The sequence below is a fragment of the Paenibacillus sp. Y916 genome (assembly GCF_056786435.1).
The window spans coordinates 204,075-261,745 of the sequence record NZ_JBXCJA010000003.1 but is presented as its reverse complement, the minus strand read 5'-3'; the positions used below and the strand labels follow the sequence as shown (position 1 = coordinate 261,745).

Here is a 57,671-nt window from a genome sequence, read left to right as displayed (position 1 = left end):
CGACAACTAGTGCATCATAAGTTAACGTCGTTCCGTCTGAAAGTTTAACTTCTTTATTGTCTACTGAGAAGGACTGAACCTTGCTGATTTTCAAATTGATATCTTTCCCTTTGAAAAGTTTCTCCAATGGCATAGAAATCGCCTCTTGTGCAACATTCCCAGCAGCAAGCCGATGTAATTCTGTAATAATCTGGTGTGTTGAAGTCTGGTTTACGACCGTCACTTTGGCTTCAGCCTTACTTAAATACTTGCGAAGACTCAAAGCCGTTAAAAGTCCACCATAACCCGCACCTAATATAACAATATGTTGTGACATCTTGTGTCCTCCGCTCTTATTAAGTTATTGTACAAGGATTTACTTCTTACTACGTTCTTCACTAACTTGAAGATAAGCGTTGACAAAGCGAAATAGCTTTTGCGCCTGTGGATCTTTAAGCATTTTTAACAGACCAAAAACGCCGATGGCTTCTTGACTTACCTCGGCACGGTCCTTCGCTTCTATCACGTTTACCGCTATATTCTTCACGGAGTCCTTCACAGGTCCAACGATTTCTTGGATTGCACCTACGGTGTCACTCTTTAACACATCATCGGTAGCGACGGAATGAGCGAAATCATACGACTTCGTCAATACATTGACTATCTCAGTCAATTTAGGCAACTGGTCAATTAAAGCAGTTAGGGATTGCTGAACCTCAGGTTTCAATAATTGCTCCATTACATCATTAGGTTCACGGCTTGTAGATAAGGTTTGAGATTCTGTTGCTTCAGACGTTGTCTGAGTAATCGCTTCTGACATAACTAATTCTCCTTTACGTTAACAATATTTACTTCACATATAGAACTGGCTCTGCCGTCCTTAATAGGGTGGCTAACGATACTTCGTATCGCTAGCAGGTATCTGCTTCTGCGAGAAATATAAGAATACATGCACTATTATTCACAAATGATACTATCGATACTTCGTATCACTTTAAGGTATCCGTCTCCGCCGAAATATAATCACTGCTTAGCTTAAATTATAACCTAAATTGTAAACCTGTACATTATAATTTGGATGTACAGGTATACATAGGTGCTATTCATTCATTATTTGGCCGTTACGCCACCATCAACTGGTAGTTCAATGCCCGTAATATAGGATGAAGCGTCAGAAGCAAGGAATAGTACAGCTTGAGCTACTTCCGATGCTTGTCCTACTCTTGGTAATGCTGTTTGGGACAAGAACCACGCTAGCATTCTATCATCAGCAACCATATCTGTTGTCATTGGAGTTTCAATAAATCCAGGGTGAACAGAGTTCACGCGAACATGATCTTTCCCGTAATCGACTGCTGCTGCCTTAGACAGCATACGTACCGCACCTTTGGATGCCGTGTAGGCTCCCGCACCACTGCCACCCGTTAATCCAGCAATCGATGAAATATTGATGACTGAACCCCCTTGGTTACTTTGCATATGTGGAATAACATGCTTCATCCCCAAGAATACACTTGTAACATTGATATTCATGACTCTGTTCCATTGATCCATAGTGGTATCAAGCAAATTGACTGCTAAAGAAATACCCGCATTGTTAACCAATACATCGATTTTGCTATATTTCTGAATAGTATCTTCTACAACCTTAATCCACTCTTCTTCTGATGCCACATTATGCGCAAATGCTATTGCTTCTCCGCCATTCGTTGTAATTTCTTGAGCGACAACTTGAACAGCAGCCTCGTTAATATCAGTTAATACAACGGTAGCTCCTTCTTTGGCAAGTAGAATTGCCTCTTCACGTCCCATACCGCTTCCGGCTCCCGTAATCATGGCTACTTTTCCATTTAATGTTCCCATATTTACTCCTCCTAGTAATAAAATGATGTTAAACAATTCTGGAGTTCCTCTAACTATCATAGTATTTCCTAAGTATTATTAAAGTATGACGGAATCGCTGTGATACAACATATCACAAATTTGAACAAATAAGTAGAATCGGCATGCCAAATTGAAATCTGTGTTAAACTGTCCCTGGAAAATATATTGCACAAGTGGCAATGATCGGTGTCATCAGCGGGAATATAATACGCCAGAAGGTACCCCAAGTGGTTGCCCCATCTCTCGAAAAATATTTGACCTGACTGACGACAATACCCGGATGAGACTACGTAAGAATCGTTGTGTAACGGAATAAGTTAAGAGCAAACACTTGGTATGAAGACAAAAAGAGCCTCATATATATCTATATATGAGGTGTTCAGTAATTCAGTTAAATGCTTCATGCAAGTGTAAAAACCCCATTTGAGTTGCACCATATTCGTAAGGAAATAATACGATGTATGATGACCAAGACATTAGCCCTGAAAGGTGTGAAGCATATGAATGGAATCGTCCGGAATTATTATGCAAACGGAAATACGGCTCGTGGATATACAAGTTTGTTGGATTCATCACTACAAGGATTGGAGCATCTGTTTATTGTGCAAGGTCCTCCAGGAACCGGAAAATCTAGCTTGATTAGAGCCATTAGCGATCAGATGGTGTTAAACGGATACGACATCTGGTTAATGCATTGCCCTTCGGACAATGAATCGTTGGACGGATTGATCATCCCACGTTCTAATATTGGCATCGTCATTGAAACAACATCAGATTCCATCGCACCCACATCTCCAGAGACGGTCCTACATTACGTAGATTTAGGAAGAGCTTGTGACTCAACTCAACTGAGCATGCACAACATTGAAATCAAAAGTCTGAACGAGCAAATCTCTCAAGCCAATATCCGTGCATATGCCGGCTTCGCAGAAGCCCTTCGCATTCATGATGAGTGGGAAGTTCTATATATCGAGAATATGGATTTTCAAAGTGCAAATGAGTTGACGAATGAGTATGTTCAGATTCTATTCGGTGATGGAAAGCTCAATAAGCAGAGCCGCGTGGATCATCGGTTCTTGGGTGCCGCCACACCTAACGGCGCGGTTGATTTCGTCCCTAATCTAACAGAAGGCTTGAATAGGTATCTTATCAAAGGTCGTCCTGGTTCCGGTAAATCCACGATGCTGAAGAAATGGGCTGCCGTTGGGATCGAACGGGGTCTCGATGTTGAGATTTACCATTGTGGCTTCGATCCCAATAGCTTGGATATGCTCATTGTCCGAGAGCTTGGGTTCGCCATATTTGACAGCACGGCACCACATGAGTATTTCCCTGATCGCGACACCGATGAAATTGTCGATGTATACCCCCGCTGCATAAAGCCGGGAACCGATGAAAGACTAGCGGAAGAACTCCTTCATGTCAGCCAGCGATATAGCGCAGCAATGAAACAATCGATTCAGCATTTGGCAGAAGCTAAATCCTTTCAGGATGAACTTTCGAATATCTATACACAGTCGATGGATTTCAGTCTAGTGGATCGGATGAGGAATGAGCTTCAAGATGAGATCCAAAACGAACTTAATCGTGCATAAAAGAAAATAAATATACTAGGTCTAATTGAACTAAGCCCCTTCGATTACGAAGGGGCTTAGTTCTTACCCGACCGATCCTTCCTCAGTTAGATGTACCTAGCTTCGCTAGGCAAGCAGTTGCATTATGTACAGCTAAATTCAGCCTTTTTCCTCTTTAGCCAACTTTAATTGCAAACCTACATCTAAATTACTGGAAATTCCACTTTTTATCATTTTCGTCACTTTTAAGTGTAGTTTTGCAACTATCTCCTGTGACTTCTACTTTTCCTGATTATTAAATCTCCTCTTTACATAGTCTTTAACCTAATGCAAATCGATCTTGATCAGAAATATCCTCTTCCGATTGTTTCATTTGTTTACTTCTTAATTGTCCACAAGCGGCATCAATATCTGCTCCATGCTCAAGTCGAACTGTACAGTTAATATCTTGCTTCTTCAACGTATCATAGAATGCTAGAATCGCTTCTTGATCACTTCTCTGATATTGACTATGTTCATCCACTGGATTATATGGAATCAAGTTAACACTTGCGAAATCCTTTTTATCGCGAATCAATTCAGCAAGCTCTAAAGCATGTTCCTTACGGTCATTTACATCCTTGAGCAAAATATATTCGAACATAATTCTTCGATTTGTCTTAGATAAATAGTACTCTACAGCCTGCATTAATTTCTCTATTGGATAAGCACGATTGATCTTCATAATCCGCGTCCGAAGTTCGTTATTCGGCGCATGTAAAGAGATCGCTAAGTTAACTTGCAAATCAGCATCTGTGAATTCAATAATTTTATCCGGTAGCCCACTGGTTGAGACAGTAATTCGTTTCGCACCAATAGCTAACCCTTTCTGGTCCTTAATCACCTGTAGGAAGTTTACTAGATGAACGAAATTATCGAATGGCTCGCCAATCCCCATAACTACAACATGACTCACCTTCTCATCTTGTTGCGCTTGATCCAAATGGTGCTGGGCCTTCATAATTTGCTCGACAATCTCACCGCTGGTTAGATCGCGACTTTTCTTTATTAAGCCACTCGCACAGAAGCTGCATCCAATGTTACAGCCCACTTGAGTTGTGACACAAACCGCTAAACCATATTTCTGTCTCATTAATACCGTTTCAATCAGATTGCCATCCTCTAATTTGAACAGAAACTTAATCGTTCCGTCACTTGATTCTTGCTTCACATGTTCAGATAAGGTTTGGATGATGAAATGGTCTGCCAATAAATGAATACACTCTTTATTCACGTCGATCATTTCTGAGAAATCCGTTACTCTCTTCCGATACAGCCAATCCCAGACTTGTGATGCCCGAAACTTTCGATGTCCATATTGTATAAGCCATTCTGTCAGTTGTTCAAATGTTAATCCATAAATGGATTGTTTATTCATTTCATTTCCTCTTTTCAAAACTTAAAAGTAAAAGTTCAGTCTTATGATAGTTACGGTGCCGAAGCTAGCCATTTAGTCTTGATTGTCTCAAATTTTTATTATTAACACAAGAGGGGTAAACAGTCATTTCCCTGCAACCTTATTTAGCCAATTTCGTCTAGGTAAGTATAGCAAGGTCAAATAAACCTATATGAGGTGACTGACATAAAAACCAAATTTAGATTGTTCACGCTTACAGCTGCGGCTGCGCTCTCACTAACCCTTGCAGGACAAAGCTTTGCAGCAACGCAACCTTTCACAGACTTAGTAAATGTAGCTGCACAAGATAAGATTATCGCGTTACATGAAAGAGGTATTGTACACGGGGTTACAAGTAATCTATTCATTCCACAAGCTAGCATTACAGCGGCTCAAGGCGTTCAACTAATGGTTAATGCTTTCGACCTAAACCTTGATTTCGTAAGATTCGCTAAAGAACCGAAAGCTACGAATTATTATGTATTAGCTAATAATGATGCATGGTATGCAAACACTCTCATTATATCTGCTGTGAACAAAATTGAATTGCCCGTAGACCTAGATCCCAATGATCCATGGACACGCGAACAGTTTACTCATCAACTCACTCAAGCTATGGAGAAACACGGCAACCTTCCTATGATCAACATTCTTCCCATTAAAATGAATGATGAGAGCGAGTTGACCATTGATTATAGTGGATCCATTCAACGCGCAATCACATATGGTCTTGTGCAGTTGGATGCAGAGCGGAATTTCCATCCACAAGCTGTTATCTCTCGTGCTGAGGCAGCAGAACAGATCTACAACGCACTTGATTATATCAACGCACATCCAGCACCATCCATAAAGTAAACACATACCTAGTATCTAGACCCTAATTCATTTTAATCCCCTCCATATAACCCATGGAGGGGATCTCTTTCATACTGAATAAGGTATGGGGTCATTTCAACTTTTTCGGGAACTGCTTGATGATTCCATCTGCCAGAACGTCGGCAAACATCGCTATATGCGCTTCTCCCCTATCATAGGTCGTAATATCCGCATCCCAATCCTTCTTGATCCTTGCGATGACTTCATCCACCCCTTAAACGCATTACCTATAGCCTGCTGATTCTTTAAAAGTCTTGCACTTACTTTCTCTTGATCTTCCATCCCTGCAAGTGCGCTCACAGTATAGTTCCTCGTCCATATCATATGATCGGTCAAACCTTCCTTAAGTCAGCCTTTAGCTGTACCTTCGACGGGCTCAAACATTCCTTTGGCGTACGAGCATGCACGTTCCCCGTGCCTTCCACATGTAGTGGTATCGACGTCATCACAAGAACCATACAGAACGATAAAGCTTTCAAACATAATCTCTTCAATATACTCTTCTCCTTTTGTGCACAAATGACATGTCTAGCTTTATTCTAGATTGTATCGCTCATTTCATGCACCAGGGAGTATATTGTCATTCATCCAAATAGATTCTACTTCCATATAGGAGTGAATCAGGTTGCATCCACAGATCCATTGTATTATTATATATGTGAAAATCTTTTTCCACTTATACTACATATACACTGAAATCATTTTAGCGAGGGAGGTGTTCAACGCCAGTGATCCTTCATACCATCCAACGTCAGTTGACAAAACTGTCCCCTTTGGAACGCAAATTAGCGGAACGAATTCTGTCTGCTCCGGGTGAAGTGATTCATATCGGCATTACGGAATTAGCAAAACAATGCGGTATCAGTCCAGCTACGATCACACGGTTTTGCAAGGTTTTTCATTTCAAAGGATTTCCCGATTTCAAGGTGCATTTAGCATCAGAAATAGCGAAACTGGGCGCAGAAGGACAATCTCACTCTTCTGCCTATCAAGATATTGTGGCTGGTAATCCTCTATCTCTCATCGTCGAAGCCATGCAAGCTAATCATCTAGCGTCTATTCGAGATACTACCACCTTACTGGATCTAACAAAACTTGCGAAAGTCGTGGATTGGCTATGTGGAGCACGCAGGATCGATCTCTACGGGATGGCAACATCTTCTATTATTGCTCAGGATTTCTACCAAAAGCTGATTCGCATTGGTGTTAACTGTACTGCCTTTTCCGATTCCCATATGCAGATTACGTCAGCATCTACGCTAGGTGAGGACGACGTCGCTTTTGCTATATCCTATTCGGGAGAGACTACGGAGACCATCGATGCCTTGACCTGTGCCAGCAATAGCGGAGCCACCACGATATCCCTTACTTCTTACGGAAGCAACACGTTGGCTTCTTTAGCCGATCTCCCTCTGTTCTCCTCTTCATTAGAAAAAGGGATGCGGCGGGGAGATATGGCATCACGTATCGCGCAACTTCATATTATAGATATTCTATTCACTGGCATGATCAGCAATCAATTCAAAGACTTTGTTCCTAAGTTGGAACAATCCTATAACAATATCCAACATTATCGCAAAAAACGAGGAGGTCAATAAAATGAATATATTCACATTTAATAAAGAAGAAGATTTCGTACAGACTGGAGCGAATCTCATTGTTAGTCTATTACAAAGTAATCCGCAGGCAGTTCTCGGTCTCGCTACAGGCAGTTCCCCACTAGGTATATACGCGCGATTGGCTGACATGTATAAAAGAGGTCTAGTAAGCTTCGCAAAATCCTCTGTTTTTAACCTTGATGAGTATGTGGGCTTAGCTAACGATCACCCGCAAAGCTACAGTACCTTTATGAAGGAACAACTCTTTAACCATATTGATATTGACCCGAAACGAACCTTTATACCTAATGGCAGTGCTCATGATTTGGAAGCTGAATGTCAGGCATATGACCAACTGCTTGAACAGAATGGGCCAGTCGATCTACAACTACTGGGAATCGGTAGCAATGGGCATATCGGCTTCAATGAACCAAATGATCATCTCATTGGGGGTACACAAGTTGTGGATTTACAAGAGGAGACCATTCAAGCCAATGCCCGCTTCTTCACTTCTCTTGACGAAGTACCTAAGCAGGCTGTAACGATGGGCGTAGGTAGCATTATGAAAGCCCGGCAAATTGTCCTCATCGCACGCGGTGCCGAGAAGGCCGAAGCCATTAAGAATGCTTTTCAGGGACCGATCACAACGCAATGTCCGGCTTCTTTCCTACAATGCCATTCAAACGTCATCGTACTGCTGGATCATGAGGCGGCGAGTCTACTCTAATGAGTAGCATTGACGTTGTAGAACAACTTCTTTTCGGGAAAGTACTGACACCACAAGGTTTGATTGAGAATGGCGTTATCGCCATCTCTGGAGATACTATTTCCTATGTTGGCGATAAACAATATCTACCACATGACTATACAGAATGGACCACTGTCGCTCCGCAAGCTGAAGGATTACTTATCCCAGGATTCGTAGATGTTCACGTTCATGGTGGAGCAGGACATGATTTCATGAACAGTACCCACGAAACCTTGGACGCGATTACGCAATTCCATAGTTCTCAAGGAACGACTACGATGCTCGCTACAACGATGACCGCTCCAAAGGATGATATTGATAACGTGCTACGAGAAGTGGACGCTTATCGTTCCAACAACATGCCCTATGCTCAATTGGCAGGGGTTCATCTGGAGGGACCCTTCATCAGTCCTCAGTGGCCTGGTGCACAGAATCCCCAACATATCGTTCTCCCTAACGTAAGTTGGCTTGAGGCATGGGAGAAACAGTACCCTGGTCTCATTCGGCAAGTCACACTCGCTCCTGAGCGTGAGGGAGCTCTTGAAGTCATTTCATGGCTGAGAGATCATGGAATTACTGCGGCTCTCGGACATACCGATGCGACATATGAGCAAGTACTGGCTGCCGTTGACGCAGGGCTCAAGCAGGCTGTTCATACCTTTAATGCCATGACACCTCTACATCACCGTAAGCCGGGCGTAGCCGGGGCCGTTATGGGTGAATCACAGATTGCAGCAGAGGTTATTGCCGATGGCATTCATGTTCATCCCGCTGTCATATCTATTCTGGCACGTCTAAAGACATCAGCCAATCTTCTTCTCATCACCGACGCCATGTCCGCTGCTGGACTTGGTGACGGCGAGTACACATTGGGTGACCAGCCCGTGAACGTATCTGGAGGAATCGCGACATTGAAGAATAACGAGGGGGCTCTTGCTGGAAGTACATTGACCATGATCCGTGGTTTTCAATTTCTCGTATCAGAGGTTGGATTCTCCCTGCAAGAAGCTTCCCAAGCCGCCAGTCTGAATCCAGCCATTTCACTTGGGTTGGAGCAACAGATCGGGACTCTAGAATCCGGCAAACAAGCTGATATTCTCCTGTTAGATGGTAACCTAAACCTTTCTAGCGTATGGGTCCAAGGACGAAATATCGTTTAAAAGCCAATGAATAGTACGTATGAACATAATAACGCAGTAATCCCTACCTTTAAGTGAAGGGGATTACTGCGTTTTTTGCGTATCAAAAATGAACAACTCATAAAAAATAAAGGGGTTTTCATCCTTCCTTACATATATTATTCTTACCTATTCATAATGAGAATAAACTTCTAAAAAATCTGAATAGAACACAAATAACCCGTAAGATAGTCACTTCATCCAAAGTGCTATCTTACGGGTCTGCCGTTCAGTTTACGATTTACTTATATAACACCTTGTCCACATTGTATTTAGCCTTAAGCTCATTCACAATATAGGTTTCATAGATTTCTCTATGAACAGGATCGCCGATAAGACAAACATCAATTCTAGTTACTTCGTCTCTATAAGCTTTCATCGGTGATGTCGTATCTTCGAAATGTTTCTTTATTCTTGGTCTTAGCTTCCTCGCTTTGCCAACGAACAATAATTCCTCATTGTCGTTGTAGAACATAAAGATTCCCCCCATATCTCTAGGGATCAGGTGAAAATCCGTAAACCCGTAAATATTACTTAGCACTGGAGCAACCTGTTTGTCAATGGTAACGTCCGGTGTTGGTATGGTTATATTAATCATTTTAGCTCACGTCCTCTATCTATCTATATAAGTGTACATTTTATCACAAATCTCAATGTTACACCATTTCAATCTAAATAAAAGTACGAATTATACATAAAAAAACTCATTTTTCTAAATACAGTATTTCCAAATGTCCTTAGAATACACTCATGGATAATAAAGGGGCTTACGTAAAGGACTCCGATCTTATAATAAGAGTGGAGGCGTAGAAAAATAAGAGCGCGAGCACCTAAGAACTTCTAGGACGATCGCGCTCTTATTGTTATCCTTTAATCCCTGAACTAGATATCCCTTCAATATACTGTTTCTGGAACATGAAGAAGAAGATCAAGATCGGCAAAGTGGATAGGACAACCCCTGCCATAATCAGTGGTGTATTCTCAAACACAGCATCCTTCACACTATTTAAACCAACTACCAGTACATACATCTTAGGTGTATTAGCCAATGTACTTGGAATGAGGTAACTATTCCATGTTCCTGCAAAAGCCAAGATGGACATGGTGATCAATGGCGAGCGAGCTAATGGGTACACGATCTTCCAGAATGACCCCATCTTGGACATGCCGTCCATCCGAGCTGCTTCCATGAACTCATTCGGCACGGTAACAAAGAATTGTCTGAGCATGAATATATATAAACTTTGATACAGAAATGGAACGGTTAATGCCTTAAATGAGTTTAACCACCTAAGTTCGGCCATGTTTACATAGACGGGTATCAAAATCATATGATAGGGGACCATCATCGTTGCAAGCACGATCCAGAAGATAACCTTCTTCCCTCTGAAATTTAACTTGGCAAGGGCGAAGGCTACTAATGGATTCACAATTAAGTTACCGATAATGACAACCCCCGTCATGATGATCGTATTGAAGAGCCACCTCTTGACGTTATATGCCTTTCCCTTTCATCTTCTGATTGACAAGTACAGCCATCAAGAGCCCTAGAATCGTTTGGATTGGCACAGCAATGATAACAATTTCCAATGAATGAAGGACTGCCTTAAAGAATTCAGAATCCTGTAATATTTGCGCATGATTCGTCCTTATCGTCTTGTATTTTCAGCATTATGGCTTCTAAAGTGGGGTACGCAGACAAAGCGTATAATTATTTCACCGAAACAGCGCGCCTTGACCTGGATAATACCCACGGAAATACGAAAGATGGTCTACATCTAGCTAATATGGGCGGGACTTGGATGGCAATCGTATACGGTTTTGCAGGGGTGAGACTTAAAGAGTCGGGGCTGTCATTATCGCCAACGATCCCAACCAGTTGGGATCGTTATGCATTCCGTATTCGTTACCGTGGACGTCTCATTCAGTTCCAAATCCATACAAGAGGCTTCCAGATTGAACTCCTTGAAGGGGAAGACTTGCAAATTCAAGTATATGGTAAGCGAGTGAATTTAGGACTACATCAGTCTGTTAAGCAATCGCTCTTATAAAGATTCGCTACCATCGCAATAAGAAGCAACAACAGCAGCCATCGCTTTTGCACAAATAATAAGACTTTTTTCATTGATATCGAATTTAGGGTGATGATGCGGGTATGCTTCTCCCGACTCCGGCATCGCACCTACATAGAAGAAACACCCGGGTACTTGTTGAAGGTAGTAAGCGAAGTCTTCTGATGGCGGTTGTGGAGCTGTCTCCAATACAGCTTCTACCTCTGGAATAGCCGCTTCTACTAAAGCTTGATGCACATGTTCTGTCACTTCAGGATCATTATATAGAACAGGATAATCATTAGCATATTCAAGAACGGTTGTTACACCAAATGATTTCTCTAATCCTTCTGTAAAAGCACGAACTTGAGATTCGACGATGTCTCGTGTCTCATTAGACATCGTTCGAACATCTCCCTCAAGCGTTACAGCATCTTTAATTACATTGAATGTACCTTTACCATCGAAACTACCAATGGTAATGGAAGCTGTATCAAATGGGTTGATCCGGCGGCTAACAATCGTTTGCAAACTCATAACGAAGGAACTCGCTGCAACAATAGCATCATTCGCCATATGAGGCGATGAACCATGCCCACCTTTACCTTGAACACGTAATTTGAAGTAAGATCTTCCCGTTTGTGTGTTCCCACTTCTGTAATAAATATGTCCTGTTTGCATGGTAGACATGACATGGATCCCGATGATAGCGTCTACGCCGTCTAACACTCCCGCTTTAATCATTCCGAGTGCGCCACCTGGAGGTGCTTCCTCCCCTGGTTGATGAATGACTCTAATCGTACCTTTCAACTGATCTTTCATCTCCGCTAATGTCTCTGCTAATACCAACATATAAGCCGTATGCCCATCATGCCCACAAGCATGCATGACGCCTTCGTTTTTTGACGCAAACGGTAAGCCTGTTTCTTCCTTGATAGGCAGTGCATCGAAATCCGCCCGAATAGCGATCGTTTTTCCTGGCTTAGTCCCTTTAATGGTTACAACGACCCCGCGTTGACCACCGAAGTTCGTTTCCACGGAATCCACGGGGATTTCTTTATAGAAATCGGCGATATAGGCTGCCGTTTGATCTTCATGGAAAGAAAGCTCTGGATGCTCATGAAGATGTCGACGAATTTCAATTATACGCTCCTGTTTGGCATCTAACTTCTCCATTAAATCATTCAATAACATGTAATGGCCCCCTTCATTTATTTCATAATAACTACAAAATAATCTTTGTTATTCTATCACAGGCTTAGCTAACAGGGACGGGGGATGGCGTCTATTTGCCAGCACTTCTTGGAACAAATAGAACAATAGAAATGATTGAAAGTACACCGAATATAACGTTCGTGATAATCCCGGCTGTTGCAGCCACTTCCAGACTTGCCACTGCTTCAATTGAACTATATACCGTTGCTGAAATGGCAACACCGAACGCGCCACCAAGGGAGCTTGCCATTTTGTAGATCCCTGCAGCTTCACCAACTTTGTTGGAAGGTGCATTAGATACCGCTGTATCTGTTGATGGCGTTGCATATATTCCAAGTCCAAGACCAAATAAGGCAAAGCCAATAAACACAGCAACTGTATAGGTAAAGCCTTGTAAGAATGTTAAACCCATAACTGCTACACCAACAGAAGTTATGACTGCACCCCATATCATGGGTGATCTTGCGCCTACCTTCTGCAGAATTTTCTCACCGACACGGATCATAGCCAACACGGCTACTAAATAACCAATGGATAACATCCCTGATTGAAACGAAGTAAATCCTCGACCTACTTGAACATACGTGTTGGCAACAACGAGTGTACCTGCTACTGCGTTTAACAAGAAATTTGAGTATGTGGCACCCGCGTACGGTTTATTTTTAAATAAGGAGAAATCAATTAATACAACAGCTTTTCCCTTTTCAACTTTAACAAATACGATAGCTCCTATGATCGTAACAACAGCCAAACCAAGCGTAAGTGGACTTGTCCAGCCGAAATCTGCACCTTGAGTAATAAAGATATTTAATGCAAGCATCGTTACTATAAAAATAGCTAAGCCCGTGTAATCGAATTTAAATGCGCCTGTTGATTGTCCTCTACTTTCGGGCGTGTCTTTAATAAGCCACATCGCAAGCAGTGAGAATACAATTGAAAAGATGAATATCCATCTCCATCCCAAATACGTCGCAATCGCACCTCCAGCAAGAGAACACACACCTGAACCACCCCAAGATCCGATGGACCAATAACTAAGTGCACGTTGTCGATCTGCACCTTCGAAATACGTCTTCATCAATGCGATGGTTGCTGGCATGATACATGCAGCGGATAAACCTTGAACGACACGACCCATAATTAACATGACGGACCCATGAGCAAATACCAGGAGTAGAGAACCAACAACACTTAATATTAGCCCGATATATGTCATCTTTTTGCGTCCAACCTTATCTGCTAATCCACCAGCAGCAACGATAAACATCCCTGAGAATAACGAAGTTAAACTAATGGCTACATTCAGTGTTCCCATTGAAATACCTAAATCTGATTGAACTGCTGGAACAACATTGACCATCGCCTGTGCAAAAAGCCAGAACGTTAAGACGCCAAACACAATTCCTGCAATCATTTTGTTTGTTCCTTTATAGCTGCTTTCCATGAGTTTTATCCTCCTTATGTGCATGGAGGTATTATTAGCAATAGTACCGATATTTATAAAACTAATTGTCAAACCGTCATCATAGGGATGCTTCATTCTTTGCTAGGGCACATTTAAGATGAATAAAAATCCTCTTCCTTGGACAAAGGCCATTGGTGCTGGGATATGTTCTGGTATGCCTCCGCTGCGAAAGAAAGATTTGTAGCAGCTCGCAAGTATGTTATCGCTCGAACCCAACATAGGAACACTCTAAGTACGTATTGAAAACACCTATAGCCTGAATGCCATAGGTGTTGTGAACAACTTCTCTAATTCAACTTATATCGATCCTAATATAAAATACAGTAGGAAGAAGAATGCGATGACGTACATCGTCACAGACACTTCTGCTCTCCGACGCGTAACTACCTTCACAAGCGGGTAAGCGATGAAACCAAATGCAATCCCATTAGCGATACTAAAGGATAGTGGCATAATCACCATCATTAAATAGGCTGGAAAAGCCTCTGTAAAATCACTCATGTTTATTTCCTTGATACTTTGGAACATAAGACAACCGACAATGATGAGCACAGGAGAAATCGCACTGCTCGGGATCACTTTGAATACGGGAATAAGAAATAATGCAGGAACAAACAGAAGTCCCGTTGTAAAAGAGGTTAGACCCGTTCTTCCTCCCGAGGCAATACCTGTCGCAGCCTCAGCGGCTGTTGTCATGGGGCTACAACCCAGAAGTCCCGCACTGATCACCGAAAAGGAATTCGCCTGAAATGACTTCCGAAACTTTGATTTATCAGGTAGCATTCCAAGCTGCGCGCCCATATTCGAGAAAATAATGACCATCGATAACGAGAATACCGCGGTCCAGAAATTAAGCGTACCTATCGCGCTAAAATCCAGAGCGAAAAATAACTCCCCATATCCAGCAAAGGAGATGCTGAAATCACTTAAGGTCGAAAAATCGACAATACCCAGTAATGCACCAATACATGTCCCTATGACAATGACAATTAAGAAGCTTCCTGTGACATTCCGTAAGAAAAGCGGAATCGCAATAAGTAAGGTTAGTATTGTCGTCAATGCATAGGGGTCACTAAAATTCGCTAAGGTAACGAATGTCCCTTCACTCGCAATGATCAGTCCGCCATTCTTCAATCCTAGAAAGGCAATAAAAAGACCAATGCCGGCGGTCATTGCGTTAATCATAGACTTTGGAATCGATCGAGATAAATAGTCGACCCCTTTTGTTATCGAAGTTAGCATAAATACGATACCTGCTAGAAATACAGCTGCAAGTGCTTGCTGCCATGTAAGTCCTAGCGAGAATACCAATGTAAAAACAAAAAATGCGTTATCGCCCATACCAGGGGCCATAATTAATGGTGAATTCGCCCATAATGCCATCAGCATACAACCAATAAAAGAACAAATGACTGTAACAATCATTGCAGCTTCATACGGCATGCCAGCTTTACTTAAAATAGCCCCATTCACCGCAATGATATAGGCAATCGTCATAAAGGAGGTTGCTCCTGCAACAACTTCCGTACGTATAGTTGATTTCTCCTCATGAATATGGAACAGCTTCTGTAATCGACTCTTCAATATCAGGAACACCCCTTATCGTTTTCCTACCTCATAGGGTTCTCCCAATGCTTTCGGTGCACGTGCCTACCTACCGCTCCAATTAAAACAAAGGGCAATAAAGTTAAACATAATACTTGTAATAACTTCATTAATACCTCTTTTAGCTTTAATATATCCTACAAGCGCGCCCCATATCCCACCTAGTAAAGCACCTATTGAACCCATCCTAATCATCTATATTCAGACCTGACAGACCCGTTCGAGCATTAATCACATCGATAAAAGATCCCAAGGTGCTCGTCAAATACGCATCTTTGCGTCTAATGAAGACTGTCGTGATATTCTGATATGGCTCAGGGATATGATGGCAATAGATCGTACCTCTCGCTGCTAGATCAGTAACGGAGGACTCAGGTATAATGGTTATCCCTATGCCAGCCGCAACGCTCCCTATAATCGTTCCGAATGTACCAAACTCCATAATCTGCTTCGGAATGATGCCTTCGATCTTCATCCAACTCTCTAGTCGCCCACGATAACCGCAACCTTTCTTATAGAGCAATAAGGGTTTCCTCGTGATGTCCTCCATAGATAAGGATTTACTCCTAGAGACAATCACTAGCTTCTCACTTATGACCTCTACCTGTTCGATTAACGGATGCTTTATCGGCCCTGTCACAAACGCTCCATCCAGTTTCATATCAATCACTTCCTGCACTAGATGCTCCGTTACCCCAGCTTGCAACGATAATTCCACATTCGGATACTTGCTGTAATAGGCTGATAGAATCTCAGGTAAGGCATTCACTGTCTCAACGATTCCAATATCGAGAACCCCAGAAGGTGCAGTAGATTGGCTAAATACATCCTTCATTTCATCAACCTTCGATAAAATTTCCCGTGAATATTCAAGAAGTCGCTTTCCTTCAGTGTTCAAGACCATCCCACGTTTATGTCGATAGAACAATGGCGTCTGAAGCTCCTTCTCTAATATTTTGATTCTCGCTGTTACATTAGATTGCCCGTAACTTAGCTGTACCGCTGCCTTACTCACACTCCCGAGAGTTGCCACCGTCTGGAATATTCTTAAATCATTGAATTCCAATCCGCTTTACCCTCCATTCATCGATGACTATCGTTATATCATCATTATAAATGATGATATAACGCATTTACAATCATTTTACGAACAAACCCTACTCTCCTATTATGATTTATAGATACTAACAATTTTAAATATTAATTTCCTATACATTACATACGAAAAGGCAGTGGAGTAAACCATCATGTTCAAAAACAAACTTATTCTAGGGTCCATACTATGCTTAATCGCAAGCATGTCATGGGGAGCTATGTTCCCTGTTGCGCACGTTGCATTGCAGCATGTCAATCCGTTCTATTTTTCACTTATCCGATATTTCATCGTTAGCCTCATCCTCGTCGTGATTCTATGGGCTAAAGAGGGAAAATCAGCATTTCGCTTGGAAGGAAGGGGTAAGGCGCTCCTGTTCTATGGAACGATGGCCTTTACAGTCTACAATCTGTTAGTCTTCATTGGACAACATCTTATGGGCGAGTCAGGCACCGTCGCTGCTTCGATCATGGAAGTACTTATGCCGATGATATCCATTTTGGTCTTGTGGATTACCACACGCAATAAACCGAAGAGATATATGCTCACGAGTATCGTAATCGCGCTATTCGGCGCATTACTTGTCATTACGAATGGGAAGCTCACCTTCTTCACGATGGCTAGGCAGCATTTATTTCCGCTACTACTTATTTTTATAGGGGTTGTGGGATGGGTAGTATACTCAATGGGAGGAGAGACATTCAAAGACTGGTCGCCTCTTCGTTATTCAACGTTAACCTGCTTGCTTGGAACAGCCGTATCCTTGGTCGTCGTAGGTTCTGGTACGGCCTTCCAACTGATTTCGGTACCCACATGGCATGATGTATACGCGGTCAAATATGAGATGTCATTCATGATTCTTTTGCCAGGTCTCGTCGCCTTGCTAAGCTGGAATGCCGGGATCAAGATGATATCTCCGCTCAATGGTATTCTATTTATCAATTTCGTACCGATCACCACCTTCATTGTGATGGCTTTTCAAGGGTATCAGATTAGTATGTATGAGTTATTTGGCACTTTGCTGGTCATCTTTGCCCTTCTACGAAGTAATGCGTATGAGCGAAAAGCCGCCGCAATCGATAATAAAACCGCCAAGAAACGTATATCTCTTCAATCGAAAATGGATAAATTGAAAGAGAAGGGCGCACATTAATGCGATCCCTCCTTCTGCAATTGAGAAGAGCCAACTGCTAGTTGCAGTCGACTCTTCTTCCGTCTATTTGATGGCTATGTAAATCTGCACTTCCGTATTTGTAGGATCAAAGCTTCGAGAATCGTATAGTTCAAAGTCTCCTGTGTAGGATCTTGCATCGGGTCTTTCCTTGAAATACTCCCAAATTTCCCCCCACGCTTGCGCAACTACTTCATGTACCAAGCCCTTCTTAGTTGTAAATACAATATATTTGCTCTCTGGTATAAACATTTGAGGGTAGTTGCTATCGGATTAAACCGCATCATCACCCGCTTCGTGCCCAATAAGAACCGTATAGGCCCCTGTCGCATCACTCTCATAATCAGTATATAACGCATAGATAAGATGGGGATTATTTGCACCCGTCTGCAACAACGTGTTACTCCCAAAGTAGGTTTCCCACAGTTGTGGTAAACTGCCGTTCGGGCTCGCTTCTTCAGCATTTGTCGTACGTACACTTACACCAAATAGTGTCACTTTCGGTTTTAAAACAGGTTCGCTAATCATTGTTCATCCTCTTTTCTTTGTATTTCATTTGATTATACAATTGAAAAGTGGACACCTATCTGTCTTAGTTAGAATATCGCCCAATAATATTGTGTGCCCGGATCACGATTTCCTCCGCCACACTAGCTGGCTGCTCCACTTTGACCTGATCACCATAGCTCAGAAGCATGCTATATAACCATTCGTCATCCGCGAATTGCCCTTTCACTTGGATCGAGCCATCATCTAACACGGTAATCTGATCAGGATGAAAGGCATCTACGAGCCGATAATGAACTTTCGGATCAAAGTTAAGAATGACTTCCCGTTTGGACTCCTTCAACCACTCCGAATTCCACACATAACTCTCTAACGACGGCGTCTCACGACGTACATAGTGTTCCATCAGCATCCGTAATTCCTGTATACGGGATAATCGGAACACTCGGAAGTCATCCCGCAGCTCACAGTATGCATGCATATACCATAAGTACCCTTTTAGAATTAAGGCAGAGGGTTCAACGATTCTCTCACTCGCTATTCCGTTCATATTCAGGTATTGGATATTCACCTTGCGTGTCTCCTCAATAGCCTGTCTTAACGTATTAACTTTATCCCGCGCTATAGAGTTCTGTCCCCAAGGGTTAAAATCAAAGATCATCCCCGTTCCTCGTTGCTCAACATCTATTCGGTCTACTTTATTAAGTAGCGCTTTAACTTTTTCAAGAAGGGTAGCGAACAACCTATCATCCATCACCGAGGTGATGCCCTTCACAGCAGCGACCATCGCGGTTATTTCATTTAACGTAAGAAATTGCCGTGCAATCGTGTATTCTTCCATCATTTCGAACCCGCCCGATACTCCTTGATGTGCCACAATGGGGATGCCCGATTGGCTCAATGTATCCATATCTCGATAAATCGTCTTGGTGGATACTTCAAAGCGTTCAGCTAACTCTTTTGCGCTGACACGCTCACGATTAAGTAGTAGTATCGTCATCGCTAGCAAGCGGTCAATTTTCATTGGATCTCTCCTAAATATGTTCTGTTTCCTTGTTATTTATTGAATTATTTTCTAATACAGCTAATTCGAATCATCAAAAATACGGATGCATTTGATTTTGTGCTCTCCAAAGACGATTTCAAAAATGACGCCACTTCTTTCAACTACGAAAGGAATGGCGTCTCTATTTTTCAAACATCTACATTTGCTATTTAATTAAACCCTATTCCAACATTGTCATGACAGCAGCGTCCAATACACCGACAATTTTGTCACACCAAATATCGAATTCTTCATCCTCTGTTTGATGTTCCGGATGCGCTAGAATGTACTCTACCGTCTGCTTAATACCTTGATCAAGTCGAGTGGTTGCCACAAATTCAGGAACAAGTCGTTTCAGTTTGGAATTATCAAATACAACCGAATTAGCCTTATCTCCTAACAATCCGCCCCTGTAATCCTCTGTGCTGCTACATGCAGCCAATAGTGATGATGAAACATGAAGCGCATTCAATTTCACGCCTAAAGCATCGGCAATGATCTCGTATATTTGATTCCAAGTTACTGTCTCATCAGAAGTGATCTGAACAGACTCACCAATAGCATGAATATTGCCCATTAATCCAATAAAACCTTTAGCAAAATCACTATTATGCGTCATCGTCCACAAGGAAGTACCATCTCCATGAATGATCACCGGTTTATTCGCAAGCATACGCCTAGCAACCTGCCAGCTTCCTTTACTTCCATGTACACCAAGTGGAATGGAACGTTCATCATATGTGTGACTCGGTCTTATAATTGTAATTGGAAAATCGTTCTCACGATACTGCTTCATTAAGTACTCTTCACAGGCAATCTTGTTTCTAGAATACTCCCAGTATGGATTCGATAAAGGCGTACCCTCTGTAATTCTATAATCGGATAAAGGTGTTTGGTAAGCAGAAGCAGAGCTAATAAATATAAACTGTTTCGTTTTACCTTTAAATAATCGATAATCCCTTTCCAATTGAGTCGGTTCGAATGCTATAAAGTCAGCAACGACATCAAACTGCATGTTCTCTATTAACTTAGCTACATGGACTTCATCATTAATATCAGCTTTAATGATATTTACACCAACGGGTAAGGCTTCATTTCTGGTGCCCCTATTTAAAAGATAAAGCTCACATCCTTGTTCTACCAATTTGTTGGTAATTGCAGAACTAATCGTCCCGGTTCCTCCAATAAATAGTACTTTCATGTTGCACCTCCGTAAAGTAATGTTCCAAGCTGAAACGGCTTTGCCATCCTGTTTAAGGAGTTTATGCTTCCGATGCTAGCGATACTTCGTATCACTTTGAAGTATCCGTCTTTGCGGAAATATAACTAGCTATCCATTCATTTCCTACGATAGCATGCGTTCGCCATTAAGACAATCCTTCTATGCACATGCCATAGGAAATCGATAACAACAATTATATTATTAGTTACGAAAGTATAGTTGACAAACAAAGCATAGTGAGACATAATAATCTTATATTTGAAATATACTAACTAGAGATACCTGAGTATATGCTTCTTGGGAATTGACATAATATTGGAGTGGTACAGTACATGAAGTGGTTAAACAAATTATTTGGTATATCTACCAATAAGGAGGAAATAACAATGACAAAGTTAAACATAGGTATTATTCTAGGAAGCACTCGTCAAGGACGCGTCAGCCCACAAGTTGGGGAATGGGTAAAAGAGATTGCTGACAAACGTGGAGATGCCAACTATGAAATCGTCGATATTGCAGATTTCAAATTACCACTATTAGGTGAAGCTGATCCGGGGGCAGGAGCTGCAGCTTGGTCAACCAAACTAGCTAGTCTAGATGGATTCGTATTTATCGTTCAAGAGTACAATCACAGCCTTACAGGAGCATTGAAGAATGCACTTGATTATGCGCGTGACGAGTGGAACAACAAATCAGCAGGTATTGTAAGTTACGGTTCTGCAGGTGGAGTTCGTGCAGCTGAACATTTACGTGGAATTCTAGGAGAATTACAAGTAGCTGATGTTCGTGTGAATCCTCTACTATCTCTATTCACTGATTTCGAGAACGGATCGGTATTCAAGCCAGCTGATCTACATCTTGCTAATGTTAATGCTATGCTTGATCAAGTTCTTGCTTGGAGCGGTGCATTGAAGACTTTAAGATAATACAAGAGTATTTATAATAAAGCCAATCTCCAGTCTTCTGGGGATTGGCTTTCTCTATTTCGGTATGAATAACGATCTTAATTTCTGTTAAATTGGGAAAAAACAGCGATTGATAACTACGTTTAATGACTATATATTCTAGCTTTAGATATTTTATTGTTGGTATATTACTTGGCAATGACTTGAACTATAAAATTTGTTCAAACGAATAGTCCAACATTTGAATGAACCCTTTCTGCAACGAAACACGTTATTTCCTTATCCGTATGTGGAAGAAAAATAAAATAGATACTTTTACCTATGTATTTATTATCATTGGAGATCCATTTATGATAATATAACTCTTTGTCCTCAACCGAGCATCGTCATACACCAACTAGTAGATAACACTTAAAAATAACTTTTATTGGAAACCCCATTTACTCAATACTGGAGGTAGAATATGACGCAAGTCTATGGAATAAAGTTAATGAATGATATCGATCCGTTACAGATTCAGACCCTCATGGCTACCCTTCCGATAGAGAAACAAGACCGAATACATCGATTTATTCATAGAGACGATGCTGTAAGAACATTAACAGCCGATATTCTCTCCAGGCTTAAAATCTGCAATAAACTTAACATTAAGAATAGGGATATACAGTTCATTCACAATAAGTATGGGAAACCACTTCTACATAGAAATAACGAACTACATTTCAACAACTCTCACTCTGGCCAATGGGTCTTATGCGCCTTATCGGACTCACAAGTTGGGATAGATGTAGAGCTTATTAGTGACATCGACTTCGACATAGCTGAACATTGCTTCTCTGAACAGGAATGCCACGATCTATACGCACATAGGGAGGATAATAGGCAAGACTATTTCTTCGATCTTTGGACGCTTAAGGAAAGCTATATCAAGGCAGTAGGTGTAGGTCTATCCCTTCCCCTCTCTTCATATACGATTAGGAAAGATGATCATCACATTCTCCTAGATACGCAACATGCATTTAATAATTGTTACTTTAAACAATACCCTATCGACCCCGCATATAAAGTATCCGTATGCTCACAGCAAGATACCTTTCAAGAGCAGGTTGTGCAGCTTACCTTCACTGAGATGTTCCATCAATTTATGGACTGTGTATAAGAAGGACTAGAGTATCGACACAGATCGTCAGGAGGTCACGGCCAGGACCCATTAAGAGTACTCTCAAACAACCTATCATTCTATGATCTCCTCGTACCCGATGGGGTCACGCCCATATACCTTTTGTACAGTTTGGTAAAATAGTTCGGATTCTCACACCCTACCTTGGATGCGATCTCTGTTATTGAATCATTACTCTCAAGGAGCAACCGCTTCGCCTCATTCATTTTACAGATATTCACATATTCAATAAAGGTTCGGCCAGTTAATCGCTTGAATAGTTTACAGAAGTAGTACGGATTAAGGCTAACCTCCTTTGCAGCCTGTTCGACCGTTATCTTCTCAGACAAATTAGACTCCAATCGTTGGATCAGTAACTTAAACCGCTCATAATTCGAAAAATACCCCTCTACAGGTTTGTCATCCAACTGGTGTGGCATAAACGTACGTGCTAATAACGTAAATAGTACATGTAGTTTCGACTTGACTACAAGTTGATAAGCGGGAGCCTTTGCTGCAAGCTCCGCTATGGCCTCATCCAATATAGGATAATAATTTACACATACCTCATCATGATCAGCTGGTTTGACTGGAAATCGCTGCTGCCCCTCTAAATAGGGGGAAACATACTGTACATGTACCGGATCATGCATCCAATCATTGAATAGCGAAGCATTCAAGACAACACAGTCATAATTCATATCTCCATCGTCTAGTGAATATCCAACATGCAGACTACCACCTGGAATAATGACAACGTCTCCTGCCGTAACCGTATAGGGGCGGCTGTCGATATGGAATAGGGCTCTACCTTTACGCATGACGATGATCTCGAAATGCTCATGCCAGTGTAAATAGAGAATGCAGTCATTCTTTTTAGCGGAATGATGATTACGAAAGAGTTGAAATGGATATATTGAATGCTCGAGACGAGTATTCTCCCAAAGTTCCTTGGGATAGGTCATATTCTTCTTCACCACCACAAGATTAGACTAGTATTGCACAAGATTGAGTAGAGTAATTATGAACTCCCCTGACTATAATGAAGATGTTACGAAAACTATATAACAATATTGGAGTGATATACAAGGATGCATAATAAATTACGTATTGGAACGCTAGTTCAGGGTGGAACCGCAGTTCAGGTTATTCCACAAATCGTCTCACATGGATTCGAATCATTCAACCCAACCTTTTGGCAGACGACAGGAGATACGGATCTTGCAGAAATGGCAAAGCGTCTACGTGAACTTGCAGACGAGCATGATTTTGTAATCTCAGCGATTAGTGTATTTGGGAATCCTTTGACAGGCGAAGGGGATAATGCCGATACGCTTGCAAGTTGGGAACGTCTTATCGATCATGCACATTTATTCGGAACGAATATTGTATCCGGTTTCACCGGTCGCCTAACTGGGCAATCGATTGACGAGTCCATTCCGAAATTCAAGGAAGTGTTCGGCGAATTGACGCGCAGAGCGGCGGATAAAGGTGTCCGCATTGCTTTTGAGAACTGCGATATGGGCGGCACTTGGACAACTGGTGATTGGAATATTGCACATAACCCGGCAGCTTGGGAGCTGATGTTCGATGCGGTTCCTGAAGATAATATTGGACTAGAGTGGGAGCCATGTCATCAAATGGTGAGCTTAATCGATCCCATTCCACAGCTACGTAAATGGGTGAACAAGGTATTCCACGTACATGGCAAAGACGCAACAATTGCATGGGATGTTGTTAAAGAGCAAGGGGTGCATGGAAAGGAACCATTCGTTTGGCATCGGACACCGGGCTTCGGTGATACTAACTGGTCTGATATTATTACGATTCTAAGACAAAGTGGTTATCAAGGAACGATTGATATCGAAGGCTGGCATGATCCAGTCTATAGGGATGAATTAGAGATGACTGGGCAAGTTCATGCCTTGAATTATCTGAAACGCTCCCGTGGCGGAGACTTTGTTCCAAATCCGATATAACTAGAGAGAGGTTGATCACTGTGACATCAAAACATCGAGTAGTCTTAGTTGGCTGTGGTGCGATGGCCAATACATGGGTTGATTATGCAAAGAGCAGATTAGATACGGAGATTGTCGGATTAGTCGACATTAAGGAAGAATTCGCAGTCGCGATGGCAGAGCGTAAAGAGCTAACCTGTCCGACATTCACAGATGTCAGCCAAGCTATTGTGGATACGCAGGCCAATATCGTATTTGATGTTACGATTCCGTCCAGTCATTATGCAGTGAGTAAGTCTGCACTTGCACTGGGATGTCATGTCTTTGCTGAGAAACCATTAGCAGAGTCTATGAATGATTGCATTGATATTGTGCGTATTTCTGGGGAGGTCGGCAAGACTCATGCCGTCATGCAGAATCGGCGCTTCGATCCACGCATACGTGCATACCGTAATCTTATCAGTGAGGGTACTATTGGCAGACTAGGTTTCATGGGGGCTGACTTTTTTATCGGAGCACATTTTGGTGGCTTTCGTGATGCTATGGAGAGTCCGTTGCTACTCGATATGGCGATCCATACGTTCGATCAAGCGCGTTTCATTGGTGGCGCAAATCCGGTATCCGTCTACTGCCATGAATTCAATCCTCCTGGTTCTTGGTATGCAGGTCATGCAATGGCTATCTGTATCTATGAAATGTCTGATGGCTCTGTATTTAACTACCGTGGTTCCTGGTGTGCTGAAGGCGTGCCTACATCATGGGAAGCATCCTGGCGAGTGACGGGTGAACATGGTACAGCAATCTGGGATGGTCTTGGAGAGCCGTATGCGGAGGTTGTTACTGCTGGCGATCAATCTAGAAATTTCATTCGTGATTATGAGCGCATAGAGGGCAAGCCTGTAGAGATGAAGCACACATTCCACGAGGGTTGTCTAGAGGATATGTTCGCCTCGCTTGAAGAAGACCGTGCGCCAGAGACAGACTGTAGCGATAATATATACAGTATGGCGATGGTCCTGGCTGCTCTAGAAAGTGCTAAGACCGGTCGCAAAGTGCTGATCGCTGACTTTATGGATGTCTCTTGAGGTACTCCTCGATCTCCGTGCCCGTGCCCCGCGTTTAGCGAAACAGCTGCAAAACTGCATCTAATTCAGCGTGAAAGGTACAGAAGCGAGGAATAGTTGCAGAACCTACAGTTAAAAGTGCCGATCACGATGAAAAGTGGAAATTTGTGTAATCTAGATGTACTCTGTGCAACTAAAATTAGCGTTAGGGAAAATAGGCGGGATTTAAGTGCACTTTTGCAACTATAGGCGTGTAGGCCATAGTCTCACATCTTCTTTAATGACAGGACTTACCGATACGGTTCTACACACCTTGGGATGATTATTTCCTTGAATGGCCCAAGTCCCGCCTGAGCTTGATCCAAATAAATAGAGGGGAAGTCCCACATATTGTGTTGCCGTGAAGTCGATCACTTCGTTCACAAAGAGGTTCCAGCTTAAATATGTTGCTATGTACTGATCCATTACATAGGTCTGTCCCTGTCCCGGCCCATCAAAGCTTACTGTGATGAAACCCATTCTTGAGAAATTAGCTTCATAGGTGATTGATTCTTCTTTTGAGGAATCGATGGGATTTAGGATAATGACGCAACCCTTTGGCAGATCAGGAACACGTATTCTTCCGTAACAGGCGTTGCCCTCTACTTGGATCACGGAGGTAACAATCTCATCTTCGTTAAGTATATCTGCTTCTCGATGCATATGTTTACAGCTTAGGTATCATCCCCGCTTCTCCTCGCTTCTCCTCGCCTGTCTCAGGGAACATCCACTGAATGAGATGATAATGCATTCCTGCAAGTCGATAGAATTGCTCTTCCTCACCGAACAGTTTGCATAACGTCATGCGATATTCTTTTTTACATAGATTAGAATGGATCACATAGAACCGCGCTCCCCCTAATATCATACTCGGGAGAGATTTTTAATCCTCTTTTTCAGCTAATTTGGGTAAATTGTACCATAAGGCGAATGAGCCAACACCACATTTAATGCTTAGAAGAAAAGATTACCCTTGAAAATACTTTCAGAAAACGAAATAATAAGAAACATGACTTGTTTCACAAATTTACATGATAATAAGATGACGCTTCATCACATCAGTCAGAAAGATTGAAATCCACACCATGAATTTGACTCAACGTATCAACAAGAAACAAACGATCAAAGAACCATTTCCCATCTCTATACTATCTCTTACGGTAGGTGCCTTTGCGATTGGAATGACTGAATTTGTCATTATGGGTCTTCTGCCCAATGTTGCCGAGGATCTACATGTCAGCATTCCAACTGCCGGACAACTCATTACTATGTACGCCCTTGGGGTCGCCATCGGTGCTCCAATACTGACGATCCTTACCCAACGCATCCCACAAAAGAAGCTACTCTGTCTGCTGATGATTCTATTCATACTCGGCAACGGAATTTCCGTATTTGCTCCAACCTATGAGATTCTGATGGCTGCTCGTATTATCACTGCATTAACTCATGGAACTTTCTTCGGGGTAGGGGCCGTTATCGCATCCAATCTTGTACCAGCAAATAGGCGTGCCGCTGCCGTGTCCATTATGATGGCTGGCCTAACGATAGCGAACATTATCGGTGTTCCTCTAGGTACATTTATCGGGCAACGCATGGGGTGGCGAGCTTCATTTGCTATGATTGCAATTATCGGGGTTGTAGCATTAATCGGCATACTTATCTTCATTCCCCGAATCCGACAAGATCAACCTGCTAGTCTAGCACAGCAGATCTCCTCCTTGATTCAACCTAAGCTACTTCTATACCTATTGATCGGAGCGCTAGGTAACGCCGGCTTATTTGCCGTGTTCACATATATTGCGCCGCTACTTGTACAAGTCAGCGGTTTCGCCGAGCATAGTGTTACCTGGATTCTAGTTCTCTTCGGTTGTGGCGTGACGATCGGTAATATCGTGGGTGGGAAGCTTGCGGACTGGAAGCTAACGCCCTCCTTACTAGGACTTTATTTCGCTATATGTATAATCCTTACCATCTTTACCTTTACGGTTCATCATCCAATAGCTGCTGTATTAACTATCTTCCTGTGGGGTGTCGCTTCCTTCGCGGTGATGCCAGGGCTACAGGTACGAATTATGAGCTTAGCAAAGACCGCCCCAGCACTTGCATCTACCTCTAATCATTCAGCCGGTAATCTGGGTAATGCAGGTGGTGCTTTCATTGGTGGGTGGGTCATTACACATCTAGGCATTACATCCCTACCTTGGGTCGGTGCACTGCTTGTTGGGATGGGTCTAACCATCGCGATAGCTTGTTATATCTCGGAACGCAAACACGCTGCTGCATAATCCTTTAGATATACTCTTCATCTGAATATAGTACGATTGCGTTAGACAACAGAAACGACATATAGTCGGTGAAGTTCCTATCGAGTGAATGGGATCTCATTATGCTTAAGTCTATCGATATGCAAAAAGCCTGAAGAACTTCACCGGATTGGTGAGGCCTTCAGGCTTTTAAATATATGAGAACGTATAAGTACGCATTCAAAAGTCAGCAATGCTAGATATATCACATTAGTTATGATAAAGTTCAACAGAAGGAAATTTCCAAAAAATTCATTCAAAAAAAAGGAGTCCTTTCTTTGAGAATGTATCGATTACCTGCACTTATTTTACTTATGAGTTCACTTTATATTTTCGTTATTCCCTCGGACCCACACGCCGTCAAACTCCTATTCAAGTTAATTCCGATGTGGCTCATCATCGTGTTTGCATACTTTCAAACTCCTACTCCTAAAAAGCGTTATCATTGGTTGCTACTCATCGGATTATTCTTCTGTATGCTAGGCGATGGGCTGCTAGATTGGTTTGTCGTTGGATTATCCGCATTCCTTATTGGACATCTGTTCTATATGATGGGATTTCTCTATAACTGGAAATTCTCAAAGCTTAGATTCATAACAATCGTCCCGCTTGTCATGTATGGCTCATTCATCGGTTGGAAGATTATTCACGCGTTGATAAGAGACAGCAATGAATCCTTAGTCGTACCTGTCCTTCTTTATATTAGCGTCATTTCCTTGATGACATGGTCCGCTATTATGACCGGTCACAAATGGGCTATCATCGGAAGCATTTTATTTACGATCTCCGATTCTATTTTGTCATGGAACCTCTTTGTATCCCCCGTGGCATATTCAAGTGTGCTTATCATGATAACCTACTACGCTGCTCAATTCTTTATCGCTTACAGCATTCGAACATTAGCTAGTGAGAGAAATATGAATACAGAAGTAAGCGTTGGAATAATCAACATATAGCTAATTTTTTTACAGACTATATTACATTCTTATTATAAATTTGTAGCGTAGAACCGTATATCCCTATTTTAAATACACCATATCCAATGATTCCGCCGCTTGTATTTAGAATGAGGTCATCCACATCGAATGTTCCAATATACAACACGAGTTGTGTAACTTCGAAACATAAACTTAAGAGTAGAGATAGCACGAATACGCCTATAAATGACGCACCCCTTTTACTGACAATCATAGGTATGAATATGCCTAACGGGATAAATGCTATAATATTCCCTACGACATTAGTCATTGAGAATGGATCATAGATGGACATACTCTGAATCCCTCTTGAGATTTCCTTAAACGGAGTGTAGTTCCCATGTCGATTGAAGATCATGTCGGGGTTCTGTAATGTTCGCTGAAGTTGATAGAACAGCGATGATATACTTACAGGGCCCATCTTAAATAGAATTAACTTGATTAATAGATACAGATAAACGACAAATGCTAGCACTAGCACAACTTTCATCATTAATTTCATAGGTTTCAATTTGATATCATCACCCCGTTATTATTCAAATATGTATTTCACTCGTGTACAGTTACAATGACGCCATCTATGTTGTTTCCTGATATCTCATAGTGACGATTCGCAGGGACTTCAATAGATGTATTGCGAGAAACAGGTTGATAAGAAACATCATATTCCTTACCCTCTATCATCATCGAGATACTCCCTCGTTCTTTCAAAGAATCTAAATATTCTTCCAACGTATCATTATTCTTCTGCATAATGGCACTGTGAGGCAGACCGACATAGCGAAAGTGCCACGGTTCATATTGAATACCTGTAACAGCGGTTTTATCCTTGGGATAACGTAAAATAAATCCGTACTTCCAAGCATTCTCTTGCAACCATTTCCCCTCAGGTGCTTTACTCATCTCCATTTGTGTAGATCCAATATCAAGGGATAATCCTAAATTGTGTTCACTATAGCCCGCAGGCAAAGCATAATCAGAGCCCTTTTCTTGATAAAGCAACTCTTGTTCTTCAAAACCTCGATAACCACTACTGATCAGGAAATGATTGACTCCTTCCTTGCGAGCAGCCTCTACCATCTTCAGAAACTTTTGTGTCACACGCTTTGACAGTTCAATATTTGAATGTAGCAAGCCATAACCCTGTACCAAATCTTTTTGCCCAGATAAACGTACGATATCCGATTTCACGCTATCTTGGTGAACAGGATACTCCTTGTTAACCAACAATAAGTCCCCTTGATACATCTGATCTTGTGTAACGTCTATCGTAATATGCTCTTCATTAGCAACCTCGTTAGTCCCTTGAGTGCTTGGTGCTATATTTATAGCTTTGATCCCTAATAACAATATAATAATCACCAAAAAGACCCACTTCTTCATCCACAATTTCCTCCTTAACCCCTTATCTACTCTTAAGGATAAAGAAAACTGTTTAAATAAAAGTGGGACAATAATTAAGTTTTTCTTAAATATATGAACACGACATTGTTCTGTATCTCGTCATTGTGCACTTTCTTGTGGCAAATGTACTTCAAATATTGTGCGTACCACATTACTTTCAACAGAAATGGTTCCGTTATGCTGCTCTACAATATTCTTCGCAATGAACAAGCCAAGACCTGTACTGCCTTCTTGATGTGTCCGCGCTCTGTCACTTGTATAATACATCTCGAAGATATGAGGTAATTCTTCTGGAGAGATATTCCCACCGTAGTTGACCACCTGAATCACCACTTGTCCCCCATCAAGATAGCAGTTGATATCTACAAACTGACCATCCCTTCCATAACGAGTAGCATTGGTCAGAAGATTCTCGAACACACGGGCCAATAGTTCCCCGTCGCCATCAATGCACAAGTTAGGTGTAATATTCAATCTGGCTACAACGCCACTTTTCTCAAATACAGGATACAATTCCTCATTTAACTGCAGAAGAAGTTCACTTATATCTATCTTTTCTTTTTCCACGGGTAACATGCCGTAGTTCATTCTAGTGATATCGAATAATCCATCAATAAGCTTTTCTAAACGCTGGGACTTGGTAAAGGCAATGGTTGTATAATGCCTGATTTGTTCCTCTGTTAGATGTTCATCTTTAAGAATCCAATCTAAATAACCCAACACGGAAGTTAGTGGTGTCCGCAAATCATGAGCCAGATTGACGACCAATTGATCCTTACTGCTCTCTGCGAATTCTCCTCTTTCTACAGCCTCTTGCAGTTTTTCACTAGCTATATTAAGCTCCTCTGCAATTTCCCTGAACTCATCATTAGAGGGGATATGAACACGATTCTTGAAATCCCCATTGGCAAGATGATGAATCCCCTTGGAGATTTCATTGAAATAGGCCGCATAAGGTTTGGTCAACAAAAAGAAGAAAAGAATAGCTAACGGGATAAATATAATTAGAAAAAAGTAAATATCCCCAACATTGTACATCATCAGGCGATAACGAGCCAGTGGATCTTCCGCCCGAACCCCAGCATAATAAAGTTGTAGCATTTTATAGACCGCATAGGTGATGATCCCTGACAAAAGCATGCTTAATCCCAATAACACAATCATTCTAGTCCGAAAGCTTCGCTTCTTTTTATCCATTGAATGTATACCCCACACCCCAAATGGTTTTGATGAATTTACTTTTATTTTTATCTTCACCAAGCTTTTTTCGTAAAGTGCGAATATGCACCATAACCGTATTATTACCACTTTCATAATAGGCTTCGCCCCACACTTGTTGGAAAATACTTTCCACACTAAAGACGATCTTCGGATGACCCGCAAGTAGATACAAAATATCAAACTCTTTGGGTGTTAACTCAATAGGTTCACCATAAAGGGTAACGGTATGTTGATCAGGACTAATGGTTAATCCACCCGCTTCCAATACAGATTTATTCGTGTGAATCGGTTGATTAAATTCCATAGAACGTCTTAATTGAGAATTAACACGCGCAACCAGTTCCATAGGATTGAACGGTTTGGTCATGTAATCATCTGCCCCCATCACTAGACCTGTGATCTTATCGAGGTCAGAGGTCTTGGCACTTAGAAAGATGATCGGCATATGATGTTGCTCTCGAATTTGACGGGTGACTTCATAACCATCTAGTTCAGGCATCATAATATCTAATATAGCTAAGTCTACCGATTGAGATTGAATCGCTTGAAGCGCTTCTTTCCCATCCGATGCGGTGATGATATCGTACCCCTCTTTTTTTAAATGTAAAGCTATTAGGTCCGCAATCTCTGCCTCATCATCAGCTACCAAAATTGTGATGCGCCTCATTCTTATTCAACTCCTACATCGTAATCTGAATAATAACTTTATCTTTTTCATAATGACAATCGATATCGCCCTTGTATAACTCAACTGTTCTCATAATAATCATTAATCCATTACCTCTTGGAATTCCGGTACTTTCCTTGGTTGTATATCCATATTGAAATAGATTTTTTTGTTCTTTGGTCGTAAGTTCGGCTGGGTTCTCTACGGTGAATATATATTTCGCTTCAACTATTTTGCATGTGACATGAATTTGTTTAGGTTGGTCCCCAAAGTACGACTCCGTTGCTTCGATCGCATTATCCAGAAGATTAGAATAGATTCTCGCCAAGTCCATAGACGCTACCCTAGTATAATTATCTTGATCGACTTCAAAGTTCATTTGTATGTTTTTAGTCTGTGCAAGTTCCCACTTACTTTGGAATAATACCATTAGAATCGGATTCTTAATTCGTAACGACATCTCTGAAACTTTGGATTCTTTCGTCAGCTGTTTTAAATAATCGTTCACTTTGTCGTACAACTTCAAGTGCATTAATCCACTTAGTACTTGGAGATGATTCATCATGTCATGTCTGCTTGATTTGATCGTATCTATCACTTTTCCAAGTTCAGAGATGTACATCTCTTCTGTTTGTTCCAGGTCTCTTCTGAACCGTGCCTTATACCATTTGTTCAATATAAATACTACCATCAACAATACGATAGCAAACAATATATCAATAACATAGATAAAAAGATTGCTCTTCACAACTTGTTTACTTACTTGTTCTAATTCCTTGGCATCAATATCAATTCCAATCACGCCAAGTATTGCCCCATTATCACTATAAAATGGTACCCCAATAGATAAGTAAGAGCCGTTATGATCATCCTTAATGATATCCGTATAATAACTTTTACCATCCTTAGCCTGCCTCACTTGTTCAGAAGGAACCGTGCAAGGTATACCTATTGGAAAATCCACTGTTGTTGAATTTAATCCAGTAATCATAACTTTGGAGACATCCGTCTCGTCTAACATTAAAACATAGATGTAAGTCGCATTCATTCTATAACGATATTGTTCTAAATATAGGCTTATTCCCTGACGATCTTCACCATCTTGTTTGGTTAATAGAAACCTTTCGTAGGCAACCTTATCCAATCCAGCTGCGATATTCTCAGCCATTCCAATATACTGCTTGGCGAGTGCAACTTGCGCGGATTTATTAGTAGTATAGTAAGAGCTATATAGCTTAACACTTGTTAGGATACTCAGTGCAACAATAGAGACAATAATAAGATATATCGTTCTTTTATTGACAAGAAGTTTGTTAAGTTTCATTATCTAGTCCCTTTTCCTTATAAATTTAATATAATTTTCTAAATATATAGGACATATTACTGCCAGCTTGTCCATTTCGATCATATATATAGATCAAATTAATTACTTCTATAGTGTAACGCATTTCAATAGAAATGGTTTGCCGTTTTATGAAGTATTTCATTTATTTATTGTGATACTAATCTAGAAATCTCATTATAAAGAAAGAAATCGATATACTCAAACTATTCATTGAGAACAAAAAAAGGGACCGTTTCAGCGGAAATATAAGGATTAGAGTATCATGTGACCAGTCGGTGTCTTTTGTTATAAGCTATCCTTTTCAATATGACAACTTCATTTGTTATAATGACTTTGCGGCCTCATTGTACATCCTCTTATTTATAATAGGTATGCCTACGCATACCTAAGTAACATTTACTGTGAAGGGCAGGTGAAATCATTTGTTTAAACTCTTATTAATTGAAGATGACACAACACTATTTCATGAGATCAAGGATCGATTAGCTCATTGGTCTTATGATGTATATGGGATTACTGATTTCAGTAACGTCATTCGAGAATTTACAGACATTAAGCCTGATTTAGTCATTATTGACATTCAATTACCTAAATTCGATGGGTTTCATTGGTGCAGAATGATTCGATCCCATTCTAACATTCCGATCATATTCTTATCCTCTCGTGATCACCCAACGGATATCGTGATGTCTATGCAGCTTGGGGCGGATGACTATATCCAGAAGCCTTTTCACTTCGATGTGCTCATTGCCAAAGTTCAAGCCATTCTTCGCCGGGTATACAATTACAATACGGATACCATCGAACTCAAAACATGGTGCGGAGCAACGGTGGATTATGAGAAAAATACAGTCACCCATGATGCGAAATCCATTGAACTAACAAAGAATGAAATCTATGTGTTGAAGCTACTCATTGAGAACAAAAATAAAATTGTAACTCGTGAGGTTCTCATCAATAGCTTATGGGATGATAAACGTTTCGTAAGCGACAACACCTTGACGGTTAATGTGAATCGGCTACGAAAAAGATTGGACGAGCTTGGGTTAGGACGATTTATTGAGACGAAGATTGGACAAGGTTATATGGCTACTGAAGAGGCAAATGGATATGATTAAAAAGTATCTCGTGGAAAGACGTAGCTGGATCATGCTCTTTATACTTCTGCAACTACTTATCCTCTTTGTCTCTTTTTACGATTCAACGATCCCATTCCAATCCACACTCTATCTTGTTTTTCTATCCATGATTCTTTTTTCGAGTTTCTTCATTGTGCGCTACAACAAAGAAACCCGATTCTATAAGAGCTTAGAAGAACGAGACAACAATCTAGATTTAACGAGCATAGCTAGTCCAGACAGTCCCTTCGAGCATATGATTGAACAAAGCATGACGGATCAAGCTGAACTATTGAAACAAGCTGCCTCGCACAATCTTATGACGTTAGAACAGGAGAAAGATGACATCCTAGCTTGGATCCATGAAGTGAAGACACCGCTGACAGCTATGCACTTAATGATTGACCGTATAGACGATGAAACGATGAAGACTCATTTAACCTATGAATGGCTGCGAATTCATCTTCTGCTTGATCAACAGCTCCATCAACGACGTATCCCATTTATTGAGAATGATTTGTATATTGAACATACCGATTTAGAAACTATTATTTTCGATGAGATCAAAACATTACAATCCTGGTGTATTCACAAAGGAATCGGCCTTGACCTCAATTTAGAAGTACTGGAAGTGCTTAGTGATGCGAAATGGCTGGCCTTTATCCTCAGACAGCTCTTAACAAATGCGGTGAAATATAGCTCAGCATCTGACATCATCATTAACAGTTATAGACGAGGTGATCAGACAATTCTTGAGGTGAAAGACAGTGGTCGTGGCATTGACCCTAGAGATATTTCTCGCATATTCGATAAAGGATTCACATCAACGGCCCTACATCAAGACAATACGGCAACAGGCATGGGGTTATATTTAGCACACAAAGCTGCGAAGTCATTACTCATCCAAATCCATGTACAATCAGAACTTGGCGTTGGAACGACGTTCACATGCACTTTTCCACAAAAGAATGAATTCGTTCATATCACAGGCGTGTGACAACAATGTCACATGCTTATGTGTTTTGTTACATCAATCGAAGGATAAGAAAGACGAACCCTTTTATAATAAGGATATTGAGTACAAAGAAAAGGGAGTTGTTCGATATCGTTATTCTAGAAGCAAATAAAATTCATAAGAGTTATGGCAATAAGTTCAATAAACAAGAAGTGTTAAGTGGTCTAGATCTTGTTATTGAAGAGGGTGAATTCGTTAGTATTATGGGCGCATCAGGTTCCGGGAAGACAACATTGCTTAACGTTCTCTCTTCGATTGATAAGATTAGTAACGGTACGATCAAGATCGAAGGAAGAGAGATCTCTGGTATGAAGGAGAAGCAATTAGCTGAATTTCGTAAGAACCATTTAGGTTTTATTTTTCAAGAATATAACTTACTAGATACGCTGACAGTCAAAGAAAACATCCTTCTACCGTTATCCATTACAAAGACGCCGAGGAAAGAAGCTGAACGGAAGTTTGATGCGGTTGCGACCGAATTGGGCATTGCTGATATACGAAATAAGTATCCCAATGAAATCTCCGGAGGGCAAAAGCAGCGTACTTCCGCCGCACGGGCTTTCATTCATGAACCGAGTATCATTTTTGCTGACGAACCGACCGGTGCTCTTGATTCCAAATCTGCTTCTGATTTATTAAACAAGATGAGCGATTTAAATCAGAAACGAAAAGCAACGATTATTATGGTAACTCATGATTCTGTAGCCGCTAGTTATTGTAGTAGAGTCATCTTCATTAAAGACGGACAAATTTATACACAATTAAATAAAGGCGAGGAAACAAGGCAAGCCTTCTTTAAAGACATCATGAAAACACAAAGTGTATTAGGCGGGGTGCAGAATGAGCATTAACGAACTCATCTTTCGCAATCTGCGGAAGAATCTGAAGAATTATTACCTCTATGTATTCGCCTTAATCTTTAGCGCTGCCCTTTATTTCGCATTTGTCACGTTGCAGTACGACCCATCCATGGATGAAACCGCAGGATCAATTAAAGGAGGTGCTGCGATTAAAGCGGCCTCTGTCCTACTTGTGGCTATCGTTTCTATTTTTCTTTTATACGCCAACAATATTTTCATCAAACGACGTAGCAAGGAAATTGGCCTATTTCAATTAATAGGGATGACCAAGAACAAGATCTTCCGTATCCTTACGGCTGAGAATTTCATCCTTTATTTCGGCTCCATCACTGTGGGAATCTTTGTCGGTTTTTCCGTTTCAAAGTTAATCATCATGATTTTATTTAAAATTGTAGGGGTCGAAGCTATCGCAACGCTTCAGTTCTCTACCCAAGCGCTCATTCAGACACTGATTGTCTTTGGTGTGATCTACCTCTTGATTATGTTGATGAATATGGTGTTTATCAAAAGGCAAAGTATTCTTTCCTTATTTAGAGTGAGATCTGTAACAGAAGGAAAAGTAAAAAGGGTCTCCTTCCTTGAAATGATCATTGGAATTGTTGGCATTGTATTCATCCTTCTGGGCTATTATATATCATCGAAATTGTTTAGCGGAGACTTCATAACGATGAATGAACTATTAGGTGCAATGATCTTTATTCTAGCGTCTGTCATCATCGGGACTTATCTTTTCTATAAAGGATCTGTCACTTTTATATTTAATATCATCCGCAAGAAGAAAAACGGTTACTTAAATATTAATGAAGTATTGTCCCTGTCATCCATTATGTTCCGCATGAAATCCAATGCCGTATTATTAACCATTATTACGACGGTATCTGCCCTTGCAATTGGTTTGTTGTCTTTAAGTTATATCTCGTACTACTCTGCTGAGAAGTCGGCGAAGACTTATGTTCCAGCAGATTTCTCAATTACCGATACCCTAGATGCCCAAGCATTTAAAGATGCCTTGGACATCAATGGAATACAGTATACCGATCAAATGATTGATGTCATTCAAGTAGATGTCAATGTAGAGAACATATTAGAGATGAATGCGGAAGGCATGCTCTTTGATCCGAATATCATGACTATGCCAGTGATTAGTGAACATTCGCTCCAAAGTATCGAACTGTCTGCGGATGAGACTGCTTTTACTGGATCTAGTGGAATGCTACAGCAAATGATGTCTATGAAGGATTCTGGATTCATTGAATTAAAGGGTCAGCATGACGTTATTCCGCAACAGTATAAAAGTATCAATATAGCTTCCCCTGTTTCAGGGTATTTCACGGGTGGTGGCTTGCCTGTTGCTATTGTGGACGAAGCCATATTTGAACGTTTGAAAATGGATATCGATCTAGCCATTCAAAAGGACTCTACCGTATATATCGGAATTGATATTAAAGATAAAGGTCATATTAAAGAGGCAAATGAACTTTTTAAAGGACTAGGATTCGATACTAAGCGCGCCTATGATTCTCAATTAGGAATGAGTAACAACCAGAAACAAACGATGGGACTCATTATGTTTATCGTGGGATTCCTAGGTCTAACCTTTCTGATTACATCCGGATGTATTCTGTATTTCAAACAAATGGATGAGAGTGAAGATGAAAAGGCCAGTTATACCATTCTAAGAAAACTCGGATTCACACAGGGTGATTTGTTAAAAGGAATTCAAATGAAACAACTCTTTAATTTCGGAATTCCACTAGTCGTCGGGCTACTCCATAGCTATTTCGCCGTCCAATCAGGATGGTTCATGTTCGGCACAGAGCTTTGGACACCGATGATTATGGTGATGGTGCTATATACTGCACTGTATTCGATCTTTGGCATATTATCCGTGTTTCATTATAAGAAGGTGATCAAAGAAGCGCTATAGAAGGAGTAGGAGACTTCCGATCCTTATTGAATTGCACTTTCAAGCGTACGAAGGGACCGTTTCAGCACCAATTATGGTGACGAAACGGTCCTTCTTTGATTCATGATGTCACCTTGTCATTCATTTGAAACGCTTATGTATAAATAGCTCAGAATTGCAAACGATAAGCCATGCTTTCAATCATAAAGCTTATGCTTGAATACCAATAAGCTTACGAAGGAGGAACGATCATGACAAAACCCGATGGTCAAGATCCCAATGGACATTACAGAAACGACAATAATAACCAAAGTCCTGCTAAGGTCCATGGTGGTGAATTAAAAAGCGGCCGATTGAGTCAAATCAAGAATAATAATCCGACAGACGATGATACACCAAATGAATACATCAATAAATCAGAAGACTAAGGAATGGAGTAGTACGATATATTATTCCCGATGATCTTATATGCATCGGGAATTGAAGTGAATTGGACGTAGGTATTTTTACAATAAGAGATCTGGGTTCTAGTATATCTATCGTTTGATCGCCTTCGTCCAAAATCCCCCGTGGATTTGATTCGGTTCATGGAAGATAACAAATGCTTTCGGATCGAGACTAATAATCAAATCGTTCAGATGCTTTTGATTTTTGCGTCTAGCCAATATCTCCATAATAAGTCGATCTCCATCTCGTCCTTGTCCGAGCCAAGAAGTTACCCCATAGCCCGCTTCACGTATTACTTGCGCCATTTGCTCATCCGGTTTGTTGCTGATTACCTTTAATGTGATATATCCAAGCGCAAGCTTCTCCTCGATCCATGATCCTACCAGCACACCCAAGGCATAACCAATCGCATAAACAGCTAAACTTGCAAAGTGATCTAAATATGACAGAACTAGATTCAAACCTAACACATAAATCGTTACTTCCAATGTACTAATTAAAGCAGCTATATACTTCTGGCCTTTCAAGGTCAATATCATACGTAAGGTGAAAGCCGATACGTACACAATCTGAATAACAAATATTAGGATCAAAATCTTAAACACTCATAGTTCCCCCTTTGATGTAGGTCTTGCACGATGAAAATTTTTGGTTTTCATAAAATTCTGTTATAGCCTATGCGTTATGTTAACACAGATCATGATTACATATTCATCTTATATCTCGCCTGTTCTACCTCAGCCGATTTCACCTTCGAATGAAGATGTTGCGAAATGTGATAGTCATAAGCCCCTAACCGTATGGCATTACGCAACTGATCAATCGTGTCACAACGTTGTTCAAATTGATTATACACACTTCCGAATTGCAATGGCTGATGTGTATCACTGCCCGTGATGACCGGTAATCCGATAAGCTCTGCCAGAGCGTTTACCTTTCCCTCCATATTCAGTCCATAATGATGTAAATCCCTACCGTTCAAATCGAAGGCATCCAATCGCTCCAGCACTTCCCGCTTCATATGGTACAGAGGATTCAAATCGCGAAACGGGTGAGCCCCAATACTAACACAACCGTGCTCATCACTCAGATCCAGCAATGGATCCATTCCAATATAGTTACCTTCCGTTGTATGTCCTTCCAGTCTCGAGCGGACCTTAACGATACTCTCCCTCGTTCCGATCAACAGAATATGCCCCTTCTCGGCCACATCAACTTCCATTCCGGGAAATACCTTTATCCCTTCAACAATATAATAATCCTCAACATATCGGCAATGACGGTCTAACATATCGTAAATATCGTAGAACCGATGTGTGTTGAAATGCTCCGTTAATGCTATGGCATCCAACTGATTTTCACTGGCCTCCTTCATCATAGTTCGAAAATATTCATAGGAAAATTCAATATTTTTTGACCATTTAGCATGTGTATGCAAATCAATTCTCACTTCATAACCGCCCCTTTATCGACATCATTAAAACGTTATATGTTTATTATAATGAAAGTTTATTTTCATATGCAACAACATGAAAAAATTTAACGCATAAATAACATTGTCTTAACAGTCTGATAACAAACTTACCCTATTCTATAAAGAGAAGACGTAAACAACATATATCCTAACTTACAATGCAGTCTTTTGGACCACTAGTTGGCCATCTAACACTTTTAGGGGGAACGAAAATGAACGCTGGATCCATGAAGAAGCGCTGGGAGTTAACGTCACAGCAAAAACTTATGATTTTCATTTTATCCATGTCTTTGTACGGTATTTCGAACATGATTACGGAGCTTTTACCGGAATTAAAGATTGGTCCTATTGAACTTAAAGTTGAATACTTCATTTTCATTCCACTTTTATTCGCTATTCTGTTTAACCCTCTATATGCAGCTTTAGGGGCTTGTGTTGGAGAAATTATTTTTGGAGAACTACTACTAGGTCAGTTCGGAGGGTTAGGAGAGTTAGAGAAATTTATCGAATTCTCACTTGCCATATTTATCGCTGGGATGCTTGTGACGAATCCGTCCAACAAACGTCAACTGGCCATTGCCGCCTATGTCGCTATAGGGATCGACCAACTGCTCGGTACCATCGTCGATATCGCTAAAGTATATTTTGGAATCGAAGAACTCGAAGCCGTTCCTGGACTTCCTGAGAGCATATTAGCTATCGAAGGTTTCGCTTTTCTAAATGCCATGGTGATCTCTGGAACATTATTCGCATTACTCCCGACGCTATACCTGGTCCCGCGTCTGTACGGTAAGGTTGAACCCCTACTCGGTATGAAGCCTCGCGATGGACGTGCGACTACATCTATTAGCGATTTCGTCACACCAAGATTACTCATTCTAGGTATTCTATTGTTCGTCGTAGCAGGTGCAGCAGAGTTTATGGCAGAATCGGACATTAACTTTATTGACTGGGAATCGGATTTCATTGCTGGTATGGGTAATGGCGCGATATGGATCAGCATGGGCGTCGCAGCCGTTATTTTCATTACAACGTTACTATGGGCCTCCAATAAAAGGTCAAATAAACGGAAGGGTGAAGCAGCTTAATGATGAATTCATCAACGGAAGAACAACCGATTATTCAACTCAACAATGTGACCTTCCGTTATCCTGGTGCACAATCCAATTCCCTAGAACAAGTTAGTCTAACGATTAACCGTGGTGATTTCATAGCTATCGCAGGAAGTAATGGAAGTGGGAAATCGACGCTTTGCAAATGCTTTAACGGTCTAATTCCCACTTATTATTCCGGTGATATGGAAGGAACGGTGATGATTGGTGAGCATCTTACATCGGAACGAAGCGTTGCCGAGCTCTCTAAGGATGTCGCCTACGTATTCCAGGACTTCGAGAATCAATTGGTACGTCCCACTGTTTACGATGAAGTCTGCTTCGCACCACTTAACTTCGGGTTCGAGGACTATAAGGAAAAAGGTATGCTTGCACTACAAATGCTCGAAATTGAACACTTGCAGAAAGAGTGGATATGGCAACTAAGTGGTGGGCAGAAACATATGGCTGCACTAGCTGCAGCCTTATCTCTGAATCCCGATATTATCATCGTGGATGAACCGGTAGCGCAGCTTGATCCTGCTCATGCACGTATTATTTATGAGAAGCTTAAACTGTTGAATGAAAAGTACGGAAAAACCATTATCGTCATTGAGCATCACACCGAATTTATCGCCGATTACTGCCGCAAGATCGTTCTTATGGAAGCCGGCGGTAGAATCCGGTGGGTGAAACCTGTCTCCGAAGGATTGTCTGCGGTCACGGAGCTTAACGAGATGAATATTCAGCCTCCACAAGTGACTCAAGCGTTCCATGCTCTTTGTAGCGAACAAGATAAGAAACCAGGAACCGTGTACCCAATAACGATTGAAGAAGCGGTTGCCCATTGGGCACCGCTCGGAATAAGTACTTCACGGGATTTGACCCAGGCTAAGCAGGACCTGCCTACAGGAGTAACTTCCCTCGAACCGCTTGTCCGTCTCGAGGGAGTAACCAGTGGTTATCAAGGCATCGACCGTAAGCAGAAACCCGTAATTCGCGGCATCGATCTGGACATTTACGAAGGGGAGCGAATCGCACTGATTGGCAACAACGGCGCAGGTAAATCTACTTTATTACGACTGATCTCAGGGATACGTCGTCCTTGGGAAGGCAAGGTAACCGTCTGTGGTACAGACACCCGTAAAACAACACCAGAACAATTATCCGACCAAGTAGCCTTCCTCTTCCAGAATCCCGAGGAAATGTTCATTGCCGATAACATTCGCCAAGATGTATCTTACTTCCTAGATGCTAGAAAACAAGAGGGAATCGATTCATTCGTGGACGAGGTGCTAGAAAAATTTAAATTAACCGATTTGCAAGAGCGAGATGGACGGTTACTCAGTGGCGGACAACAACGACGTGCGACGCTCGCGATCGGAATGGCTATGCGCCCGACCATCATGCTACTCGACGAACCAACCGCGAGTCTCGACATTGCCAGCCGTAAGGAAATGACCCTATTGTTCGATACTCTCCATGATCATATCAAGGCCGTCGTCGTAGCTACACATGACATGCAACTTGTGGCGGATTGGGCCACTCGGGTTATTGTCATGAATGAAGGCCAGATCTTACTCGACACAGATAGCCGTACTGTATTTCAACATACGGATATTCTCGAACAAGCGGCATTGATTGCTCCACAGATCGTTCAATTAAGTGGGTGTCTTGGTATCGTGCCCGCCTGTTTATCTGTGGATGAATTCGTAGCTCATATGCAGCGAACACCAAGAAAGGAGCCTTCATATGGAATTAGTTGAGCAGCCCCACAAATCGACGCTCTGGGAAAAAATAAGTGTAGAAAGAATCAAGATTGAGCTGCTAAGAACAGCTTTCGGGCATTCTTTGACGTTCCTCTCAAAGTTTGACCCACGCATCCTCATCGGTTGGTATTCCTTCTTTGCGATTGCCCCTTGGTTTATTCATGACAAGACCGTACTCATCGGTATGTTACTAGCTATCGCTATCCTTACCTACACTTCGAAACCTAGCGTTCTTGTACTCATTGTTCTGGCCTTCGGACTACTCACCGACACCGCTTATATGCTGATCGTATCGCTGGCATTCGGTGGTGGACTCTCTGCCGCATGGGCACTGTCCACGCTAACACTGAAACTTCTAGTCATCGCGCTTGCGAGCATTGCTATCTTCTCCAGTATGGATCCTGAGAAACTTAGCGATGCCCTACTCAGTCTCGGTATGCCAGCCCAATTCAGCTTCGGTGTAGCGTACGGTTATCGGATGTTACCGATCCTAATTGAAGAATATAACAATCTACTTTACTCTTTCAGGCTTCGTGGACGCGCACCACTACGCAAGGGATTTCTAGGCTATCGATCACTCATTCATATCGGGAAAATATCCGTTCTAGCCTTTTATCCACTCATTCTCAATACGGCAAAGCGTACGCGAACAACCGTTGAAGCTTTGGAAGTGAAAGGTTTTACTTATGCCATCAAGGATCCAAAAGTCAAACGTATCAAACTAGCCTATTTAAAAATACTTCCACGAGATTATGTATTCATTACTATATCTGCTATATACGTAGCTCTTTTATTCTGGATAGGTAGTATCATCAATATATAATGATAGGAGCATTACCAATGAAAATCGATCTTCACTCTCATATCAAATTGACTAAAAAAATAACATTTTCTATTGAATATTTCCAAGAATCAATTCAAGAGGCTGTATTCAATGGGCTCAACGCTATTGCCATGACAGAACACTTTAACACCTACCATTTCCATGATATCTATGATGCGTTGGATCGCCATTATACATATATAGAAGATTATTACGACGTAGATGGGTTCAAAGTGTTCCCAGGCATGGAAATCGACGTCAAATTCGGAGGTCACATCCTCGTTATCGGTACGAGAGGCGCTATCTTGGAACTGCGTTCAAGACTCGAACCCCATACCGAAGCTGACAAATTCATAGGTTTCAAAAAGCTACTTGATTGGTGCGATGAATTATCGTTACTGAGAATCGGAGCTCATCCTTACCGGGAGAGTAACTCCCTAACCCAACATGATCCTGCATTACTCCGTCGACTTGATGGTTTCGATCTCAATGCCAAGGATCTATTCTCCTACGGCCCAACCATGAGAGATACTGTACAGGCGTTGGCTCATAGTATCGGTATTCCGATGGTTGCAGGTAGCGATACGCATCATCCTCTTCAATTCGGAAGTGTCCTCAACGAACTAGATGGCGACTATAACAAAGTCTCTGATCTATCCGCTTGTATCAAGCAGGGACGTTATCAGATCATAGTATCTCCATGTCTTGAGGAAAAAGTGAAGGGTGCAAACTTGATTAAGAAGCTTTTGAAACAGCACGGGAAATTGATTGTATAATCATACAGTTTGGAAAATCGGACTGAAGAAGATACAATGTGGATATTACTTTCTCAGTCATCATGGCTGGTTACTTACTCTATGGGAGGATGCCCATGAACAAGCTCGAATTCGAGATTCCATTTAATCAAATGTCCAAAAGCCAACAGAAAATTGCCGATTTTATCGCTAAATCACCTGAACGGATTCCTTTCTATACAGAAGAAGATATTGCGATCAAGACAGGTGTCAGCATTGCAACAGTATCTCGATTCTGGAAATCCATTGGGTATGATAATTTGAAATCATTCAAGAAATATTTGCAGGAAATACAGCATTCAACCCCAGCACGCAAAATGAAACATGTCTTGGACAAAACCGAGGGTGAAGTCGTCGTTCAGATGATTACCTCGGCAACGGTTAATTTGGAAGAAACGGCCAAGCGAATTTCTCATCAAGCGTTCGACCAAGCTGTAGAGGTGCTAAGCGTTGCGGAAAAGGTATATGTTCACGGACCGGGTTCCACTTCATGTCTAACTGATTTATTACGATTCCGACTGAATCGGATTGGCATTGACGTTCGGATTATGGCTCAAAGTGGGCATGAATTGCTGGAAAGTCTCGTCCATGCAGGTCACAATGACGTCGTTCTTTTCTTCGGCTTCGTTCGTAAATCCCCTGAAGCGACAGTCATTTTGGATCAAGCCTCCGAGTCTGGTTATACAACGATTCTGATTACGGATCTTCTACTCTCGGATATGATTAATGACAGCGACATCGTCCTCCAAGTGGACCGTGGTGACAGGGATGCCTTTCATTCCCTTGTGGCTCCAATGACCATTGTTGAGAGTCTTTCTATATCACTCGCTGGACATCGGGGAGAGTCGGCGATGGAGAAACTACAGCAGCTTCATGCAATGCGTAAGCATTACTCCTCGCTATTACCCAAGTAGAAAAATCCCATACAGAGGATAATGAAGCTCTTTAAGCGCAAAAAAACAACAAGCTCCAGACGCATAGGTACTGGAGCTTGTTGGTTATATCATTATCCTGGCAACATTCCTATTGATTCACTACTTCCTTACCAACCACTTTCTCTTGTTGCGGTTCTTCAGCTGGTTTGTATCTCTTGATAAAGAATGCCAGGATTAATGCCACAGCAGCTACTCCTGCTGACACTAGAAATGCATCATTAATTCCTTCAATAGTAGCTTGTGAAAGAATCTGTTGTTGTATTTCTGCTAACTCGCCGGGAGTAGGTGGTGTAGCTAGTTTGCTAACCGCTGCTCCCACCATTTCTTTTGCATGTGTGACGGTACGAGTGGACATAATGGTTACAAGTAACGCTCCACCAATAGCCCCTGATACTTGTGAAATGGTGCTGTTCATGGCTGTACCATGCGGTATAGCTTTTCCTGGTATGGAATTTAAGCCGTTAGTCATTACTGGCATCATAACCATCGAGATACCGAACATTCTCACGGTGTACAACATCATTAATGCCATATACTCCGTAGTATCTGTCAATTGACTGAAATAATAAGTAGAAATAATAACGATGGCTAGACCCGTAATTGATAATACCTTCGCTCCGAATTTATCAAATATTTTGCCTGTAATCGGTGACATTATCCCCATAACGATCGCTCCAGGTAACATAAGCAATCCGGAATCTAGAGGTGAGATTTCTCGAATGTTCTGAAGGTAGATAGGCATGAGCATCATAGCCGAGAACATCGCCATATTTAATGTAACCGAAATCGCGGAAGATAAGGCGAACATAGGATATTTATAGACTCTGAAGTCAAGCATAGGCTGTTTCATTTTCAATTGTTGTATAATGAAGACCGCTAAGGATATGACCCCGATAATAATTGTCGAGTATACAATTGGGGCATCCCATCCTTCATTTCCAGCTGAACTAAATCCGTATAATATCCCCCCAAACCCAATAGCTGATAAAACAATAGAGGGAACATTGATCTTAATATCCACTCTTTCTTTCACATCATGTAATTTAAAGAAGGCGAGAATGAATACTAATATGGCGATCGGTGAGATGATATGGAATAGTACTGGCCATGCATAGTGCTGAATAATCCATCCTGACAACGTTGGCCCGATAGCGGGTGCAAAGATCATAACTAACCCGAACATCCCCATGGCTGATCCGCGTTTCTCAGGTGGAAATGTCGTGAATAACACATTCATTAATAATGGCATCATAATCGCTGCCCCTGAGGCTTGAATCATTCTAGCCATCAATAGTATGGAGAAATTCGGTGAGAATCCTCCAATGAGAGTACCCACTGCAAATAACCCAATAGCGATTAAGAATAGTCGTCTCGCTGTATACTTTTGAATTAAAAAGGCTGTTGACGGAATCATAATACCATTCACTAGCATATATCCAGTCATTAACCACTGTACGGTTGGAGCCGACACAGCGAACTCTTTCATGATCGATGGTAAAGCTATATTGAGCAATGTATTACTTAACAATGCTACGAATGCACCAATCATTAGAATGGCTATGACCCCATATGATGGTTTTATTTGTTTTTCTTTTTCCTGCAATTTGAAATCCTCCTAATTATTCTAATTCAGTAACCGTATTATTATAGTAACACCCTCCAAGAGACTGGCGGTACAATTTTGGACTGTAGTTACAGCAGAATACATATTACACTCTTATCTTTTATTTGACAAGGGAAATTTACTGCAAACGATGTCATAGACAGACCCTATTTCGTTTAGCTTATTAACGGTGTCTAATTCAATTGTAATATGCGTCGAAATGGGCTAGTCTATTCTAGAATAAGAGTCCAGCTTAAAGGGGCATTGAAATTATTATGAATAAACGCAAAGAACATGTCATTCATAAAGCACATGAGTTATTTATCGAAAAAGGATACCATGCCACGTCTATTCAAGATATATTGAATCATAGTGGAATTTCCAAAGGATCCTTTTATAATTATTTTGATTCTAAGGGGGAGCTGTTTAAAGCTGTCTTTACCTCCATTCACAACCAACTTGAGGAAGAACGTAATGCTCTGCTCATTGGCGAAGATCTGTCTGATATACACATATTTACCGAACAAATTTATCTGACGATGATATTAAATAAAGAAAATAAAATATTACAACTTATAGATGATGTCATGGCTTCCAATGATCCAGAATTAATTAAGTTTATCAAACAATCCAAATTCTTCTTTTTAAAATGGGTACATAGCCGTTTCGTTCATATATTCCCTGAAGATAAAAAGCCTTATTTATTAGATAACGCTATTCTTTTTACAGGGATTCTGCAACATATGATTCAAACATGTCGTGCTATGAACGTATCTATCTCTCTGAAACAAATGATTGATTACTGTATGGAGCGTATTAAGGCCATTGTAGAAGAAGTAAGTACAAAGGGTATTCAAATGCTCTCACCAGATAAAATACACAAACTGAGTCCTAGCTCAGTTGGCACTGATTTTTTTAATAATGAACTTTCTATCGCAACACTAAGTTTGAAAAAAAGGATCGAAAAAGTACTGGGTGCCGATGTTCCGAAAATGTCCACGCATCTAAAGCTGTTATACTTTATCCAAGAGGAAATGGTGAACAACAAGGAACCACGGATCTTCTTAATTGAAAGTGCTCTATTATCTTTGAGTATTTGTCCCCAGATTAATGAAACGACGGAATTTGAAAAATATCATAACGTGTTATCTAAAATGATATGAAAAGACAAACCACTCCTAATCTGAACTGCACCCCGATTGTTAGACACAACTAACAATTGGAGATGCAGTTCAATCATGGGGTGGTTTCTTTAATTTAATCGGAAAGTTAAAACTTTTTAGGATTGCCCATACGTCCTACATATATAAACTATCACACACCCTATGAAAACTCAGCTTAGCACGTTCAAACAGGGATTTTCAAAGAAAGGAGAAGAAGCTTACCATCATGCATAACAGAAAAACAGAGAAATTGCTTATACGTTGTATAACGGATCACAAAGAGAACGTCTATCGGTTAGCGTTCAGCTACGTGAAGAATAAAGAGAATGCACTCGACATTGTGCAGGAATCGATCTGTAAAGCGATTGCTTCCATAGATTCACTCCATAATCCTGAAGTCGTCAAGAGCTGGTTCTATAGAATTGTAGTCAATACATCTTTAGATTTCTTGAGGAGGCAACAAAAGATTCAGTTCGTAGATGATAACATGTTAGAAGCTTATAGTCCTGGGCAGGTTGACGTTTATCCAGATATCGACTTAGAACGAACGTTGGACGATCTGCCCCATAAATATCGGAGTATTATTGTGCTTAGATATTTCGAAGATTTAAAAATTGAAGAAGTCGCAGAAGTATTACATGAGAATGTGAATACGATCAAGACAAGGTTGTATCAAGCTCTCCAATTATTGAGAATACAAATGAATGATGAAACTTCCAAGGAGGCAAAATAACATGGACCCTAAATTTAAACAACTACAAGATGAATATAATGACGTGCCTATTCCCGACGAATTAGATTTCATAGTAAAGAAAGCCTTAAACACTAGGAAGAAGAGAAAAGTCGGCTCTAAGTGGCTAGCTGGGGTTAGTACGGCAGCACTCGTGTTCGTTATCGGAATAAACGCCAGTACAACCATTGCGAATGCCCTGTCATCCATACCGGGTGTGGATAGTATCGTGAAGGTACTTACTTTTAAAGAATATACAATCGATGATGGAACCTATAATGCTGACTTAAAGGTACCCGCCATTACGAATCTAGGGAATGAGACATTGGAACAGAGTCTAAATGAGAAATACCTCAATGAAAACAAAAAGCTATATGATGAGTTCCAAACTAATATGGCAGCTTTAAAAGAAAATGGTGGTGGTCATTTAGGGATAGATACGGGGTACGAAATTCTAACGGATAATGAACAAATACTTTCCATCAGCAGATATGAAGTAAATACCGTAGGTTCATCTTCAACAACGATGCAATATGACACGATCGATAAGGTGAATCAAATATTATTGAGCCTGCCTATGCTATTTAAGGATGATCAATATATCACAGTCATTAGCGACAATATCAAAGAACAGATGAGTACACAAATGAAAGCAGATCCTGATAAAATATATTGGCTTGCAACTGAGACTAATAAAATCGAAAGTATGGTAGATCCGTTCGATAGTATCACGAAAGATACCCATTTCTATATTAATAATGAAGGTAAATTAGTCATTTCTTTTAATAAGTATGATGTCGCTCCAGGTTATATGGGTATTGTGGAATTTATCATTCCAACAGACGTCCTCTCTGATGTTCTAATCGACCCACTGTATATTCACTAATAATGAACTAATCTTGTGATATTGTTTCTCATCTTCTACAATGCATGATAGGATAGTTAGATAATTCATAATCATTGTAGAAGGAAGAGAGTGATAGCAGTTGTTACGTCGTTTTTTCACCTATTATCGTCCATATAAAGGTCTTTTTATATTGGATTTCGCCTGTGCTATTATCGCAGGATTGCTAGAACTAGTTTTTCCACTTGCTGTTAGCAAGTTCATTGATGACTTATTACCTAGTGGGGATTGGTCGCTGATCGTGTGGGCATGTATCGCCTTACTGGCTATCTATGTAGTGAATACGATTCTGAACTATATCGTTACGTACTGGGGTCATATGTTGGGGATCAATATTGAGACAGATATGCGTCGCAAAATGTTCAGTCATATCCAAAAACTCTCATTCCGTTTTTTCGACAATAATAAGACTGGCCATCTAATGGGTAGAATCACAAATGACCTGAATGATGTTGGCGAGTTAGCGCATCATGGACCAGAGGATGTATTCATTGCCGTAATGACGCTCGTTGGTTCTTTCTCATTAATGGCTTACATCAATCTAGAACTTGCGTTGATCACATTCATCATCGTGCCGCTAATGGCATGGCTTGTCATCTACTTCGGTAAAAAGATGACATCCACATATAGCAGCCTATTCGGGAAAGTCGGTAATTTCAATGCTCGAATCGAAGATAATGTCGGTGGTATCCGTGTCGTACAATCATTCGCTAACGAGAGCCACGAAGAGGAGCTATTCGCAGTCGATAATCAGAATTATCGCAAGACCAAACTACTAGCCTATAAGACAATGGCCAAGAGTATCTCCATTAGTTATATGATGATGCGTCTGATTACGATCTTCGTCATGATCTGTGGTGCTTGGTTCTTCATACAAGGCGACCTCGATCTGGGCGAATTCATGGCCTTCATCTTATTATCTAACATCTTCTTCCGTCCGATTGAGAAGATTAATGCCGTTGTTGAGAGTTACCCTAAGGGAATTGCCGGATTCAAACGATACACAGAAATACTCGATACCGATCCCGACGTTGCTGATTCTTCTAATGCTGTTACAGTAGATAGCGTACAAGGAAATATTCACTTCGAGAATATCACCTTCGGTTATGAAGCGGATAGAACCATTCTCCGTAATCTTGATCTGACGATCCAGGCTGGAGAGACCATCGCCTTCGTGGGTCCATCGGGAGCAGGTAAGACGACAATCTGTAGCCTTCTGCCTCGATTCTATGATGTCGATGCTGGGCGAATCACCATTGACGGCATGGATATCAAACAATTCAAGATACAATCCCTTCGCAAGCATATCGGGATTGTCCAGCAAGATGTCTTCCTATTCTCAGGTACCATCCGAGAGAATATTGCGTATGGAGATCTGAAAGCATCCGATGAACAGATTTGGGAAGCAGCGCGTAGAGCGTCTCTTGCTGAACTTATTCGCAGTCTACCGGAAGGATTGGATACCATTATCGGTGAACGGGGAGTAAAAATGTCTGGCGGCCAGAAGCAACGCTTATCCATTGCTCGTATGTTTCTTAAGAATCCACCGATTCTTATTCTCGATGAGGCAACCTCAGCGCTGGATACGGAGACAGAAGCAGCGATTCAACAATCACTCGCGGAACTGTCTGTGGGCCGCACAACATTAGTTATTGCGCATCGCTTATCGACCATCCGTCATGCTGACCGTATCGTCGTCGTTAATGAGCACGGCATAGCTGAACAAGGCAAACACGAGGAACTGATTACCTCTGACGGAGCCTACAGTCGCCTGCATCAGTTGCAACCAAGCTAATAAGATACAAAGAAGACGCCTTTGGGCGTCTTCTTTGTCATGGGGGAGGGACATCCATATTACGTTATTTATTAAGTGCCTTCCGTACAGCAGGTGCTACCTCTGTCGCTAACCGCTCCATGTGATCTTCTCCGACTTATTCTCAAATAACTAATCGTATCCGATTGCCCGCTGGGTCACTCGTTACATATCCATCCGAGTCTTTCGTGACGGTCGCACCGAATTGTTCCAGCTTAGTAACCGCGCTAAGTCTCACTTCTTCATTAGGATACACGAGAGTGTACCAATTCAATCCAACCATATTCTTCGGTGGCGTCGGTACACCTGTACCCTGCCATGTATTTATCGCAAGATGATGGTGATATTCCCCAGTAGACATGAATGCAGCCTGCGGATAATATGATACGGTCTTGAATCCAAGAGCATCATGATAGAATTGCTCTGTCTGCTTAATGTTCGCTACATGAAGGTGCATATGTCCCATAATGGCTCCCGATGATAGCTTGCTCCATAGCTCATTACTTTCCGCAAGGATCGCCTGAGCGTCGATCTGGAGCGTGGCCATTTCCACCAAGCCATTATTCCATTTCCATTCCGAAGAAGGACGATCCCAATATACCTCAATCCCATTCCCATCAGGATCTGTAATATACAATGCCTCACTCACAACATGATCTCCAGCCCCAAATGGATACTTGGTCTGAATCAAATGTCGTAAGAATACAGCAAGGTCCCCACGCTCCGGAAGCAATATTGCAAAATGGTACAACCCCGAATAGCGCCCGCCAAGAGGAATAACGTCTGACGGTTGCTCAAGAGTAACTAATGCCGTCTTTCCATTGACTGTCAGAACAGCGCGACTAGCCGTTCTTTCTAATACGCTTAGACCAATAATATCCTCATAAAATGTTATTGCACGATCTAACTCTTGGACCTTAATATTGACCTCTCCAACATAGATATTCGGTTCTTGATGAAATTTACTCATATGTCACATACCCTTCATGTTTATTTTATAGCAGCATTAATTAAGTTAGTAACTATATTTATATAATACAATGTGATGGCTATAAAGTAAAGCACCTTATTATATAAAAAGGGCCACATCCTATAAGAATGTGGCCGAAGTTACTTAAGGGAGACGATACACAGCGAATGGTTCACCATAACGGGATGGATTACTAATCTCATCCAACTGCTGGGTTACTGTTGAATCAAGGTTTATCTCAACACTTTTCAAGTTATCCTCTAGTTGTTCAATACGTGTCGCACCCACAATCACTGTTGAGACAGCAGGTCGATCCATAAGCCATGCTAGCGATAATACACTAGGAGTATAGCCGTGCTCTACTGCAAGCTTGCTCACATTCTGTCCAAGTGTTACCGTACTCTCATTAAGGAATCTATTGAAGTTCGGATCCGTAACAGCTCTTGAGGTTGGAGGTGCCTTATCTATTGAAGTGTACTTCCCGCTTAGTATGCCACCTGCCAGTGGAAAATATGGGATGATACCTACCCCCTGATCTAAACAGAAAGGAACAAGCTCCTGTTCCGGTGTACGATCTGCAAGAGAATAACTAATCTGCGTTGAGACATAGCGCAGATACCCTTTGTTCTCACTAATACCTATCGCCTTCATTAATTCCCAGGCCGCATAATTAGATGCACCAATATAACGAACCTTCCCCGAGCGAACCATATCATCCAAAGTTCGTAATGTTTCTTCTAACGGGGTATTAGGATCAAATGTATGAATTTGATACACATCAATATAATCTGTTTGCAAACGTCTAAGACTATTCTCTAACTCATGTTGCAAATGATAGCGGGATGAGCCCCTCTTATTCGGGCCCTTCCCGTTCACTAAACCAGCTTTTGTTGCTAATACGACATTGTCGCGTCTTCCGCCCAATGCTTGTCCAATAATCCTCTCCGATTCAGAGCCCGCATAAATATTAGCTGTATCAATAAAGTTAATGCCACTATCTAAAGCATGATGAATAATCTTGGTAGATGTTTCTTGATCCGCCCGTTTTCCAAACGCATTTGTCCCCAATCCCAATGCCGATACCTCTAGTCCACTATTTCCGAGACGACGATATTTCAAGTTAATCTTCTCCTTTATTAATTACATTTATCATGCTCATATATGCTTCCATCTTACCCTCCTACTTAAATCTCCTCAATAGCTCCTGTAGGAGACAACAGAAAGACAGCTACGATCGTGCTGTAGCTGTCTTCATCCAACCTTATTAATCTACTCTTAGGGTGTCCATTGATCATGGATAATACCTACTAGCGCACGATCCACGCCTATCTTCTCGAACACAAGACGTAGACTGCGCCAATCTATCACATCAACAGATTGATCAATACCAGCAATATGGTATTCAACGAAGTCATACTGCTCCTCCGAATATACTTCCTTCAGATTATAGATCATGGCGCCTTCTCCCAATCCCTCATTCACAGCAATCTGCGCATCTTTCATGAAGTCTGCATCGTAGACGAACCGATTGTAGTACTCTGCGAACGTCAACTTGATCTCCTCGCCAGAACCAGGGAATGTCCGCCACATCCACTCCTTAGGTTCCTGCATTGCAGTCCCTAACTCATCTCTTGTAAATATGAGATCCTTATCAGTATCAATATGACCATACGGTGTGAAGCGGATGCCCTTCTCTGGGTGTGCCCATGCAGCAACCGTGCTCATGTCACTATCCTTAAGAGCTCTCATAATTGTTGTTGCAGCTTCTAACACGGTCGGTGGCATGCCCTCCTCTGGAGATGGGGCTGTTTGCTCCTGCGGTAGTTCCTCTTGTAGTTGTTCCCCTATTTGATCCTGTGGCTGCAATTCCGGTGCTTGTTCTTGTATCTGTTCCTTCGTATCTGGCACCACATTCGTTGTGTCATTACACCCAACAAGCATGAATATTGCAATTCCCGCAACCATCCATCCTAAATTTCTCATTCTGAACATTTATTTATCCCCTTTCTCCTATACGTTCTCTTACACGCTTATGTCTTTACTTTCTAAGACGCATATGATCTTAAAAGGTTGCAAAAAAAACGAAACCGACTATGCCTTCCAGTCAATTATCAGAGTTCCAACAATGGAGTGGTTTTCTTGTTAATTCAGATAACTTCATCTTGACTATTCAATCTATTAATATTACTATTAATATTAGATGATAGTGATAGATTCAATTCCTAATTTAATATATTGATAAAGGCAAACCCATTGAAAAATGGCGACGCAAAACTATAGGGGCTACCGCGATACTTCGCTATGCCAGCCAGTTACCGATATAGAAGTGCAACGTTAATCGTTGTTATCCAACCCTTCTTACTTCGGTAAGAGGGGTTTTTGCGTACTTATATATCAATTTCATATGTCAACCCCGTATTGACAAAGGCAAACCCATTGAAAGATGGTGGCGCAAAACTAAAGGAGCTACCGCGACATTGTCGCTATGCTAGCCAGTTACCGATATTGAAGCTCAACGTCCTCTATTCATAGATTCGTTGGCTCTAGGAGGAACATTTATAATGAAATGGACAAAACATATATTAACTATACTTATCATATTCACATTAATTGGGGCACTACCTACACAAACTGTTCAAGCTAAAAATGTATTACTTGATCAATTAGTTATTTTGCCAACAGGTAATTATAACGTGAAAGAGGCAGACGCAATGATTGGGCGGCTCGAGAAAATCCCAGCTCCTATCTTGAAGTCGTTGTCCGATAAAGGTGTAAAAATTAAATTAACCAATGATATCATTACCAACGTTCCTGAATTACTCTACTTAAAAGGTGTAACACCAAGAGGTTGGGAAGGTACTGGATTAACATGGGATGATGTCCCTGGTGTCAGCGAGAAGGTTGTCGTTGTCCGCATCGGTTATAGCAAAAAAGGAAAAGGCCACAGCTCCTTCAACCTAGAGATCCATGAAACAATGCATGCTGTAGATCGTTTCGTATTTAACGGAGCAAGTAGTAAGGAAGATTTCAAGAACATATTTAACAAAGAAGCAAATATTAACTATAACAAAGATGGCTACGTATCTGTTTATCCAGAGGAATATTTCGCTGAAGCAGCTAGCCTATACTTATATAATGATACAACACGTGAAGAATTGAAGAAGAGCACGCCGTTAACTTATAATTATATGGACAAGCTGTTCAATAGTTAATCTTATATAAACAAAAACTCCCCTCTGATTGAACAGAGAGGAGTTTTTGTTTATTACTTAAGGATACACGCGATCAGGGTTCACTTGATCCCAAGTCTCGGATCCATCTTCGTTTCTACTGTAATCATGATAGTTAGTTGCTTCGATCACGTCCGTGTAATACCACTTATCTGTTGCATTGTCCGGCCAAGCCTTAGCATCTTCATGAATACCATCTACGTTAACTTTACGATTCAATACACTGTTGATGAAAGCCATTGCTTCCGCTCGCGTAATGTATTGATTAGGCTTGAATTGTCCATCTGGGTAACCTTTAATCCAGCCTTTATTCGCTGCAGATACAATATATTTTGCCGCCCAATGATCTTTAATGTCCGAGAACAACGTGTTCTCTTGCTCATTGAGATTATCAAATCTTGATGCAATTGCAGCAAATTCTGCTCTTGTAATTTGTTGACCAGGTTTAAATGTCCCATCCTGATATCCAGTGATGATGCTTGCATTCTCCATCGTAGCAATGTGTTTGTTCGACCAACGACTACTCTCGACATCTCCATAAGAGCTAATCTTCTTCAAGTAATCGCTGCGTGTCGCATCATCCATCAATCTATAGAAGATCACTGCAACTTCTTCACGGCTAATCAAGTTCTCCGGTTTAATCGTTCCATCTGGATAACCATTAATGTAATTAAAGTGATCATCCATCTCCAACCTTGGTGGTGCTGGAGGTAATGGTGCAATTACTGGAGGTGCCGGAGGCAACGGTGTTACACCTGATGGACCTGGTGTTGATGTACCCGGATTACTCGGATTCGGATTCGGGTTCGGACTTGGGTTCGGTTCTGGATCAACCGGCGGAGTTGTAGGCGTATTCTTCACATAATAGAAGATATATTCCTGTCCTTCTGTATCCTTAAATTCGTACTCAGCTGTAGCCTCATCAGGAGTATATCCTTGAACTGCTCCTGCCGTTAATGTAACGGTTGTACCCACAATTCCTGTCACGATCTGTTGACCAAGCTCAGCCTTTGTATCTTTATCCACATATCTCACGATTAACTGCTGTACATCTTCAACATCATCTGTCATGTACTCGAAGGTATATTGCTGTTCGAGTGCATCTGTGATTAGATAATCAATGTTGAAAATGGTTGGCATGTATACCGCATCAGATACTGTAATCGGCTCTGCCTGTAATGAAAGTATATCCCCTACATTGCCGCTAATCACAATAGGGTCAATCAACGATAGTTGAGTTAATTGATCTACATAATTCACGGTTACATCTCGTTCTTCGATAATTGGAGCATTCTTCGTGTAGTAGAAAGTATGCTGCTGCCCTTCTGTATCCTTGAT

At 41.3% G+C, this 57,671-nt stretch carries 58 protein-coding genes, 2 pseudogenes and 2 riboswitches (2 of these 62 cut by a window edge); of the genes and pseudogenes, 28 read left to right on the top strand and 32 right to left on the bottom strand.

Annotation, left to right across the window (positions count from 1 at the left end; genetic code table 11):
• The 4 genes and pseudogenes from AC1TO9_RS09285 to AC1TO9_RS09270 form a co-directional block, all read right to left on the bottom strand.
• Nucleotides 1-316, bottom strand: the 5' portion of a protein-coding gene (locus tag AC1TO9_RS09285; protein ID WP_482055875.1) for an NAD(P)/FAD-dependent oxidoreductase. Its footprint begins 863 nt before the window's first position; 316 of the gene's 1,179 nt are visible here — the first part of the coding sequence; the start codon lies at nucleotides 314-316; the stop codon falls past the left edge of the window.
• A 39-nt stretch (nucleotides 317-355) separates the two neighbouring features.
• On the bottom strand, nucleotides 356-799 hold the full coding sequence (locus AC1TO9_RS09280; protein WP_482058976.1) for a helical membrane plugin domain-containing protein: 444 nt from the start codon (nucleotides 797-799) through the stop codon (nucleotides 356-358).
• A gap of 290 nt (nucleotides 800-1,089) precedes the next feature.
• The gene (locus AC1TO9_RS09275; RefSeq protein WP_482055873.1) at nucleotides 1,090-1,842 is read right to left on the bottom strand and encodes an SDR family NAD(P)-dependent oxidoreductase; all 753 of its coding nucleotides are present in this window, start codon (nucleotides 1,840-1,842) and stop codon (nucleotides 1,090-1,092) included.
• A 129-nt stretch (nucleotides 1,843-1,971) separates the two neighbouring features.
• Nucleotides 1,972-2,104, bottom strand: a pseudogene (locus tag AC1TO9_RS09270) (carbohydrate ABC transporter permease); the annotation flags it as partial.
• Between the two features lie 259 nt (nucleotides 2,105-2,363).
• Here AC1TO9_RS09270 and AC1TO9_RS09265 point away from each other — a divergent pair.
• On the top strand, nucleotides 2,364-3,458 hold the full coding sequence (locus AC1TO9_RS09265) for a PRK06851 family protein (protein WP_482059146.1): 1,095 nt from the start codon (nucleotides 2,364-2,366) through the stop codon (nucleotides 3,456-3,458).
• Between the two features lie 298 nt (nucleotides 3,459-3,756).
• Here the strand turns inward: AC1TO9_RS09265 and rlmN are convergent, their stop codons facing one another.
• A complete protein-coding gene (gene rlmN / locus AC1TO9_RS09260) occupies nucleotides 3,757-4,854 on the bottom strand; it encodes a dual-specificity RNA methyltransferase RlmN (RefSeq protein ID WP_482055872.1) in 1,098 nt (365 codons plus the stop codon).
• A gap of 195 nt (nucleotides 4,855-5,049) precedes the next feature.
• On the opposite strand from rlmN, the gene AC1TO9_RS09255 reads away from it, so the two are divergent.
• Nucleotides 5,050-5,727: an S-layer homology domain-containing protein gene (locus tag AC1TO9_RS09255; RefSeq protein WP_482058975.1), complete on the top strand. Its 678-nt coding sequence runs from the start codon at nucleotides 5,050-5,052 to the stop codon at nucleotides 5,725-5,727.
• Between the two features lie 91 nt (nucleotides 5,728-5,818).
• Here the strand turns inward: AC1TO9_RS09255 and AC1TO9_RS09250 are convergent, their stop codons facing one another.
• On the bottom strand, nucleotides 5,819-5,959 hold the full coding sequence (locus AC1TO9_RS09250; RefSeq protein ID WP_482058974.1) for a hypothetical protein: 141 nt from the start codon (nucleotides 5,957-5,959) through the stop codon (nucleotides 5,819-5,821).
• 121 nt (nucleotides 5,960-6,080) lie between these two features.
• Nucleotides 6,081-6,242, bottom strand: a complete 162-nt coding sequence (locus AC1TO9_RS09245; RefSeq protein ID WP_482058973.1) for a hypothetical protein — start codon at nucleotides 6,240-6,242, stop codon at nucleotides 6,081-6,083.
• Between the two features lie 234 nt (nucleotides 6,243-6,476).
• Between AC1TO9_RS09245 and AC1TO9_RS09240 the strand changes: the two genes are divergently transcribed.
• From AC1TO9_RS09240 to nagA, 3 genes are read left to right on the top strand one after another with little or no spacing between them, the layout of a single operon-like run.
• Nucleotides 6,477-7,346, top strand: a complete 870-nt coding sequence (locus AC1TO9_RS09240; RefSeq protein ID WP_482055869.1) for a MurR/RpiR family transcriptional regulator — start codon at nucleotides 6,477-6,479, stop codon at nucleotides 7,344-7,346.
• A gap of 1 nt (nucleotide 7,347) precedes the next feature.
• Nucleotides 7,348-8,073, top strand: a complete 726-nt coding sequence (nagB, locus tag AC1TO9_RS09235; protein ID WP_482055868.1) for a glucosamine-6-phosphate deaminase — start codon at nucleotides 7,348-7,350, stop codon at nucleotides 8,071-8,073.
• Entirely contained in the window at nucleotides 8,073-9,254 is a 1,182-nt protein-coding gene (nagA, locus tag AC1TO9_RS09230) for an N-acetylglucosamine-6-phosphate deacetylase (protein ID WP_482058972.1), read from the top strand. The genes nagB and nagA overlap by 1 nt, the downstream gene beginning before the upstream one ends.
• Before the next feature lie 259 nt (nucleotides 9,255-9,513).
• On the opposite strand, the gene AC1TO9_RS09225 is transcribed toward nagA, so the two are convergent.
• Nucleotides 9,514-9,870: a nucleotide excision repair endonuclease gene (locus tag AC1TO9_RS09225; protein ID WP_482055866.1), complete on the bottom strand. Its 357-nt coding sequence runs from the start codon at nucleotides 9,868-9,870 to the stop codon at nucleotides 9,514-9,516.
• 265 nt (nucleotides 9,871-10,135) lie between these two features.
• Nucleotides 10,136-10,735: a carbohydrate ABC transporter permease gene (locus tag AC1TO9_RS09220; protein ID WP_482055865.1), complete on the bottom strand. Its 600-nt coding sequence runs from the start codon at nucleotides 10,733-10,735 to the stop codon at nucleotides 10,136-10,138.
• 165 nt (nucleotides 10,736-10,900) lie between these two features.
• Between AC1TO9_RS09220 and AC1TO9_RS09215 the strand changes: the two are divergent.
• Nucleotides 10,901-11,323 (top strand): annotated as a pseudogene (locus AC1TO9_RS09215) (glycosyl hydrolase family 65 domain-containing protein); the annotation flags it as partial.
• Here AC1TO9_RS09215 and AC1TO9_RS09210 read toward each other — a convergent pair.
• The 4 genes from AC1TO9_RS09210 to AC1TO9_RS09195 form a co-directional block, all read right to left on the bottom strand.
• Nucleotides 11,318-12,517 carry a M20 family metallopeptidase gene (locus AC1TO9_RS09210; RefSeq protein ID WP_482055864.1) on the bottom strand — a complete coding sequence of 400 codons (1,200 nt, stop codon included), beginning with the start codon at nucleotides 12,515-12,517 and terminating at the stop codon, nucleotides 11,318-11,320. The pseudogene AC1TO9_RS09215 and the gene AC1TO9_RS09210 overlap by 6 nt on opposite strands.
• A 91-nt stretch (nucleotides 12,518-12,608) precedes the next feature.
• Nucleotides 12,609-13,982, bottom strand: a complete 1,374-nt coding sequence (locus tag AC1TO9_RS09205) for an MFS transporter (RefSeq protein WP_482055863.1) — start codon at nucleotides 13,980-13,982, stop codon at nucleotides 12,609-12,611.
• Between the two features lie 318 nt (nucleotides 13,983-14,300).
• Nucleotides 14,301-15,587 (bottom strand): NCS2 family permease, encoded by a 1,287-nt coding sequence (locus tag AC1TO9_RS09200; protein WP_482058971.1) that lies wholly within the window; start codon nucleotides 15,585-15,587, stop codon nucleotides 14,301-14,303.
• A gap of 208 nt (nucleotides 15,588-15,795) precedes the next feature.
• Nucleotides 15,796-16,674, bottom strand: coding sequence for a LysR family transcriptional regulator (locus tag AC1TO9_RS09195; protein ID WP_482058970.1), 879 nt, complete (start codon nucleotides 16,672-16,674; stop codon nucleotides 15,796-15,798).
• A 181-nt stretch (nucleotides 16,675-16,855) separates the two neighbouring features.
• Between AC1TO9_RS09195 and AC1TO9_RS09190 the strand changes: the two genes are divergently transcribed.
• Nucleotides 16,856-17,854 (top strand): DMT family transporter, encoded by a 999-nt coding sequence (locus AC1TO9_RS09190; RefSeq protein ID WP_482058969.1) that lies wholly within the window; start codon nucleotides 16,856-16,858, stop codon nucleotides 17,852-17,854.
• Nucleotides 17,855-17,917: 63 nt separating this feature from the next.
• On the opposite strand, the gene AC1TO9_RS09185 is transcribed toward AC1TO9_RS09190, so the two are convergent.
• The 4 genes from AC1TO9_RS09185 to AC1TO9_RS09170 all read right to left on the bottom strand — a co-directional run bounded on the left by AC1TO9_RS09185 (nucleotide 17,918) and on the right by AC1TO9_RS09170 (nucleotide 20,625).
• A complete protein-coding gene (locus tag AC1TO9_RS09185) occupies nucleotides 17,918-18,124 on the bottom strand; it encodes a GyrI-like domain-containing protein (RefSeq protein ID WP_482058968.1) in 207 nt (68 codons plus the stop codon).
• A gap of 21 nt (nucleotides 18,125-18,145) precedes the next feature.
• On the bottom strand, nucleotides 18,146-18,400 hold the full coding sequence (locus tag AC1TO9_RS09180) for a GyrI-like domain-containing protein (protein ID WP_482058967.1): 255 nt from the start codon (nucleotides 18,398-18,400) through the stop codon (nucleotides 18,146-18,148).
• A gap of 64 nt (nucleotides 18,401-18,464) precedes the next feature.
• Nucleotides 18,465-19,403: a helix-turn-helix transcriptional regulator gene (locus tag AC1TO9_RS09175; RefSeq protein WP_482055858.1), complete on the bottom strand. Its 939-nt coding sequence runs from the start codon at nucleotides 19,401-19,403 to the stop codon at nucleotides 18,465-18,467.
• A 202-nt stretch (nucleotides 19,404-19,605) separates the two neighbouring features.
• Nucleotides 19,606-20,625, bottom strand: a complete 1,020-nt coding sequence (locus tag AC1TO9_RS09170) for an SDR family oxidoreductase (protein WP_482058966.1) — start codon at nucleotides 20,623-20,625, stop codon at nucleotides 19,606-19,608.
• A gap of 407 nt (nucleotides 20,626-21,032) precedes the next feature.
• Here AC1TO9_RS09170 and AC1TO9_RS09165 point away from each other — a divergent pair, with 407 nt between their 5' ends.
• Both AC1TO9_RS09165 and AC1TO9_RS09160 read left to right on the top strand, forming a co-directional pair.
• Nucleotides 21,033-21,572 (top strand): NADPH-dependent FMN reductase, encoded by a 540-nt coding sequence (locus AC1TO9_RS09165; RefSeq protein WP_482055856.1) that lies wholly within the window; start codon nucleotides 21,033-21,035, stop codon nucleotides 21,570-21,572.
• A 442-nt stretch (nucleotides 21,573-22,014) separates the two neighbouring features.
• A complete protein-coding gene (locus AC1TO9_RS09160) occupies nucleotides 22,015-22,710 on the top strand; it encodes a 4'-phosphopantetheinyl transferase family protein (protein ID WP_482058965.1) in 696 nt (231 codons plus the stop codon).
• Nucleotides 22,711-22,790: 80 nt separating this feature from the next.
• On the opposite strand, the gene AC1TO9_RS09155 is transcribed toward AC1TO9_RS09160, so the two are convergent.
• Nucleotides 22,791-23,675 (bottom strand): helix-turn-helix transcriptional regulator, encoded by an 885-nt coding sequence (locus AC1TO9_RS09155; protein WP_482058964.1) that lies wholly within the window; start codon nucleotides 23,673-23,675, stop codon nucleotides 22,791-22,793.
• A 126-nt stretch (nucleotides 23,676-23,801) separates the two neighbouring features.
• On the opposite strand from AC1TO9_RS09155, the gene AC1TO9_RS09150 reads away from it, so the two are divergent.
• Both AC1TO9_RS09150 and AC1TO9_RS09145 read left to right on the top strand, forming a co-directional pair.
• The gene (locus AC1TO9_RS09150) at nucleotides 23,802-24,689 is read left to right on the top strand and encodes a sugar phosphate isomerase/epimerase family protein (RefSeq protein ID WP_482055853.1); all 888 of its coding nucleotides are present in this window, start codon (nucleotides 23,802-23,804) and stop codon (nucleotides 24,687-24,689) included.
• 62 nt (nucleotides 24,690-24,751) lie between these two features.
• Nucleotides 24,752-25,753: a Gfo/Idh/MocA family protein gene (locus AC1TO9_RS09145; protein ID WP_482059145.1), complete on the top strand. Its 1,002-nt coding sequence runs from the start codon at nucleotides 24,752-24,754 to the stop codon at nucleotides 25,751-25,753.
• Nucleotides 25,754-25,975: 222 nt separating this feature from the next.
• Here the strand turns inward: AC1TO9_RS09145 and AC1TO9_RS09140 are convergent, their stop codons facing one another.
• Nucleotides 25,976-26,434 (bottom strand): serine aminopeptidase domain-containing protein, encoded by a 459-nt coding sequence (locus AC1TO9_RS09140; RefSeq protein ID WP_482058963.1) that lies wholly within the window; start codon nucleotides 26,432-26,434, stop codon nucleotides 25,976-25,978.
• Nucleotides 26,435-26,438: 4 nt separating this feature from the next.
• On the bottom strand, nucleotides 26,439-26,612 hold the full coding sequence (locus tag AC1TO9_RS09135) for a hypothetical protein (protein WP_482058962.1): 174 nt from the start codon (nucleotides 26,610-26,612) through the stop codon (nucleotides 26,439-26,441).
• Between the two features lie 244 nt (nucleotides 26,613-26,856).
• Between AC1TO9_RS09135 and AC1TO9_RS09130 the strand changes: the two genes are divergently transcribed.
• Nucleotides 26,857-28,056 carry an MFS transporter gene (locus tag AC1TO9_RS09130; protein WP_482058961.1) on the top strand — a complete coding sequence of 400 codons (1,200 nt, stop codon included), beginning with the start codon at nucleotides 26,857-26,859 and terminating at the stop codon, nucleotides 28,054-28,056.
• A gap of 296 nt (nucleotides 28,057-28,352) precedes the next feature.
• Nucleotides 28,353-29,030, top strand: coding sequence for a lysoplasmalogenase (locus AC1TO9_RS09125; RefSeq protein ID WP_482058960.1), 678 nt, complete (start codon nucleotides 28,353-28,355; stop codon nucleotides 29,028-29,030).
• A gap of 16 nt (nucleotides 29,031-29,046) precedes the next feature.
• Here the strand turns inward: AC1TO9_RS09125 and AC1TO9_RS09120 are convergent, their stop codons facing one another.
• The 5 genes from AC1TO9_RS09120 to AC1TO9_RS09100 all read right to left on the bottom strand — a co-directional run bounded on the left by AC1TO9_RS09120 (nucleotide 29,047) and on the right by AC1TO9_RS09100 (nucleotide 33,667).
• Nucleotides 29,047-29,544: a VanZ family protein gene (locus tag AC1TO9_RS09120; RefSeq protein ID WP_482058959.1), complete on the bottom strand. Its 498-nt coding sequence runs from the start codon at nucleotides 29,542-29,544 to the stop codon at nucleotides 29,047-29,049.
• A gap of 56 nt (nucleotides 29,545-29,600) precedes the next feature.
• Nucleotides 29,601-30,434, bottom strand: a complete 834-nt coding sequence (locus tag AC1TO9_RS09115; RefSeq protein WP_482058958.1) for a M15 family metallopeptidase — start codon at nucleotides 30,432-30,434, stop codon at nucleotides 29,601-29,603.
• 120 nt (nucleotides 30,435-30,554) lie between these two features.
• A complete protein-coding gene (locus AC1TO9_RS09110; protein ID WP_482055846.1) occupies nucleotides 30,555-31,652 on the bottom strand; it encodes a sensor histidine kinase in 1,098 nt (365 codons plus the stop codon).
• Entirely contained in the window at nucleotides 31,645-32,343 is a 699-nt protein-coding gene (locus tag AC1TO9_RS09105; protein WP_482058957.1) for a response regulator transcription factor, read from the bottom strand. The genes AC1TO9_RS09110 and AC1TO9_RS09105 overlap by 8 nt, the downstream gene beginning before the upstream one ends.
• A 13-nt stretch (nucleotides 32,344-32,356) precedes the next feature.
• Nucleotides 32,357-33,667: a Spo0B domain-containing protein gene (locus AC1TO9_RS09100; protein WP_482055844.1), complete on the bottom strand. Its 1,311-nt coding sequence runs from the start codon at nucleotides 33,665-33,667 to the stop codon at nucleotides 32,357-32,359.
• 443 nt (nucleotides 33,668-34,110) lie between these two features.
• Between AC1TO9_RS09100 and AC1TO9_RS09095 the strand changes: the two genes are divergently transcribed.
• The 5 genes from AC1TO9_RS09095 (at nucleotide 34,111) to AC1TO9_RS09075 (ending at nucleotide 39,015) form a co-directional block, all read left to right on the top strand.
• Entirely contained in the window at nucleotides 34,111-34,806 is a 696-nt protein-coding gene (locus AC1TO9_RS09095; RefSeq protein WP_482055843.1) for a response regulator, read from the top strand.
• Nucleotides 34,799-35,803 (top strand): sensor histidine kinase, encoded by a 1,005-nt coding sequence (locus tag AC1TO9_RS09090; protein WP_482055842.1) that lies wholly within the window; start codon nucleotides 34,799-34,801, stop codon nucleotides 35,801-35,803. The genes AC1TO9_RS09095 and AC1TO9_RS09090 overlap by 8 nt, the downstream gene beginning before the upstream one ends.
• Nucleotides 35,804-35,910: 107 nt before the next feature.
• Nucleotides 35,911-36,672, top strand: a complete 762-nt coding sequence (locus AC1TO9_RS09085; protein ID WP_482059144.1) for an ABC transporter ATP-binding protein — start codon at nucleotides 35,911-35,913, stop codon at nucleotides 36,670-36,672.
• Complete coding sequence (locus AC1TO9_RS09080) at nucleotides 36,662-38,608, top strand: FtsX-like permease family protein (protein ID WP_482055841.1); 1,947 nt, start codon at nucleotides 36,662-36,664, stop codon at nucleotides 38,606-38,608. The genes AC1TO9_RS09085 and AC1TO9_RS09080 overlap by 11 nt, the downstream gene beginning before the upstream one ends.
• A 230-nt stretch (nucleotides 38,609-38,838) precedes the next feature.
• Nucleotides 38,839-39,015 carry a hypothetical protein gene (locus AC1TO9_RS09075; RefSeq protein WP_482058956.1) on the top strand — a complete coding sequence of 59 codons (177 nt, stop codon included), beginning with the start codon at nucleotides 38,839-38,841 and terminating at the stop codon, nucleotides 39,013-39,015.
• A gap of 108 nt (nucleotides 39,016-39,123) precedes the next feature.
• Here AC1TO9_RS09075 and AC1TO9_RS09070 read toward each other — a convergent pair whose 3' ends face one another.
• Nucleotides 39,124-39,639, bottom strand: a complete 516-nt coding sequence (locus AC1TO9_RS09070) for a DUF2179 domain-containing protein (RefSeq protein WP_482055839.1) — start codon at nucleotides 39,637-39,639, stop codon at nucleotides 39,124-39,126.
• A 98-nt stretch (nucleotides 39,640-39,737) separates the two neighbouring features.
• Nucleotides 39,738-40,484, bottom strand: coding sequence for a PHP-associated domain-containing protein (locus AC1TO9_RS09065; RefSeq protein WP_482058955.1), 747 nt, complete (start codon nucleotides 40,482-40,484; stop codon nucleotides 39,738-39,740).
• A gap of 236 nt (nucleotides 40,485-40,720) precedes the next feature.
• Here AC1TO9_RS09065 and AC1TO9_RS09060 point away from each other — a divergent pair, with 236 nt between their 5' ends.
• The 5 genes from AC1TO9_RS09060 (at nucleotide 40,721) to AC1TO9_RS09040 (ending at nucleotide 45,899) form a co-directional block, all read left to right on the top strand.
• Nucleotides 40,721-41,596, top strand: a complete 876-nt coding sequence (locus tag AC1TO9_RS09060; protein ID WP_482055837.1) for a DUF8171 family membrane protein — start codon at nucleotides 40,721-40,723, stop codon at nucleotides 41,594-41,596.
• Nucleotides 41,596-43,365 (top strand): ABC transporter ATP-binding protein, encoded by a 1,770-nt coding sequence (locus AC1TO9_RS09055; RefSeq protein ID WP_482055836.1) that lies wholly within the window; start codon nucleotides 41,596-41,598, stop codon nucleotides 43,363-43,365. Before AC1TO9_RS09060 ends, AC1TO9_RS09055 begins: the two co-directional genes overlap by 1 nt.
• Complete coding sequence (locus AC1TO9_RS09050; RefSeq protein WP_482058954.1) at nucleotides 43,352-44,191, top strand: energy-coupling factor transporter transmembrane component T family protein; 840 nt, start codon at nucleotides 43,352-43,354, stop codon at nucleotides 44,189-44,191. The genes AC1TO9_RS09055 and AC1TO9_RS09050 overlap by 14 nt, the downstream gene beginning before the upstream one ends.
• A gap of 17 nt (nucleotides 44,192-44,208) precedes the next feature.
• Nucleotides 44,209-44,967 (top strand): PHP-associated domain-containing protein, encoded by a 759-nt coding sequence (locus AC1TO9_RS09045; RefSeq protein WP_482058953.1) that lies wholly within the window; start codon nucleotides 44,209-44,211, stop codon nucleotides 44,965-44,967.
• A 95-nt stretch (nucleotides 44,968-45,062) separates the two neighbouring features.
• Entirely contained in the window at nucleotides 45,063-45,899 is an 837-nt protein-coding gene (locus AC1TO9_RS09040) for a MurR/RpiR family transcriptional regulator (RefSeq protein WP_482058952.1), read from the top strand.
• Nucleotides 45,900-46,008: 109 nt separating this feature from the next.
• Here AC1TO9_RS09040 and AC1TO9_RS09035 read toward each other — a convergent pair whose 3' ends face one another.
• Nucleotides 46,009-47,469, bottom strand: a complete 1,461-nt coding sequence (locus AC1TO9_RS09035) for a DHA2 family efflux MFS transporter permease subunit (protein WP_482059143.1) — start codon at nucleotides 47,467-47,469, stop codon at nucleotides 46,009-46,011.
• 329 nt (nucleotides 47,470-47,798) lie between these two features.
• On the opposite strand from AC1TO9_RS09035, the gene AC1TO9_RS09030 reads away from it, so the two are divergent.
• The 4 genes from AC1TO9_RS09030 to AC1TO9_RS09015 all read left to right on the top strand — a co-directional run bounded on the left by AC1TO9_RS09030 (nucleotide 47,799) and on the right by AC1TO9_RS09015 (nucleotide 52,115).
• Nucleotides 47,799-48,686: a TetR/AcrR family transcriptional regulator gene (locus AC1TO9_RS09030; protein WP_482058951.1), complete on the top strand. Its 888-nt coding sequence runs from the start codon at nucleotides 47,799-47,801 to the stop codon at nucleotides 48,684-48,686.
• A 226-nt stretch (nucleotides 48,687-48,912) separates the two neighbouring features.
• Nucleotides 48,913-49,419, top strand: a complete 507-nt coding sequence (locus tag AC1TO9_RS09025) for an RNA polymerase sigma factor (RefSeq protein ID WP_482058950.1) — start codon at nucleotides 48,913-48,915, stop codon at nucleotides 49,417-49,419.
• A 1-nt stretch (nucleotide 49,420) separates the two neighbouring features.
• A complete protein-coding gene (gene rsiV / locus AC1TO9_RS09020) occupies nucleotides 49,421-50,302 on the top strand; it encodes an anti-sigma-V factor RsiV (protein WP_482058949.1) in 882 nt (293 codons plus the stop codon).
• Between the two features lie 100 nt (nucleotides 50,303-50,402).
• The gene (locus AC1TO9_RS09015; protein ID WP_482058948.1) at nucleotides 50,403-52,115 is read left to right on the top strand and encodes an ABC transporter ATP-binding protein; all 1,713 of its coding nucleotides are present in this window, start codon (nucleotides 50,403-50,405) and stop codon (nucleotides 52,113-52,115) included.
• Nucleotides 52,116-52,257: 142 nt separating this feature from the next.
• On the opposite strand, the gene AC1TO9_RS09010 is transcribed toward AC1TO9_RS09015, so the two are convergent.
• From AC1TO9_RS09010 to AC1TO9_RS09000, 3 genes are all read right to left on the bottom strand, one after another.
• Complete coding sequence (locus AC1TO9_RS09010) at nucleotides 52,258-53,103, bottom strand: VOC family protein (RefSeq protein ID WP_482058947.1); 846 nt, start codon at nucleotides 53,101-53,103, stop codon at nucleotides 52,258-52,260.
• Nucleotides 53,104-53,247: 144 nt separating this feature from the next.
• Entirely contained in the window at nucleotides 53,248-54,222 is a 975-nt protein-coding gene (locus AC1TO9_RS09005) for an aldo/keto reductase (RefSeq protein ID WP_482055827.1), read from the bottom strand.
• A gap of 156 nt (nucleotides 54,223-54,378) precedes the next feature.
• Nucleotides 54,379-55,095 carry a hypothetical protein gene (locus AC1TO9_RS09000; protein ID WP_482058946.1) on the bottom strand — a complete coding sequence of 239 codons (717 nt, stop codon included), beginning with the start codon at nucleotides 55,093-55,095 and terminating at the stop codon, nucleotides 54,379-54,381.
• A gap of 241 nt (nucleotides 55,096-55,336) precedes the next feature.
• Nucleotides 55,337-55,423: riboswitch (cyclic di-GMP riboswitch) on the top strand.
• 96 nt (nucleotides 55,424-55,519) lie between these two features.
• A riboswitch (cyclic di-GMP riboswitch) is annotated at nucleotides 55,520-55,607 on the top strand.
• A gap of 57 nt (nucleotides 55,608-55,664) precedes the next feature.
• Here AC1TO9_RS09000 and AC1TO9_RS08995 point away from each other — a divergent pair.
• On the top strand, nucleotides 55,665-56,315 hold the full coding sequence (locus AC1TO9_RS08995; protein ID WP_482058945.1) for an anthrax toxin lethal factor-related metalloendopeptidase: 651 nt from the start codon (nucleotides 55,665-55,667) through the stop codon (nucleotides 56,313-56,315).
• Between the two features lie 57 nt (nucleotides 56,316-56,372).
• Here AC1TO9_RS08995 and AC1TO9_RS08990 read toward each other — a convergent pair whose 3' ends face one another.
• A protein-coding gene (locus tag AC1TO9_RS08990) for a MucBP domain-containing protein (protein ID WP_482058944.1) crosses the window boundary here: on the bottom strand, nucleotides 56,373-57,671 show its 3' end. The gene runs 3,762 nt beyond the window's last position; only the last 1,299 of its 5,061 coding nucleotides appear in the window; its start codon lies beyond the right edge, outside the window; the stop codon is at nucleotides 56,373-56,375.

Bases quoted from the DNA above. Each gene is read 5' to 3' on its own strand.
- AC1TO9_RS09280 (WP_482058976.1), bottom strand. From the start codon at position 799: ATGTCAGAAGCGATTACTCAGACAACGTCTGAAGCAACAGAATCTCAA.
- AC1TO9_RS09275 (WP_482055873.1), bottom strand. From the start codon at position 1,842: ATGGGAACATTAAATGGAAAAGTAGCCATGATTACGGGAGCCGGAAGC.
- AC1TO9_RS09265 (WP_482059146.1), top strand. From the start codon at position 2,364: ATGAATGGAATCGTCCGGAATTATTATGCAAACGGAAATACGGCTCGT.
- rlmN (WP_482055872.1), bottom strand. From the start codon at position 4,854: ATGAATAAACAATCCATTTATGGATTAACATTTGAACAACTGACAGAA.
- nagB (WP_482055868.1), top strand. From the start codon at position 7,348: ATGAATATATTCACATTTAATAAAGAAGAAGATTTCGTACAGACTGGA.
- nagA (WP_482058972.1), top strand. From the start codon at position 8,073: ATGAGTAGCATTGACGTTGTAGAACAACTTCTTTTCGGGAAAGTACTG.
- AC1TO9_RS09225 (WP_482055866.1), bottom strand. From the start codon at position 9,870: ATGATTAATATAACCATACCAACACCGGACGTTACCATTGACAAACAG.
- AC1TO9_RS09220 (WP_482055865.1), bottom strand. From the start codon at position 10,735: ATGACGGGGGTTGTCATTATCGGTAACTTAATTGTGAATCCATTAGTA.
- AC1TO9_RS09210 (WP_482055864.1), bottom strand. From the start codon at position 12,517: ATGTTATTGAATGATTTAATGGAGAAGTTAGATGCCAAACAGGAGCGT.
- AC1TO9_RS09205 (WP_482055863.1), bottom strand. From the start codon at position 13,982: ATGGAAAGCAGCTATAAAGGAACAAACAAAATGATTGCAGGAATTGTG.
- AC1TO9_RS09190 (WP_482058969.1), top strand. From the start codon at position 16,856: ATGTTCAAAAACAAACTTATTCTAGGGTCCATACTATGCTTAATCGCA.
- AC1TO9_RS09185 (WP_482058968.1), bottom strand. From the start codon at position 18,124: ATGTTTATACCAGAGAGCAAATATATTGTATTTACAACTAAGAAGGGC.
- AC1TO9_RS09180 (WP_482058967.1), bottom strand. From the start codon at position 18,400: ATGATTAGCGAACCTGTTTTAAAACCGAAAGTGACACTATTTGGTGTA.
- AC1TO9_RS09175 (WP_482055858.1), bottom strand. From the start codon at position 19,403: ATGAAAATTGACCGCTTGCTAGCGATGACGATACTACTACTTAATCGT.
- AC1TO9_RS09170 (WP_482058966.1), bottom strand. From the start codon at position 20,625: ATGAAAGTACTATTTATTGGAGGAACCGGGACGATTAGTTCTGCAATT.
- AC1TO9_RS09165 (WP_482055856.1), top strand. From the start codon at position 21,033: ATGACAAAGTTAAACATAGGTATTATTCTAGGAAGCACTCGTCAAGGA.
- AC1TO9_RS09160 (WP_482058965.1), top strand. From the start codon at position 22,015: ATGACGCAAGTCTATGGAATAAAGTTAATGAATGATATCGATCCGTTA.
- AC1TO9_RS09155 (WP_482058964.1), bottom strand. From the start codon at position 23,675: ATGACCTATCCCAAGGAACTTTGGGAGAATACTCGTCTCGAGCATTCA.
- AC1TO9_RS09150 (WP_482055853.1), top strand. From the start codon at position 23,802: ATGCATAATAAATTACGTATTGGAACGCTAGTTCAGGGTGGAACCGCA.
- AC1TO9_RS09145 (WP_482059145.1), top strand. From the start codon at position 24,752: ATGGCCAATACATGGGTTGATTATGCAAAGAGCAGATTAGATACGGAG.
- AC1TO9_RS09140 (WP_482058963.1), bottom strand. From the start codon at position 26,434: ATGCATCGAGAAGCAGATATACTTAACGAAGATGAGATTGTTACCTCC.
- AC1TO9_RS09130 (WP_482058961.1), top strand. From the start codon at position 26,857: ATGAATTTGACTCAACGTATCAACAAGAAACAAACGATCAAAGAACCA.
- AC1TO9_RS09120 (WP_482058959.1), bottom strand. From the start codon at position 29,544: ATGATGAAAGTTGTGCTAGTGCTAGCATTTGTCGTTTATCTGTATCTA.
- AC1TO9_RS09115 (WP_482058958.1), bottom strand. From the start codon at position 30,434: ATGAAGAAGTGGGTCTTTTTGGTGATTATTATATTGTTATTAGGGATC.
- AC1TO9_RS09110 (WP_482055846.1), bottom strand. From the start codon at position 31,652: ATGGATAAAAAGAAGCGAAGCTTTCGGACTAGAATGATTGTGTTATTG.
- AC1TO9_RS09105 (WP_482058957.1), bottom strand. From the start codon at position 32,343: ATGAGGCGCATCACAATTTTGGTAGCTGATGATGAGGCAGAGATTGCG.
- AC1TO9_RS09100 (WP_482055844.1), bottom strand. From the start codon at position 33,667: ATGAAACTTAACAAACTTCTTGTCAATAAAAGAACGATATATCTTATT.
- AC1TO9_RS09090 (WP_482055842.1), top strand. From the start codon at position 34,799: ATGATTAAAAAGTATCTCGTGGAAAGACGTAGCTGGATCATGCTCTTT.
- AC1TO9_RS09080 (WP_482055841.1), top strand. From the start codon at position 36,662: ATGAGCATTAACGAACTCATCTTTCGCAATCTGCGGAAGAATCTGAAG.
- AC1TO9_RS09075 (WP_482058956.1), top strand. From the start codon at position 38,839: ATGACAAAACCCGATGGTCAAGATCCCAATGGACATTACAGAAACGAC.
- AC1TO9_RS09060 (WP_482055837.1), top strand. From the start codon at position 40,721: ATGAACGCTGGATCCATGAAGAAGCGCTGGGAGTTAACGTCACAGCAA.
- AC1TO9_RS09055 (WP_482055836.1), top strand. From the start codon at position 41,596: ATGATGAATTCATCAACGGAAGAACAACCGATTATTCAACTCAACAAT.
- AC1TO9_RS09050 (WP_482058954.1), top strand. From the start codon at position 43,352: ATGGAATTAGTTGAGCAGCCCCACAAATCGACGCTCTGGGAAAAAATA.
- AC1TO9_RS09045 (WP_482058953.1), top strand. From the start codon at position 44,209: ATGAAAATCGATCTTCACTCTCATATCAAATTGACTAAAAAAATAACA.
- AC1TO9_RS09040 (WP_482058952.1), top strand. From the start codon at position 45,063: ATGAACAAGCTCGAATTCGAGATTCCATTTAATCAAATGTCCAAAAGC.
- AC1TO9_RS09035 (WP_482059143.1), bottom strand. From the start codon at position 47,469: ATGATTGGTGCATTCGTAGCATTGTTAAGTAATACATTGCTCAATATA.
- AC1TO9_RS09030 (WP_482058951.1), top strand. From the start codon at position 47,799: ATGAATAAACGCAAAGAACATGTCATTCATAAAGCACATGAGTTATTT.
- AC1TO9_RS09025 (WP_482058950.1), top strand. From the start codon at position 48,913: ATGCATAACAGAAAAACAGAGAAATTGCTTATACGTTGTATAACGGAT.
- rsiV (WP_482058949.1), top strand. From the start codon at position 49,421: ATGGACCCTAAATTTAAACAACTACAAGATGAATATAATGACGTGCCT.
- AC1TO9_RS09010 (WP_482058947.1), bottom strand. From the start codon at position 53,103: ATGAGTAAATTTCATCAAGAACCGAATATCTATGTTGGAGAGGTCAAT.
- AC1TO9_RS09000 (WP_482058946.1), bottom strand. From the start codon at position 55,095: ATGTTCAGAATGAGAAATTTAGGATGGATGGTTGCGGGAATTGCAATA.
- AC1TO9_RS08995 (WP_482058945.1), top strand. From the start codon at position 55,665: ATGAAATGGACAAAACATATATTAACTATACTTATCATATTCACATTA.